The sequence below is a fragment of the Nocardia jiangxiensis NBRC 101359 genome, assembly GCF_000308615.1.
Classification (GTDB): domain Bacteria; phylum Actinomycetota; class Actinomycetes; order Mycobacteriales; family Mycobacteriaceae; genus Nocardia; species Nocardia jiangxiensis.
Genome location: NZ_BAGB01000165.1, coordinates 1 through 57671 on the forward strand (window position 1 = coordinate 1; position 57671 = coordinate 57671).

The window sequence follows — 57671 nt, forward strand, 5'->3', positions numbered from 1 at the left end:
CAACGGCAATAACTGGGCGCTAGGCTGACGCGGCCCGGCGCGCGAGCCGTGGTCGAGTGATAGAAGAACGGCGATCTGAACTGAGCCGTGTAGGCCAGGACCGATTGCCGGAGTATGACTCGGGCGCAACGGATTCCTCAGAGGAATTCGTCCGATCGCGCGCCTCAATCATGCCTGTGGTCCGCCCTGCAAGGCGCGGACTCGTCGAGAATTTGGAGAATATACATGTTATCCCCCGAGCATAAACCCTTATCGAGCGTGAGTTCTGAGGTGGCAGAACGTGCCACCATTGCAAGAAGAGCAAGTATATCGGCTGCGGTGGGCACCGCGATTGAATTCTACGACTTCACGATCTATGCGTTCCTGGCTACTATCATCGCACCATTGTTCTTTTCCAAGCACGATGAAGTAGCCGGCCTGCTGGCCACCCTTGGAGTCTATGCAGTCGGGTACGTGGCAAGGCCGCTCGGATCGATATACTTTGGTCGGCTCGGCGACCGGCAGGGGCGGCGGCGGGCGCTGCTGATCACCATCACCGTAATGGGTGTGGCGACCGCGCTTACTGGCCTTCTGCCGACCTACGCGGCCATCGGTGTGGCAGCTCCGACGCTGCTGACAGTGCTCCGAATCGTCCAAAGTCTAGCCGCGGGCGGAGAGCTCGGCGGTGCGGCAGTGCTGGTCGCAGAGTCCGCACCGCGGAAGCGCCGAGGGTTCCTCGGATCTTCGACCGCGATCGGGGCAGCAGGAGGCGCGACACTCGCGGCCGTTGTGGTTGGCACTGTCAGCGTCATGCCGGCACATGCGATGTCGAGCTGGGGATGGCGTGTGCCCTTCCTGCTCGCCGTGCCTCTATTGATCGTCTGTCTGGTCTACAGGCTGCGTGTCGAGGAGTCGCCTGTCTTCCAGCAGATGGCGTCCGAAACTGCTCCTCCTAAGGCTCCGGTGTCGGATGTTGTCGCAAATCACTGGAAGGCTCTCCTGAAAGTCACCCTGACCTCGTATGCGCTGAATACCGCCGCGAAACTCTCGTCCTTGTACTTGGTTGTGCAGTTTCATCTGCTCGGTTATCCCGTCGCGCAATCGGTGTGGTTCGCAGCTGGTTTCACGTTTGTTTCTGGAACCGTCATGACCTATGCAGGACAGTTGTCGGATCAGTTCGGCCGTCGAAGGGTCATGGCGGTGGGCTTCGTCGGATTCATAGTGTTGGCGATACCGTGCTATATGTTGATGGCCGCAAGCCTTCTCGCGGCTCTGTTCGCTGGCCTGATCTTGAACGTTGTCGACGGTTTGATCACGGGTGTCGTCTTCACTGCCTTCTCGGAACAGTTTCCGAAGCATGTTCGGTACACCGGTGTCTCTCTTGGCTACAACCTCGGCACTGCCTTCGGTGGTGGCCCCGCATCGCTTGTGGCCGCCGCTCTGGTTTCCTCGACCGGAGTACTGATAAGCCCAGCTTTCTACATCGTCATCGTCTCCGTGATCGGCCTCGGAACAGTTGCCGTATTTGACGATCGTGAGCAGTCCGACCTCTGAGGGCACGCCCGGGCGAGGCGCATCCGGCGCTTCGCCCGGCAGCAATAGGCTGGGCGAGTCGGCTATGGGAACCGCTCACCGAGCGCGGAAGCGGTTGGGGACGTGGTGCTTCCGTGAGCGCCGAAGCGAACACCGTCGTTCTCGACGAACAGCGCGTCCAACTGAGCCCGGCCCTCTGGATATCTGCGGGCAGCAGTAGTTGAGACGCCTGTGTTCGGCGCGCGGCTTCGACAGCATCCTCCGAGGCTTGCTGACGGGGACGCCTCCGCCGAGCACCAGGGCCGTGTCGGGGGGAACTTGCGTGTGCCTGCCGTCGACAGGAAACCAGACTGCCGCCGAGGTCGCCACCGCATAGCCCGACGATCACACATGGTCAATCGCATAGCCGGAACCGGTCACGTTCGCCTCGTTGAACTTCTCGGCTGGCCTCGCCAAAGAGCGAACGACTAACGTGGTACCGAAATTTCTGAAGTGTTCTGTTGAGCGGAACAAATTCGGTGCCCACTACCAATTTTGCTTAACTCTTCTCTCCCTTTGGCTATCAAGTCTTGACACAAGATTATTCAGAGGTAACACTGCAAACATGCTTGCGAACACCTGTTCCGTCAAACGAAACAGTTCTTGCGGCGGTAAGCGGTGGGGGTCGTGTTGTGGCTTTGGTAAGCAACGGAGGAGCTGTAATGACAGGTGAGCGAGAGCCGGTCGCGCGAGCGTTGGATGTGTTGTCGTGGTTCGCGGCGAATCCCGTGCCGCCGTGGGGTATTCGGCAGGTAGCGCGCAGTCTCGAGATGTCGCCGGCGACTGTGCACCGGATCTTCGGCATATTCGAGGGCCGCAGGCTGTTGGAACGCGACGAGGATGGTAACTACGTACCGGGTGTCGAGTTGTATCGCGTGTGCCATTCGGTGGCCGCGCGGATGTCGCCTGTTCGGCTTGTGCGTCGGCATCTCGAGGCGTTGAGCGCTGAGTGCAGTGAGACCGTGCTCTTCGGCGTCTATGATGCTGGACGCGGCCAGATGATGGTTATTGACGTCGTACCGAGTACGCATCCGGTACAGTACCTTTCGGAAGTCAACCATTGGATGCCGATCCATTCCGGCGCAAGCGGTCTCGCAATTTTGGCCTCATTGCCGGAGTCCGAGCGCGAGTCTGTCTATGAGGCAGGACTCCCGTCACTCACTGACCGCACGTTGGTGACTGCTGAAGATGTCGAGGCGGCGTTGGGGGATGTCCGCGCTCGCGGGTTCGCTGTAACGCATGGCCAGCGCACCGTCGGTGCCGTTGGTTTCGCGGCGCCGATATTTGACGCTGGCGGCAATGTGTTCGGCGACGTTTGTGTGACTATTCCGGAGCAGCGGTTTGCCGAGTCCATGACCGAGACGGTCGGCGCCTGTGTCCGGGAAACGAGCAAGATTGTCACTGAGGAGCTGCGCCGTGCCGGTTTCCGGCGAGGTATTACAGGCGCCAGCTCTGCATCGATGGCGAGGAGTCGTTGATGCGCACAGGGTACCGGACGGCTATCGCAGGTGTCGGTGTGACTGAGCAGGGGGAGATTCCAGGCGAAACGGGGAATCAGATCGCGGTGCGTGCGGCGGCGCTTGCCCTGGCTGACGCGGGCATCGATCTGAGCGATATCGACGGGCTCGTTACGTGCAAGCCACCTCTGTCGGCCGACAACGCTGGCATCGATGAGGACATGGGTTACCTGCTCGGCATCAACCCCGCGTTCAGCACAACGCTCGAGTACGGTGCGTGCGGGTTCTCCTTGCACCTCGCGGCGATGGCCATCCAAGCTGGGCTGGCCAACACAGTGCTGCTGACCTACGGAACAAATCAACGCAGTGCCAAGGCGAATTTCGCGACGCCGATCGGAGGCGCGGCCAATTGGTCGGAGTTGGCGGGGTTCATTCACGTCGCAGGCCCGGCGGCGATGGCATTTCGCCGGCATATGGCCAAATATGGCACGACTGAAGATCAGCTGGGTTGGGTGTCGGTCGCCCAACGCGAGTGGGCTGCAAAGAATCCGCGGGCGATCTTTCGAAAATCGATGACTATCGAGGACTATTTGGCCAGCCCTTACGTTGTTGCCCCCCTGCGGCGTGCCGACCTGACAATGATCTCTGACGGTGGGGCCGCTGTCGTCATGACCACAGCTGAAAGGGCTAGGGATCTGAGCACCAAACCTATCTATCTCGCGAGCATGGCTCAGCAATCAGCAATGCGCAACGATCAGAATCCAGACAAGCTGATGCGGCCATGGATCGCCGATATCGCGAGTCGTGTATACGCCGATGCCGGCCTGGCTCCCCATGACATCGACCTGGCCTACCTGCAGGATGCAACGTCGGTCTGGGTCCTGCAACAACTGGAGTGGTACGGCTTCTGCGGGGTTGGCGAAGCGGGTGCGTTTGTCGCTGAGGGACACACGAGGCCCGGCGGATCCCTACCGGTCAATACCAACGGCGGTCAGCTCTCCGAAGCTTATATGTGGAATTGGTTGCATTTATATGAGTGCGTGCAGCAATTGCGCGGAGAGTGTGGCGACCGACAAGTTGCGGACGCCGAATGCGCGCTGCATGCACAGACCCACGACTTTTTTAAGGGCGCCGCAACCATCTTGACCATCCGGAGCGAATCGTGAATGAGTACGCTGGCCCCGTTCCGGATTTGAACGATTCGCTGACCGCGCCATTCTGGGAGGCCACTCGCGAGAACAGGCTGGTCGTGCAGCGGTGCAGCTCCTGTGGCTACCTCCGCTGGCCACCAGGGCCGGCGTGCAACGAGTGCCTGGCTCCCGGTGGTGAGTGGACGGAGCTCTCCCCGGTCGGCAGCCTCTATAGCTATGCGGAGTATCACTTGGCGTTCAATCCGGCATTCAAAGATGAAATCCCTTACGTAGTGGGCCTTGTCGAGCTTGACCAGGGGCCCAGGATGTATGGGCTGATGCGCTCGCAACCGAGTACCGCCGATATCGGACGGAAAGTCGGGGCGGTGTTCGAGTCTGTGACCAATGAGGTGACGTTGGTCCGATGGGAGCTGATGTGATGACGAACCAGGCGGTAACGACGAATGCGGAGGCTGCTGATGCGGTCCCGCCGGGACGGCGCTTGGGAGTACTACATGGCGTGAAGGTCCTGGATTTGACGCGGTTCCTAGCGGGGCCGTTTGGTGGAATGGTATTGGCTGACCTCGGGGCAGATGTGCTCAAGGTCGAGCAGTTGGTGGGTGATTCGTCCCGAGCCAATCCGCCATATTTTCATCAGGGCGACAGTGCCTACTTCATGTCGATTAATCGAAATAAACGGTCAATCGCCCTGGACATCCGAACGGACAAGGGCAAGAATATATTGCGAAAGCTCGTGGCCGACGCTGACATTATCCTGGACAACCTGCGTGCGCCGCAGCGCAAGAAGCTGGGCTTGGACTACGAGGAACTGGCCCAAGTTAATCCGCGCATCGTGAGTGTATCGGTGACGGGATTCGGATCGAGCGGCCCGTTTGCGGATCGGCCCGCCTACGACATCATTGTGGAGGCGCTGGCCGGGGTGATGAGTGTGACCGGCCCGATTGGTGGACCCAGTGTGCGTGCGGGCGTGCCGATCGGTGACATCACAGCGGGGTTGTACGCGGCCATCGGCTCGTTGGCTGGACTGCAAACGGTCCATGCCACCGGGCGGGGTACCCATCTGGATGTCGGGATGTTGGATTGTCAACTCAGCCTGTTGTCCTACCTGGCGCAGTACTATTTCACGGGCGGACTGGTCGCAACTCACCAGGGCAGGGAGCACTTGTCGATCCCCACGTACAACACCTTCGTAACCAGGGACGGTAGCGAGATCGTAATCGCGGCCAATACCGAGGAGCAGTGGCAGGCGCTCTGCACGGTGCTGGACCGCAAGGAGTTGTGCGGGCTCGAAAGATTCGCCACCAACGCTGATCGGTTGGCTCATCGCGACGAGTTGATCACTGTGCTGCGAGCCGAAATGAGTAAGTGGGACCGAGACAGCCTGGAACGAGCATTGATGGATGCCGAGGTGCCGGTTGCGGCGATCAACACGATCGACGTCGCTCTGCGTAGCCCGCAAGTCGCGCATCGCGAAATGGTCGTACGAGCACCGCACCGCAACGGTGGCTACTTTCGAACTCTGGGCGCGACGATCAAGAGCGAAACGAGTCCTGGCGGCGAATTTACGTCGCCACCCGCTCTAGGCGGTGATACCCAGGCTGTATTGCATCAACTTGGTTATAGCGCCGACGACATCGCCGACCTGGCCGACCAAGGAGTAATCAAATCGACCTAGCGGCGCTGCCGCAGGGTTCCAGGCCAAGATGCATGGCAATTAAAATTGAACAGACAATTGAGCGGAATTATTGAATAGTTCGACTGGCCAAACGGCCTGGATGCCCATGCGGAGTGGCAGGGTTTACTATCGCTGCGCTTATATCGGGACATGCGCTATCGGGGAATAGCGGCCGGTCAATGTATTTCTGGCGAGGCGGATCGCCGAGCCAGTCGGATTGGGGAAGTAGGAAATTGGTGAAGGAGACAACGATGTCGAGCCTGGAGTCCGATGCGCTGCGTGCGCAGTATCAGGACATGGCCGACCGGATGGCTGCCGATTCGGACATGCGACTCCCCGCTTTGCGTGCGATGTTCGAGGAGTTGCACACTCTGGCGAGTGAGCCCGTAGGAGTGAGCTATGAGGAGGGCATGGCTGGGTCGTGCCGGGCCTTGTGGTGTATCCCAGTGGATGCTGCGAGCGATCGGGTCCTGCTGTATTTCCACGGGGGTGGGTTCGTGACCAACTCGGCGGACAGTCACCGCAAGATGGCGGCGCATTTGGCGAAAGCCGCAGGCGTACGCGCGCTGGTCCTCGACTACAGGCGTGCACCCGAACATCCTTGTCCCGCACAACTCGAGGACGCGGTGAGCACATACCGCTGGCTCCTGGAGCAGGGCTACGCGGCGCGTCATATTGCATCGGTGGGTGACTCTGCGGGAGGGAATCTGGCGACCGGCGCGGTTCTTGCGCTGCGCAACAACGGCATTGAGTTGCCGGCCGCGATCGTCGCGATTTCACCGGCCTACGATGTCGACGGCCGCAGCCGGAACGTCGACAGCGATGCGCGTAACGACGCGATTCTGACCAAGGTGAAATCGCTTGGCTTGGTGTCGCTGTATCTGGGGGAGCGCGGGTCGGCGACTGATCCGCTGGTGAATCCGCTATATGCCGATCTCACTGGTCTACCGCCGATCTACCTATCCTGTGGCACACACGAGACATTGCGGGATGACGCAGTGCGTTTCGCTGCGTTAGCCGAAAAGGCCGGGGTCAGTGCGACTCTCGATGTGAATCGCGGCATGCAGCACGTGCACACCTATATGGCGGGCCGCGCCCCTGAGGCGGACGCGACTATCGCCGCAATCGGAGGGTGGTTGCGTCCGCGTCTCGGACTCACCTGACGGCCGAATGGTACACACCTGCTCAACCACCTATCAGTTCGAAAGATGAAGGTACATGTCTAAAAACCTCAACGCGCAGACCGCCGACCCCGCCGACGCCGCCGCACTAGACTTCGACGCCATCGTTGTTGGTGCCGGATTCGCTGGCATCCGCACCTTGTACGAACTCCGTGAGCTGGGGCTACGGGTACGGGTCGTGGAGTCCGGATCCGATGTCGGCGGGACCTGGTTCTGGAATCGATACCCGGGAGCACGCACCGACAGCGAGAGCTGGGTGTACGCATTCCGCTTCTCTACGGAGGTCCTGAACGAGTGGAGCTGGAGCGAGCGCTACCCGACCCAGCCCGAAGTGCACCGATACTTGTCATACGTGACTGAGAAATTCGATCTGCGCAAGGATATGCAGTTCAACACGCAGCTCGTCGCCGCAACTTTTGACGAGGACAGCGAGACCTGGCTCGCGACGACGGATGCCGGCGAAACTTACCGTACCCGGTTTCTACTCACTGGTCTGGGCCACCAGTCCCACCCGTATCGGCCGCCGTTCCCCAATTTGGACAGCTTCCAGGGGAAATGGTATCAAAGCGCCCGATGGCCGCATGAGCCCGTCGACTTCACTGGGAAGCGGGTTGCCGTCATTGGTACCGGCGCCAGCGGTGTCCAGATTATTCCTCTGGTGGCTCAGCAGGCCGAACATGTGATCGTCTTCCAGAGGACTCCGAACTGGGTAATCCCCTCGGGCAACCATTCGCTCGGGGAGGAGGATTGGACTGAGATTCGCAGCAACTACGATGCGATCTGGGAGAAGGTATTCAATCAGCCTTACGCGCTGCCCTTCAACGCCGCCAACCGTAAGCCGAGCGACGTGACACCATAAGAACAGGAAAAGATCCTCGAGCACGCATACAAGCAAGGTGGCTTCCGGTATCTGTTCGAAGCGTTCGACGACGTCCAGGGCGATGAAGAGTCCAACCGCGCCACTTCTGGGTTCTTGCGCAAGAAGATCCACGAGATCGTCAGGGACCCAGCGACCGCGGAGCTGCTCTCGCCGCAGTACCCGTTGCTGGCAAAGCGGCCCCCACTTGGACACTCCTACTACGAAACCTTCAATCGCGACAACGTCACCCTCGTCGACGTATCCCGGAATCCGCTCGTCGACGCGACTCGCAACGGGCTGCGCACCGCGGACACTGAATACGAGGTCGACGTAATCATCTTTGCCACCGGATTCGATGCTGTCACCGGCAGCTACCGGAGCATCGACCTCATCGGGCGCGGTGGGGTCCATCTGCTGGACAAATGGCGAGAAGGGCCCAGGACGAACCTCGGCGCCATGGTAGACGACTTCCCCAATCTCTTCCTCGTCGGTGGTCCGCACGTGCCCTTCGCCAACATCCCTGTGGTCATCGACCGCGAAGTCCGATGGATCGGACGAACAATCGCCCGGATGCTTGAAGGAGCAACGGTTCATCGAACCCACCACCGAGGCGACCGACAAATGGACGAGCCTTATCCCTGAACTACTCGATGGAACGTTGCTGGTCAGGGGCGCAGCTGTTAATTCATGGTTCCTGGGCGCGAACATCCCTGGTAAGCCCGTCGGAGCACTCAGCTACCACGGCGGAGCCGGCAACTACTTCGCGGCCCTCGACCAAGAATTTGACGACGGCCTTCCCGGCTTTGTCCGCCGATAACCTCGACCGCTGATCAGACAGGAGGAAAAACCATGTCAAAGCAAACCTCCGGCGCAGGCCGCCCCGACTCAGGTGTGCCTTTCACTATCGTCTCGGCCGACTCGCATGTGGGTCTTCCCGCCGAAGAATATCGACCATACGTGGATTCAAAGTACCGCGACGAGTTCGACGCGTACATTGAAGACAATCTGGTCTTCCAGTCTCTGTTCCATAAACTGGGATACCCTTTCAGTCCGGAGGTTCTCCAGGTTATCGACAAGCGCGGGGCGATCACCTCGGGGGGTGTCGCGGGCTTCTTCGACGCGCACCGTCGGCTAGGAATCCAGGCCGATGAGGGTGTGGTGGCCGAAATTCTGCATCCAGGTGGTCCGATCGCAGTCATTCCGTGGGCAAACCCCGGAACGCGCCGGGTCTTCGATGAATTGCGGGCGGCGGGCACTACCGCGTACAATCGGTTCCTGGCAGATTTCTGCAGCGTTGATCGCAAGCGGTTCCTCGGCGTGGCTCAAACCTACCCGTGGCCCGACGTGCAAGCTGCGGCAAACACTGTGAAGTGGGCGGCGGAGCAGGGCATGGTCGCTATCTATCCGCCGCGATTCGCTGGTGCCGAGAACGACTTGCCGCCGGTCTACGATCGGTTTTGGGATCCACTGTGGGCTGCATGTTGCGAACACGGGCTTAAGGTTCATCTGCATGCTGGCAGCGGAAAACCGCAGGGCTTCATGTTGGAGCGGATCCGGGGTGCTTTGGCACGGGCTGGAGACGGGCCAGATGCCCTAGCGCAGATCTTCGAGAGCATTTTCGACGAGCGGCGCCCGCTCTGGCAGATGATGTGGGCCGGGGTGTTCGACCGGTTCCCCGAGTTGCAGGTTGTGTTCGCCGAGATCCGCAGCTACTGGATCCCGCCGACGCTGGACGCGTTGACCCGCAGGAACCAGGAAGAAGGCGGCGTACTGAAGCGCTCGCCTTGGGAATATTGGCAGCGCAACTGCGCGGTGACACCCACCTTCATGCGGGTGTCGGACCTCGATGTCCGCGAAAAGATCGGGTTGAGCAAGACGATGTTCGGCACCGATTACCCGCACGCGGAAAGCACCTGGCCCAACACACAGGATTTCCTGCGACTCGTGCTCAACGATGTACCGGAGGTCGACGCACGCGCCATTCTCGGTGACAACGCGATCAACTTCTACGGGCTCGACCGCGGGTATCTCAATAGCCTTGCCTCGCAATATGGGCCGAAGCCGGAGGAAATCATCGGCCAGGCGCAACTTGTTGACTCTGGCATCGTCCAGCACCTCGACCACCGGAACGGGCTCAATAAAAAGGTCACCTACGAAGACGAAAAGACTGCCACAGCCCTCGATGTGGATATCGAAACGGCGTCTGCTCAGCGATAAGCGGAGATCTTCCAGCCAGACCGTTACCCAGGCGGTATTCGGAAGTTAAGTTGCTTCGAAAGCCGTTCCTTAGTCTTTCTGGTTGATTGAGAATCATATGCAATCGCGGCTTCGGAGACCTGTTCGAGCTGCATCACTATCAAACATGAATGGAGAAAATAACATGAGTGAATCGCCTGTTGTGATTGTCGCGGCCTTGAATGGTGGCGCTCAGCAGAGTCGCGATGGAGCCTTTGTTCCCAGCAGCGTGCCGGACATCATCGAAGAGGCGATGCGCTGCGAGGAAGCCGGCGCCACGGTGTTGCACTTCCATGGGCGCGACGCGCAAGGAAAGACCACCGGCGATCCCGCCGTTTACAACGAGATCATTGGCCTGATTCGGGACAAGACAAATCTGCTGATTCAGACGACGAATGGGATCGGGATCAGGATGAACCCGGAGACTGGTGATTATGTGTTTCCGGGAGATAAAGAGCGTCTGGCATTGCTGAATTTGGATCCCGAGCCGGATTATTACGGTGCGATGGCTGTTTCGATCGATTTCTATGACCCCCATGGTGGCTGCGATGGGGAGGCGTCGTTCCCCACGTCCGGGCGGTTTCTGCAGGAGACGATTCGCACGGTCTACAGCCGAGGTTCCATGGTGGAGTTCGAGATTCCGCACGTGACGGCGCTGCATCGGGTCATGCGGTATCTCGCCGCTGAGGGCATCGATCCGTCGGCTCCCTACATAGGGTTTCTGTATCCGCTGATGCCGTCGTTCGTGCCGAATCATCGGACTTTGTTGCATCTGCAGGACGAGGGGCAGCGGATGTTCCCGAACGCGATCCGCAACCACTGCGGTGACGGGCCGATGGCCTTCGAAGCAGTGACCACTGCGTTGGCCTTGGGCTTCGAGTGCATCCGCGTTGGCTTCGAGCAGAGTATCTACCTGGCCGACGGATCGGTCGCTCACCGCAACCATCAGCAGGTCGAGCAGGCGGTCCAGATCGCCAAGATCTATGGTCGACGTCCGGCAACGCCCGCGGAAGCCGTCAAAATCCTTCAAGTTCACCGAGGACCGCAGCAGGTAGGCATGGCCTGATTCCCCGCGTAGTCCAGCGCCTCTACCGCAAAGCAAGTCATCGATAACAAGGGAGTCACTGTGTCCGATATCCGCGAACCGAGTACAGAACTGGTGATGGCCAACCGTATCCTTGCGGCGCAAGGGGTGGTCGATGGGTGGGGTCATGTAAGTGTGCGCCACCCGGACCGGGCAGACCGGTTCCTGCTCGCTCGCGGCTTGGCACCTGCGATTGTGACCCGGGACGACCTGCTGGAAATGGATGTCGTCACCGGTGAGCCGGTCGATGGTGGGCACACCTACCTGGAGCGGCACATCCACTCCGGTATCTACCGAGCCCGTCCGGACGTGAATGCTGTTGTTCATAGTCACGCCCCCGATATGATCCCGTTCAGTGTGACCGGCACCGATCTCCAACCGCTGTTGCACTCGGCTGCGTTTCTAGGCGACGGCGCACCCCGTTTCGCCATCGACGGTGTACTGACCGGCGTGCTGATCGACTCCTCGGCGATCGGGGACGCGCTGGCCGCATCACTGGGTGCGGCTCCGCTGGTGCTCATGCGATCGCACGGAGTCTCGGTGGTGGGAACCTCGTTGACTCAGGCGGTCTACCGCTCGGTCTACGCACGGATGAACGCATGCGTCCAGCTACAGTCGATTGCTCTCGGTGACGTGACCTATCTGTCGAGTCAGGAAAGTCGGGAGATCGCGACGACCGTCGACAAGGTCCTGGATCGGCTCTGGAACCTGTGGGTTCGCGAACTCGGCGATGCCGCGAACCTGATCTGACAACTGGACGAGGGTATTCGTCTGTTCGGGATCGAGCCCATCGTCATCGTAGTCGAGCGTCACCTCGATTTGGACGCGCTGGATGGATATCGGCCGAAAGATCGGCCCGGATAGTGCTGAAAGCGAATTCGCCCGCGCGGGTGACGTATACATGCAGCTGTGGTTGTATCCGCGAGGGTGCTCCAGTTCGTTGGATATCCAGCCCTGGAGGGCAGCTGCGGCGGGATATCTTCCGCTCATCATGACAACGATATTAATGTATTTCGGACGGCACGTCGCTTGACCAATAGAAGTGTGGTATTTCGACCGCCACAAAGTGGATTAGTAGCAAAGTATGATACATAGGCATCCGACTCGTCAGCTGACTGGATCGCCTTCGTCTCATCCTAGTATCGACAGAAGGGAATGGGTCATGAGCCATGACTCGGAGCTAGATCGGCATGCGGTGCATCAACTGCTGGTCAAGCAGCGTCTGCACGATCTCGAGATGGCGTACTGTCGCGGTATCGACCGCCGCGATCGTGAACTATTCAGGTCGGTGTATTTCGATGACGCCGTAGAGGATCATGGCGGGATGTTCCAGGGTCCAGTGGAAGAGTTCGTCGATTGGGTTTTCGGCGGATTTATGAGCCGGATCGACAGCACAGCTCACTATGTGCTCAACGAGGCATACCGCATCGACGGTGACAAGGCAGAGGGAGAGATCCACCGCATCTCCTACCATCGCATCCTGGAACCTGGTGTCGACCAGCGATTTTCGGCGGTACGCAGTTTCAGTCGCTACGAATGCCGGGGCGGGATCTGGAAGATTGCTCGCCGAACTTCCGTCCGCGACTGGATTGTCGATACGCCGCAGACTGTGGATTTGCTCGGTGGGCAGGTTGCGATGTCCCTGAGCGCGCACGGCAATGCCGACCGCTCGTACGTCGAACTCCCTCTCTTCTCTCCGGGGCCGATCGACTAGGCGACACCGTCGTGAGCTCGCACGGGTGCCCGAAATCGGCGGTCCTATTGGTATTCCGCGGATAGGGTCAGCGGGAGGTGCCCATGTAATTTGGATCGCCGTTCGGTCGTAGTGACAAGAGTTCAATATAGTAATAACGCATCTGCGCAGGCCGGTTTAGATGATCGTCCCGCGGAGTGTGGGAAGAGGCGGCTTCCAGCCGCATCTATGTAGGCCTGGGAACCCGAAAGTGGACCAGGAGGCGATCAAGAGAGCGAATCAATGGCGATTTTCGAGTCCGAACCGCCGGTGCAACCGCGTAGCTTCTCTGTGGAACGTGCATCCGTTGCAAGGCGGGCGGGCATTTCCGCAGCGGTAGGTACGGGTATCGAGTTTTTTGATTTCACAATCTATGCGTATCTAGCTACCACTATAGCCCCCCTGTTCTTCGCGGCTCACGATCAAATGGTGGGGCTATTGGCGACATTGGGTGTATATGCGATCGGGTATATCGCGAGGCCGCTTGGTGCTGTGATCTTCGGCCGGCTCGGTGATCAGCGGGGGCGGCGGCCCACGCTGCTGCTGACTGTGACGCTGATGGGAGTAGCGACCGCGCTGACCGGCCTGTTGCCGACATACGCCACGATAGGGGTGGCGGCGCCGATCTTGCTGACAGTGTTGAGGATCGGGCAGAGCATCGCGGCGGGGGGTGAAATTGGTGGCGCTGCGGTCCTGGTCGCGGAATCCGCTCCGAGGAAGCGGCGCGGCATCCTAGGGTCTTCGACATCTCTGGGTGCCACCATTGGTGCGACGCTCGCTGCCGTGGTCGTGGGGGTGGTCAGCCTTTTGCCTGGACACGCCCTCGCAACCTGGGGTTGGCGCGCGACCTTCCTGATCTCGGTACCCTTGTTGATCGTCTGCCTGATCTACCGGCTGCGGGTCGAGGAATCTCCGATTTTCCAGCAGATGGTCGCCGAGCATACGCCGGTCAAGGCGCCAGTTTCAGGTGTGTTAGCCCGCCGCAAGAAGGGCCTGCTGAAGGTTGCGCTGATAACGTTCGCTGTCACCACGACGGGTAAATTGTCGTCTCTGTACCTGGTCGTGCACTTCGCCGAGCTGGGCTACCCGGTGTCCGTGTCGGTTTGGTTCGCGGCCAGCTTTACCCTCGCGTCTGCCACGGTGATGGTGTACGCCGGGCACCTGTCCGATCAGTGGGGGCGCCGCCGGATCATGACCATCGGGTTTGGCGGGTTCATAGCGTTGGCTATCCCTGCGTACCTTTTGATGGACGTGAATCTGATCGCCGCGGCTGTTCTGGTACTGATATTGAACTTGTTCCACGGGTTGAATCTTGCCGTCTACTTCACCGCTTTCGCCGAGCAGTTCCCGAACGAGTTCCGTTACACCGGGGTGGCCCTGGGATACAACCTCGGAAGTGTCATAGGCGGTGGGGCGGCGTCCCTCGTCGCAACTGCCTTGGTCGCCTCGACCGGCATCGCTATCAGTCCATCGTTCTACATCGTGTTCGCAGCCGTGATCGGTTTGGCCACGCTCGGGACGTTACGGGACCGGTCGCAAGCTGAACTTTGAAGTACCGGTCGCTGGTCATCGTGGACCGGGTCAACGCAGGTGCGGGACGACCAGCAGATGGGCACCGTTGCATTCAAGGCTGCGCGGTGGGGCATCTTGACGGGCGTGGCCGGTTCCGTAATGCGCCGCGGTCGCGAAACGCCTCGCAGTGTTCTCAGCAGACCCCATATCGACCAAATATCATACAGACAGCCTAAACAGGTACACTGTCTGTTTATGATTGCACCGTTGCCTCATGACATCGCTGGAGACCTTACCCATGCGATGGTTCGTTTGCGGGCGCGTTTGCGGGCTGAGTCGGCGCCGACTGATATGAAGTGGTCGTGGTCGCAGATCACGACGCTCAACCGTATCGCTCAAGAGGGTTCCGCCACGGTCAGCGAGTTAGCCGTCGCCGAGCATGTTCGTCCCCAGTCGATGGCGTCTATTGTCTCGGCCCTGCTCGACGGAGGGCTCGTAGCACGGAGATCGGATCCCAACGATGGTCGCAAGACGCTGATTTCCATTACCGATGAAGGCGCCGAACTGCTCGCCAGAATTCCTACCATGCGTGAAACCTGGCTCGAGGCCGCCATTGAAAGGCATCTGTCTCCTGCAGAGCGCGAAACGCTGGCCAACGCCGCGCGAATCATGGAGTCTCTCGCCGACTGCTGATTTTCGATATCCCCGCTTGCCACCCCGGATCGCTCACGGGTAATGATCGTCGGCGGGTTTCGCGGTCTCGCCCTCCGCTTTAGGCCGAGAATGTCTCGATGCGAAGAATCGGCGCTCAAACCGTCGAGTGGACCCTTTGACTTCTCTGCTCGACGGTTTGAGCGTTTACCTGGTCAGTGTCCCGGCTGCGGGCCCGCCGGTGGCACAATCGGAGCGTTCATCGTCTGGAAATACTGGAACAACGCACCGACAGCGATCGGACCACCGACCAACAGAGTGCCGCCGATACCAGCGATAGGAGCGAACAGCACCGCACCACCCACACAACCCGCGATCGGCCCTACCCCGAGCAACCATGCCACCGGAGTCGTTGCCGCTGCACCCACTACAAGCCCTGCGATACATCCGATACCAGCGCCGACTACCGTACCGAGCATCCCGCTCAACATACTTCCGACGGTGAGCTGCTGCACCAGGGTCCCCAATGCATCCGAGGACCGCTTGTCCGCGCTCGGGTAGGTCGCTGCAACATGCTTCAAGGCTCCGTCAACCGGTACGACGCTGGCGGGCGAAACATCCGGAGCCGGAGTGGCAGCAGCCGGAGTCGTATTCGGGGTCAACACTACAGTCCGGCCTGTAACCGCTGCATTGATTGGGTGATCGAGGTTATTCATTCTGTAGGTCAGTGGGATCGCGGCAACCTCACCACCATGTACATCCAGGATATTCAGTTGATTATCTCGAACCGCCAAAGAGCCGGAATCGGTCGACAGAACCACAGATTTATCGGCTACCTTCGCGGTGTAGTGAATCTCCTGTGTGGGCACACTTCCCGACGCTGGAGCGGCGGACGCCGTTCCAGCGCACAGGCCGATAACTGTGGCAGCCGACACCGCAGCAGCAGCGAATTTCTTGCCATTCATTTAAATCCCCTCTCTCCAGGAGTAAATCGAATTCTTCTCAGTGGGTCGTCGGCGCCAGGCTTTTGGATCCGATGTTGGGTACGCCCCGGTTCGGCGTGGTTGATAATCCTCGGTTATTCGACAGCGGCTAGCTTGATCTACCTGCTCACGGCAGTCGGCGGAAAATGTCGCCATTGCTGGCGGGGAATCTGCTCTCAACGGTTTGAAATAGTTGTCGTAACCGTCAGCGCTTCGGGATATCGGGCGTCTCGAGTGCAATCGGAGATGGTGAATTAATCCCGTCGTGCATCGAACGCGAGGGCTTGTTCTGTGACCGTTGCTTGCAGCAGCTCGATCTCTGCTCTGGCGGCTTCGAGGGCGGTAGTTATGGTGTCCAGTTCGGCCCGCTGCGTAGGTTGCCGGGTTGGATCCAACGCGTCGAGCGCACCTTCCTTTGCTGTGCGGCAGATCGATACCACCGTCGACTGATCCACCCCCCATTTCTCAGCTGCCTCGTCGCGAGTGACCTTCCGAGTCAGAACCTGCACGAACATCTCATACTTGTCCGTCGGTGCCAGCTGATTGTGAGATGCATCCTGCGGCTCCGTAACAGTTGCCTTCGGAAAGGTTTGTCGCTTGGCGAGGCTGCGGTCGAGCACAGTCAGGGCCAGGACGACGATGCTGACGCCGGCCAGAATCGCGGCTGTCACATGCAGGCCGGAATCGGTCACATCGTGGCGGAAGACGGTTCCCGTGATGGTTGCCGAGGCAATCGAGCCGAGGTAGCCGAAGGTGCGGAACAGTCCGGCCGCGGTTCCTACCTGTTCGGCAGGTGCCTGAACGTAGAGGGCGGTCTGGTTGGATACGGTAGTAGTGCCCAGGGTGACGGCGAACAACAGAGTGACGCCGATGATGGCTACCAGTGGTGTGGTTGAAGTGAACAGTGCCACGGCACCGGAGGCGACCACCAAGCTTGCTGCGCCGAGTACCAGCGGGCCACGGACGAGGTTTCGTGCCGCAACCGGCCGCGCAACAATTGCGCCGAGAACCCCCATCGGTAGCAGCATCAGGCCGGCGGCTTGGGTAGACAATCCATGGCCAGCTTCAAGCCACTGAGTGAGACCGAACAGCACGGTGTAGAAGGCCAGCAGGGTGAGTGCGCCGCGCAGGTAGGTGCGGGTGAGCGCCATATTGGAAGCGAGCAGGCGCATGTCGATGAACGGTGACGATGCGCGCAACTCCCACCACACGAGCACGATGCCTAGGGCTAGAAAGATGCCCAGAGGCAACCATGCAGGAGAGGGCAGTGAGAGCAGGAAGACGAGTAGCGCACTCATCATCCCGCCGAACAGCACAATTCCGCTGGCATCTACGCGACGGGCAATTTCACCTAGCGGACGACGCTCGAACCGATCATCCTTCGGCACCCAAGCCAGTGTCATCAGCAGGACCAGGATCGTAACCGGAAGGTTGACGAAGAAGGCCGAGCGCCAGCCGAACATGGCCAGAAGAACGCCTCCGATCGGAGGGCCTACTGCAACGGTCGCGGTGCCGGCGATAGACAGGCCACCGAGCACGTTGCCTGGCGGTTCGTTCATCCCCTCCAGGCTCGCTCGGCGGCGAATGATCACCATGGCCGCCGGATATCCGGCCGATGTACCGATACCGATGAGCACGCGTGCAACGGTGAGCGTAGTCAGATCGCTTCCGAAGCCACCAATGATGCCGCCCACCAGCACCAAAGCCGTGCCGACGAGGTACACCCGTCGCGGGCCGAGTACCTCGGACAGCTTTCCAGCTGTGGGCTGCGCGATCGCACTGGCGAGGTAGAGCGCGGACACCAGGATGGCGGTCTGGCCGACTGACGTCCCGAGAGCGTGCGCGATCGGGACCAGGCCTGTCGCGATCAGGGCGCTGTTGATGGGATTGAGCGCCGAAGTCATGAACAGCGGCGTACAGAACTGCCACGAAAATGCCTTGCGAGACTTGCTGGAGCCGGAATTGAACGAGGTGCCAGTCCTTCGATGCGTGCCACCTCGGGTGGCAGATGGTGCCTCTGATGGTGTCATTGATTTCTCCGTCTACTTCGTGTTCGACCGAAGCTCAGTCGTGGCTGGCATTGGCGGGTGAACACCGCGACGAGGCTGTCGACACGGGTCGCGCGGTTATCGCTCATCAGGCCGGGGTTGAACCTCCCGCCATGACACAAGAGTATCAACTACACAGCCTGCCTGTACAGTTAAACTGTTCAGGCAGGCTGTGTATTTCCCCACACTCGCGGGCGCATCGTTGGGGCCGCGAAGCGGCGCTGGTCAGGCCGTGTGAGCCAGGGTGTCCAGGTCGGACGTTGTGATGACGTCAGCGTGCCGGGGGAAGACCTTCTCGATGAGGACTCGATGAACCTCGGCGTCGGGATCGTCGGTGGCGTCGGCCAGGACGAAGATTCGGTAATCCTGGTCGGATGCCTCCCGCACCGTGGACAGCATCACGCCAGCGGTGGAGATTCCGCCCATCACCAAGGTGTCGATCGATGAATCGCCCAGGAGGGTGTGGAGATTGGTCGTACTGAAGGCGCCGTAACGCGTCTTGCGGACCACGATGTCGTCATCGCGAACATCCAGGGCGGAAACGATCTCGAGTTTCGGGTCTCCGTCGGCGAATAGGCGGCCGCGGCGTGCCGGTCCGAACGTCTTGTGGTGATGGGGGATCGCGTCGTAGTCCTCGGGTGCGAAGGCTACTCGTACGAACACGACCTTGATCCCACGCTCGCGCGCCCATTCGAGGGCTGTTTGGGCGCGTTCCACCACTCCATCGCTGTCGGGGACGGTAGCCAGGGCTGCCGGTTGGTAGTCCATCAGCATCAGCGCTGTTTGCTGCGGAACGATGCTCGTATCGGTCACGTACGTGACCCTCCTTCGCATTGTGGAATATGTGGCGACTCGCGGCCTTGCGAGGCTGCCGAGGCTTGCAGGCGGGCTCATTGCACAGTTAGACTTAGCAGCCTGCCTGTCTAAACTAGACTAGTCTGGCTTGCTATGTCCATCAACCGAGATGGAGCACACACCTTGGCCGTTCCGCTTGCCTGCCACATTGCCCACCAGCTTTCGTGTGCGGTACTACGTCTGAGAGCGCGACTGCGGACCGAGTTCGCGACCGGTAGCTCGCGCTGGACGTGGTCGCAACTATCGACGCTGAATCGCATTGCCAGCGAGGGGCCGACCACGCTCAGTGCCTTGGCGGCGGCGGAATGTGTTCGTCCGCAGGCGCGGTCGTCGACTGTCGCGGCTCTCTGTGAAGAAGGGGTAGTCGCCCGCGAGTCGGACCCCACCGACGCCCGGAAGATGCTGGTCTCGATCACTCCCGCGGGCAGGGACCTTCTCGCGAGCATTCCCGCTCTACGTGAAGCCTGGCTTGAACGGGCGATTGAACAACGCCTATCGCCGACTGAGCGGCGGACGTTGGCCGACGCGGCGCAGCTCATGAACCGGCTGGCTGACTGCTGAGTCGGTCCTGATCGCCGCGGTTCGCCGATGGGTTCGCCCCTTCTGCTCCCGGTCGCTTCGTTCATCATCTACTGATGTCTCACACGTGATCAGGGTGATGCTCGGCACTTATTGAGGTTCTGTCCTCGGTCCGAAACGAAGTACGACCTTGGGGGCGGGATCGATCGTCGTCTTCGATCTGGAGTCACCCACTTGAATTATCAAGTGCCCCAGTCATTTTCATGTCGGGAATCCGCTGGGTTGATTGCGGTCATGCTGAGATGTTGCTGCGGCAGCGGTAGGTCGAGCTGCATGACTGATGCATTACAGCTATTAATCCTTGGGGTGAGTGAAATGACCGGGTTGCTCTAGATCCGGGATTGCCGCAGGAAAAAGGGGATTTCAGCTGGATGTAGGGGTGAGGGCCCGCTCGCAGGCCGAGCCTGGGCTGCATGCCTCTAGCTGGGCTTTACTGTATTATTCAATAAAACTGTACAGTGCCTAGATATGGCAATGACCGACTGGAGCTGAAGTGTCTGACCCTGACCCTGCGGCTGGCGTGAAGGTACGCCCCGCGCCCGATCCCATGGTCGGTGCACGTCTTCGTACTGGGCGACGGAACCAAGGCCTCACTTTACGTCAGCTGGCAAGCAAAGTGGGCGTTTCGCCCCAGCTGCTATCTCAAATCGAGAACGGTAAGACGCTGCCATCGGTGGCGACGCTGAAGGCCGTGGTCACGGAACTCGGGCTCACATTTGATGACGTGTTTGTGGCAATGAGTTCGGGTTCGACGGATTCGAGTTCGCCCTCGGCTACACGTCGTCCAGCCGTGTCACGTAAGACCGACGATTCCGCAGGCCCGGTCTTCCGTGCTGGTTCGTACCCCGTACTTCAAATGACCGGCGGTGTAACCCTGTCGCAACTGCCTACCGGGGTTATCGGTGCGGCGGTTGAGAGTTTTGTGACGACATTGCCGCCCGGGACTGCGTCGTCCACGGATGGCTCACTCGTGCGACACAATGGTGCTGAGTTGTGCTTCGTTTACGAGGGAACGTTGATGCTGAAGCTCGGATTCGAAACCTATGATCTGAATGTCGGTGATGTCGCCGCGTTCGACTCGACCGTTCCGCACGTGTACGTAAACAATGGGGAAGAGCCAGCGAAGGCCATGTGGATGCAGACGCAGGCTCTGGGATACGAGCAAATGGTCGTTGACGAACAGGGAGAAGCCGCCGAGTAGCGGAAGTCGGGTGGCGGTGTTATTCACCGCCACCTTCGCTCGAGGCCTGGCGGTCGAGTGCTGCAAAGTCTTGGCATCGGCAGTATTCACGCACCGGGACCGCAAAACCGATCTGCGAGTTTTGCGGGCACTCTTTGCTGTTCTCGCGCTACGACAGCTTGAAAAAGGGCAGCGTAACTCCCTCCGCGACATCTCTGAAGATTATGTCGACGGGGGCACCCAAGCGCAGCCGGTGGGTATCGCCGTCGACCAGCGTGGCCGTGAGGTTCAGGGTGGGCTGGACGTCGAACGACACCAGCGCATGTACCCACGGGACCTCATCAGCAAAGCCCTGCACCATCGCGTCATACATGACTGTCCAGTTCAGGATCTTGCCGCGGGGGCTTATCTGCGCAAATTCGAACGACGGATGGGACACATTGTGGCAGTGTCGACAGAACGCCACGGGAGGGTGGGCGTAAGTCCCGCAGTGGTTGCATCGCTGAAAGGCCAGTTCGTGCCTGCGTGCGGCCTCCCAGAACGGTGCGGTGTCCTCGTCCGGACAGGGAATTGGTTTGCCGTACTCGCCCAACTTGTCCTCCTGGTGCTGGATGAAGAAGGTCCTCGATGCTCAGGACGACTTGTCGGAGCTGTAGAGGATAGTGGTTGCGTGAACGAAGCCGGGCACGCTGTAGGTTGAGATACCGGTCGTTGCCCCGCTGATTTGGCGATGACCGGCACGACCCGACAACTGCAGGTAGTTCTCCAGGATGTGTGGAATGCCGTGGATACGACCCCAGCCGATGTTGCCGCCGCCTGACAACAGAGGGAATTCACCCTTCGGGTCTATGCGGCCGTCCTGAATGTACTGCCACGCCTCGCCGATACCACAGAATCCCAGGCACTCCATCCACCACAGCGCGACTGGTAGGAAGCCATCATAGAGCTGTGGAACGTCCACGTCGGACGGGTGCCACCCGCTTCGATTCCACAGCTTTTTCGCCATGTACCGGGTCGGCTCGAACATCGCGTCGAGCGAACCCAGGGTGCCCGGAATTGGCTTGTAGGTGTTCTGGACCAGGCCCCAGTCAGTGATGTACACCGGCTGGTGTGGCATGTCGGCTGCACGTTCCGCAGTGGTAACGATGAACGAGCCGCCGCCATCGACCGGAATGTCGTTGTCGAACAGGCACATTGGCTCGCTGATTGTGCGAGCTGTCATGTAGTCCTCGAACGTCAACTCCTTGCCGTACCAATACGCCTCCGGTATGGACTGGACGTTCTTCCGGATCTGTAGCGCAAGCGTTGCCATGTGCTCGCGCTTCATTCCGTACCGCTTCTGGTACTCCATGTACGGCATCGCTATGCCGGAGGTCCCCGCGACATAGCCGTACGGCGCTGTCCACTGCGTTTCACCTCCGGCGAGAGTTTCAGTGAACGAATTGTAGCGACCGGCAGGATTGTGCAAGGTCCTGTTCAGAAGCACATAGCTTGCCGCTCCCGAGGCCACCGCCTGTACTGCGCGAACCACAGCCGGCGGAAATGAGACGTCGTCGTAGGACCAGAGTGTATCCAACTCCATGTGTTCAATCAGGAAGTCGGCGTCGACGAATCCGTAGCCAGGACGGAGCACCCGATTGCTGCCGTAAGCGGGCAGACTCGTTGCGGTCGCAACACCATCGATCTGGGCTCGGGTGAGGCCAGCATCCTTGATCGCCTGGTCCGCAGTCTCGACCGCCAGGCTCGCGATCGGGACGTCCGCGTGCCGGCGCGACTTTGTGATGCCATATCCAACGATCGCAACCTTGTTCCGAAACTGGTGCTTGTCGACCATCGTTCCTCCTACAGCGAGACAAGAGCAGACGAGCGGAGCCTGGTGGGACTGGTCCTATGCTCTGGCAGTCGCTGACGCCTCGGCCGTCAACGTGGCTATGCGCACAAGGCTCCGCGGTGGGTGTCAGAGTGAGCCGGTTTCGCGCAGCTTCCGGATCGCGCTCTCATCGAGCTTCAAGATCTCGTTGAGGACGTAGTCGGTGTCTTGGCCGTAGCTCGGGCCCGAACGATTGAGCCGGCCGCCGATATAGGGCGGAGTGACCGACATCTTTGTCGGCAACTCCCGGACAGGCCATCGGCCGATGTACGCCTGATCGAGTTCGACCAGCCAGTCCAAGGCCTTCAGCTGGGGGTCGTTGTCATAGCGGTCCTGCGCATTCTGGCAAACGCCAGCGGGGAACTTGCGCTGCTGCAGTTCTGTCATCAGCTCGAAGCCGTCCCACTCGAGGGTCGCCTCTGTGATCAGCGCATCGAGCTCGTTGAGGTTTTCCAGTCGTCGCTCCAGCGTCGCGAAACGGGGATCATCCGCCAGAGCGTCGAGGCTGAGGACACTGATCAACGCCGACCAGTGTGCCTCGGTGAAGCTGGCCAATGCGATCCATCGGTCGGTGCCCGCGGTCCGGTAAGCACCATGAGGGGCAGCAGGCTTGTAAGGCGATCGGTTGCCATAACGCTGCCACCGGCGCCCGTTTGCCGTGAAATTGAGGATCGCCGATCCAGTCAGGTACAGCCCAGTCTCAGCCTGCGAGGCGTCGATATGACATCCCAGCCCAGTGGCGTTTCGCCGGTACAGGGCCGCGAGCATCGCGTTGGCCATGTTGTAGGCGCCGAACCAGTCAAGGTACGAGTAGCCGATTCCTGCCGGCGGGTACGACTCCGGCAGTCCGGACATCTCGCTGATACCCGCGATGGCCGCGGCGGTCGGTCCGTACGCACGAGTGCGGCCGTACGTGCCGTACTCGCCGAAACCGGACTGCTGGACATAGATGATGCTGGGATTGATCTGCTTCATTCGTTCGTAGGACAACCCCATACGAACCATCGTCCCGGGCGAGAAGCCTTCGACAATCATGTCCGCGTCGCGGATCAAATCCTCCAGCAGCTCGCGCGCCGAGGGGTCTTTGAGGTTGAGCGACATCGAGAGCTTGCCGGAGTTGATCTCCATGAACGCGCCACTCTCGTTTGGCGTGGACGCCGGAGGGATGGTGAGCGGGCTGGTTGCCTTCTCTCTTGCGGTGCGTCCTCCCTCGGGCGGGATTCCTCGACTCCAGCGCATTCCATCCCAGCGCGATTCGTGTTCTACCTTGATGACTTCGGCGCCCAGAGCACTCAGGAACCGGCCGGCACCCGCCGATGCCAGCATCCAGCTCAGATCGATAACGCGGACGTTGGACAGCGCAAATGGCTTCCCGTGCTCGCTGATCAACGGTTGCCGCTTGGATCGCTCGTTGACCTGAACCTGTTTGTGCTCGACGATCGTGGCTGTCCATTCGCGGCGAACCGCGTCGTTGTGCTCGCCGATCATCGGTGGTCGCGGTCCGTGCTGCCACGCCACGTCATGATCGAGCCATTTGGCGCCGATGTAGGTGAATGACCGGCCGAGCTCCGGGTGATGGATTCCCACGAAAGCGTTTCGGGCCTGCCAGTGGTCGTCGTCGATGTTCTCTTCGGGGCGCCGTACCGCGGCCCAGGGCAAGTTCTTCTCCTGAGCTTGTCGCCACAGGTCACGATCGAACAGCAGTCGGGAGACCAGCTTGTCGGTCTGAACCTGGATGTGTTCGATCGCCTCGGGAGTGTAGCGGTGGTCACCGTCGTACTTCGAGTCGTCCAGGTCGGCTTGGAATCCGTAGTCCTTCAACAGTTCGACGGTGCCGTCCCAGGGGCTGAGAGCGCTTCGCAGATACGTGCGGTACGGCAACAGGTAACGACCATCCTTGGTTGCCGAGAGCGCAGGTCCACTGGCCTGCGGCATCGAGTGACGGCAAGTGAGACGCAGATGGGTCTGACGCTCGAAAATCCAATTGGGAATGTCGTTCTCGGTGTTTTTGCTGACCGCCTCGTGCACAGCGGTGGACAGGAATTGTCCCTTACCGCCGTCGGCCAGTCGGTAGTTCAGCGCACCGAGGATCGCGATCACGGTCATCTCACCCGCGATGTGATACGCCTGCCACATCTGTGGCGCAATCGGCGGGGTTTCGTAGAACCCCGTCGGGTCCGGGTCGTACCCGCAATTCATCATCACTCCGCCCAGCGCGAGGTGTACGAGATCACTGGCCTCGTAGTCCGCCCACGGGCCCGAGTCGCCGAAAGGTGTAATCCTCGCCCATATCAGCCCGGGATTGACCTCGGCCATCTCCTCGTAGCCGATGCCGCGTTCAGTCATGTACCCGCGGGGACGAGAATCGATCACGATGTCGGCCGACTTGGCCAGTATTCGAAACTCGGCCTGGTCGGCAGGGGCTTCCAGATCCAGGGTCACCGAACGTTTGCCCACGTTGTAGTGCCAGAAGTGCAGGCTGCGATTCGGGTCCGGCACGTCCTCGTAGAACGGGCCGTAGGTGCGCGTCACCTCACCGGTCGGTGGCTCGATCCGGACGACGTCAGCACCGAGGCCAGCAAGCACCTTTCCGCAGTACTCACCTAGTTCGTCGCCGACTTCGAGAACGCGGATCCGCCCCAGATACCCCGTGAATGCCGATGCATCGATTCCGGTCATGACTTTCGTTGTCTCCTTGTCCCGGCTAAGGCACAGTTCCAGTGGCTGTGCGGAGTCGTGCGCACGATCGGGCGTGAACCGCTCCTGGGTGCCTAGGTGCTCGCCGTTGTGTGTCGGTGGAGCGAGGCTTTCGAGGTCTTCGCGTTGCGCCCCGAGTAGCCGACGGAGGCTCTGGCCAGCATCTCCCACCGGACATCGTGCAGACTGTCGGTAGATATGTCAAGTCCAGTAGGACATATCTACAGGTCAAGATCGCGACTTGCTGGGCCTGTTGCCGGGATGATTGCGGTGAGTGGCGGCCGGGTGCTTGCCCGGTAGGGCCTTGAGGCGTATACATAGCAAGTATGCCTAGTCATGGCTAGTTTTTTGGGTTATGGGAAGGCAAGTCTGGGTGTAGGGATGCGACAACGTATCCACCGGATACACACAGGTATTCAAGTGATAAGGAGTGCGCGAATGACCCAGTCAGTGGAAGCGCCGAATCCTGACCAGCCGCTGGACCGCGACCACCCGTTGCTGGCTTCGATAAAGGGAATTCCGGTCGTTGATACCGACACGCACCTCACCGAGCCTGGTGACTTGTGGACTTCCCGAGCGCCGGAGAAGTACCAGAATCTGGTTCCGCGGGTCCAGTACCTGGACGAAGCCGACTTCTACACCACGATGGGCTGGACCCGTGACACCGAGGAGCGGTCTCCGGTTTGGGTAGTCGAGGACGACATCATGCTCGGATTCGCGGGTGGTGGCAGCGTCATCAACAAGTCGAATCAGAAGATCAAGGGTTCCGAGTTCATCAAATGGCCTCTGACTGATGTCTCGCCCGGCGCGACCCATGTGGATCCCCGGCTCGAGATGATGGACGACGTGGGGATCTGGGCCCAAACGGTCTATCCGAACGCAGTCGGCTTCGGCGGCCAAGGCTTCGCGAAGATCCAGGACCCGCATCTCCGCCTGCTGTGCCTGACGATCTGGAACGACGTCATGGTTGAAATGCAGCAGCAGTCGAATGGCCGTTTGCTCGGCATGGGCATCATTCCCTGGTGGGATGTTGACCTTGCGATAAAAGAGGTCGAGCGCATCTACAACCTCGGTATCAAGGGCGTGAACATCAACGCGGACCCGCAGAATCAGGGTCTGCCCGAGCTGTCCGATCCCTATTACCAGCCCATGTGGGACGTCGTTTCCCAGCTCGACCTACCGGTGAACTTCCACATCGGTTCAAGCGTCTCACAGATGAGCTATGCCGGAAGCGGGCCGTGGCCGTCGATGAGCAACGATCAAAAGATCGCGGTCGGCTCGTCGCTCATGTATCTGACGAATGCCCGACTCATTACCAACTTCATCTACTCCGGTCTGTTGGACCGGAACCCGAAGTTGAAGATGGTCTCGGTCGAGAGCGGTGTCGGCTGGCTCCCATTCATCCTGAACGCCCTCGACTACCAGGCGACCGAGAACAACATCGACAACCTGTCGATGAAGCCGTCGGACTACTTCCGCCGGCAGGTCTACGCCTGCTTCTGGTTCGAAGAGGGGTCGGATCTGATGACCGACGTCGAGCGTGTAGGCATCGACAACTGCATGTTCGAGACAGACTTCCCTCACCCGACCTGTTTGTACCCGCAGCCGCTGAACGGCATCGCGAAGACGTTCGCTGACAATGATGTTCCGTTCGAGACACGCAAAAAGTTGCTCGGGGGTAACGCGGCAAAGGTTTACAACCTCGAGTTGCCCGCTCTTTGATCCACTGCGTAGTAGTCCCGGCCGACGGACAATAACAGGTGCCGGTCGGGACTGGCAGAAGCCATGATTTATCGAATAGGTCCGGCGTTTGGCCCGGGGAGGAAGAGTATTGAGTGCGATTGATACAACGGACGTCGCAACCGGGATCTTGCGAGCTGCGATCGGAGTGGTGTTCATGCTCCATGGGTGGAACCACGCTTTCGGTGGCGGGCGCATCGCCGGCACTGCCGGGTGGTTCGAGAGCTTGGGTATGCGTCCGGGGCGTCTGCATGCCTGGGCGGCCACTGTAGTCGAGCTCGTCGGTGGCTTCCTGCTGGTGCTCGGACTGTTGACTCCTTTCGCGGCGGCGGCGCTTCTCGGCACGATGGTGGTTGCGTTCGTGACGAATCACCGAAGAAATGGATTCTTCATCTTCCGTCCAGGCGAGGGGTACGAATATGTGCTCGTCCTTGGATTCGTCCTGGCTTGCTTGGGCGGTCTTGGCGGGGGTCGGCTGACTCTCGACCACGGGCTGGGTATCTTCGGCGCTACCTGGACATCTCTGATCCTGACTTTGGTTTTCGGGGTAGTCGGTGGTCTGGTCCAGATACTGCTCTTCTGGCGGCCGCACGCAGCCGAGCCGGCTGCTGGGACGGATATCGCCGGTGATGAGCTCGGAGATGGTACTGCTGAATGGGCGGAGACCTAATCGGCGAGATAGCGACTATGAAACCAGGGCATTCGCCTTGATTTCGCCACCAAGACTGAGATCGATTCAATATTTGCCCTACAGGGTAGGCGAGTGACGAATCGAAATTCGTTGAGGTCTGCGTCGCATCAGCAGTCTGAGTAACAGGCGACGTAAATTCGGTTCACCCTGGCGACCAATCGTCGTCGACGCACAGGAGACGGAGCCTTCAGGTGAAGCCAACAACTACCTATGGACGGAGGTTCCAGAAATGCTGACTCAATCCACACCGATGCCCGAGAGAGACCATATTGCAGGCCTAATCGATGGTTCGATCGTACTGCAGCAAGATTCAGCCGGGGGATTATCGCTACAAGTGACGCTTGGGCCAACAGGACCGGAGCACGGCCGGCACGGTCCCTTGCTCGAGATCGGACTGGCTGCAGACGCGGTCGAGCATCTCGCGAGCCTCTTACTCAGCGACGGTGAGAAGACCATGACGGTTCGGTGCCATGTCGGTGTACGTGCGCGGGAGATTTAGCGGCTGACGCGCTCTTCCCGAGCGTTACGTGGACCCGCGGAATGGCCATGTCGATGTTGGCATATACCCGCGAGTGCATTGGTCTCATCAAGTTTATCGAACACGGCGCGGCCGGAGACAGGGACCAGCAAGGCGGCGCGCCAGATTACAGAACTACGACACAGTGAGGAGCAGGTCTTGATGAATATGACTGTTCCAAACCGAGCGGCGATCATTTCCGATCGGCCTACCATCGATGTACATGCTGCCCAGGATGCGGTACACCAGCTGCTCGCCGCAATCGGGGCGGATCCTGGGAATGAGGATCTCCAGGAGACACCACGCCGTGTGGCGGAGGCGTTGAAGGAACTTCTCTCACCGCGCCCCTTTCGAGTCACGACATTTCCGAACGACCAGGGGTACGACGAACTCGTACTGGCCAAAGGGATTCCCTTCCGGTCACTGTGCGAGCACCACATGCTGCCGTTCTACGGTCGCGCCCACGTCGGCTACTTCCCGGGCAACCGGATCGTAGGAATCTCCAAGTTAGCGCGGGTCGTAGAGCATTATGCTTGTCGACTGCAGGTTCAGGAGCGAATGACCAAACAAATAGCGGACTGGCTCGTCGACACGCTCAACCCGAAGGGCGTCGGTGTTGTCATCGAGGCAGAACACACCTGTATGACGCTACGCGGCGTTCACGCCGTCGGTTCGCAGACCGTTACTTCAGCACTGCACGGTGTACCTCGCGAAAGCGCCAGCTCCCGAGCTGAGTTCTTCGCGTTGACGGGCGTGAGCATGCGATAACCATCGACTTCGCCGACTGCGGACATCGAGATTCGAGTCCAGCCGCCCGATCGTCGGGTCGGGGGAGCAAGCGATCTGTTCGATGGAAATGAGGCCGATGCGTTTCCTGATGGCTTATGCCTGCAAGCTATGACTCGACCTCCGGTCCATTGGCTGGCTACTTACGAAATTTGACTCCTCATGATATTCACCCCAACTCGTGGACGAGCCCCTGCTGCACCACGATTGCCTGTTCGCCCGCTGATCGTTACCGCGGTCTTCATCCTGCCCGCGCTGATTATGCGAGGCATCGGGGCAAGTCCCGGCGCAACTTCGACCCTGCTGGTCTTTGGCGGTGCGGTAGTTGCGGCCAGCTTCCTTCTCGCTTGGGCGACTGAAGCCGCCCAGGTCGACATCTCTGGTGGTCTGGCAATCGCCATCCTCGCATTGGTCGCCGTGCTGCCTGAATACGCGGTCGATGTGTATTACGCATGGACTTCTGGGCACCTCCCCGAGTACACGAAGTACGCCGCGGCCAATATGACTGGTTCTAACCGGCTGCTGATGGGACTGGGCTGGCCGATCGTGGTGCTGGTCGGCATCGCCGTCACCAACAAGCTGAACGGGCGGCGGTCGACCACCCTCAGGCTGGAGCAGGACAACCGCGTTGAGTTGGGGTTCTTATGCGTGGCTGGCGGCTTTGCATTCCTGGCGCCGGCAACTGGACGGATTCATCTTCTTCTCGGTCTGGCGTTGCTGGCCTGGTTCGGCTTCTACCTGTACAAACTCGCCCGAGGCCCGGCTGAAGAGCCGGATCTGATCGGAGCCGCTGCCACTCTCGGGGCTTTATCAGCCACCCGGCGTCGTATGATGGTTATCGCGCTGTTTGCGATCGCGGCGATAGTCATTCTGGTGTGTGCGGAACCGTTCGCGAATAGCCTTATAAACACGGGCACCGAACTCGGTATCGACCGATTTCTCCTCGTGCAATGGCTAGCACCGCTGGCTTCAGAGGCGCCGGAGTTCGTCATTGCTGTTCTGTTCGCTCTCCGAGGTAAGGGAACCGCTGCGGTCGCCACACTCATCTCGTCCAAAGTCAACCAATGGACGCTACTGGTCGGGTCTTTGCCGATCGCACATCTCGTCGGCGGTGGCGGAACGAGCCTAGTGCTGGACGCGCGCCAGACGGAGGAGCTGCTACTGACCGCCGCTCAGACCTTGATGGGTGTTGCGTTGATCCTCGGGCTCAGGTTCCACCGTTGGGCAGCATGGACTCTGCTGCTACTGTTCGCTGTCCAATTTCCAGTCACGGGGCCGGCGGGTCGGCTGGCCCTCGCGGTTGTTTATGCGACTGCGGCCTGCGTACTGCTGGCCGTTAATCGAAGGCATCTCATTTCGGTTCTGGCTGCGCCGTTTCAACTCGGTGGAGACTGCAACCGGCCGGGTGCTGGCGAGCTTTGACGTGGGCATCGATCACGGAACCAGCAGAGGACCAGACGTCGGTAGTCGTTGCCTGCTACGTCCGCCGTATGTATGGCCCTCGCGTGGACCGCCCTAGGGCACTCGCAGTGCGTGATTTGCGGGGTGTACCTGCGAAGACAGTCTCTTCCGACACGGGTCTCAGGGCCGCTGGTTGGTTGACCGCCCCAACTCGACTGTCGTAGTATGTACTTTGTCAGACAAAGTAAGGGGAGCGTGTGGAGACTGAAAAACTTGACTTGCTGATCGACCGACCGTCCGAGTCGATCCCTGAGCGGGTTGTTCGGCGTGTGCGCCAGGCGATTGCGGAGGGATTGCTTCCTCCTGGGCGGCGTCTCACTGAGCGTGAGCTCATGGAACTGACCGGCGTCAGCCGTACTTCTATACGTGAAGCAGTGCGGCTTCTGCAGACCCTCGGCTTGGTGGAGACCTCGCCAAGCCGAGGAGTGCAGGTGGCCGTTCTCGGCAGCGCTGAAGTTCGGGAGATCTACGAGATGAGGGAGGCGCTGGAACCGGCTGCGGCAGCGCTGTTTACTCGTAGGGCGACGGATGCTGAGGTAGCGGCGCTGGTCGAGTTGGCCCAGCCGAGGGTGTCCGGCGAGGAGCGGCTGAAGGCGATCGACAAGTTCGACGAGTTGCTACTCGAAGGAGCTCGCAACTCCTTGCTGAAAGATACGCTGGGTGCACTTCACGCCCGAATAAATGCACTGCGAACTCTGTCTCTATCCGTTCCTGGGCGGTTGGAACTAGCTGTCCAGGAGTATTTGGATTTGGCTGCGGCGATTGAGGATCGATCACCCGAAAGGGCTGCGGAGGCCGCGCGAGTTCATGTGCATTCTGCTGCGGAGGCTGCGCTGGAAGCGGTAAAGGTGCTCGAACAGAAATAGTATTTCTGTATTCTCTTTCCGCAAAACTTTCATATATTCTACTACGTAATGCGCGCTGCTGCTGAGTGGCGAGCTGGGGTGGGTTGCGCTCGATCAACTGACATTGTTGAGAGGCGAAATGTCGAGATTCATAAATGATGTTGCTGTCGTTGGCGTTGGTCAATCCAACTTCCGAGAGCTGTATTCAAACAAGGATACTTCCCGGGATCTATACGGCCTGGCAGCCGGTGCTTTTCGAGAGGCATTGGACGATGCCGGGATCGAAAAGAGCGAGGTAGATGGTCTCCTTTGTACGAATGTCAAGTACGGCCGAATGGCTGATGTGCTCGGTATGCACAATGTTCGTTTCGTGCACGACCTCGAAGGCTCCGGTCGAATGAGCGGCGTTGTCTTGCAGGAGGCATGTGCCTTGGTGCGGGCTGGTCTTGCCGACGTCGTGGCCTGCGTGTACGCAACCAATGGTCGGTCCGCTCGATTGACCTACGGTGGCGAGGAAGCCGGGCCGACGGCCAGCTACGACACAATGTACGGAATGACTTCGCCGGGTGCTTATGTCGCGATGATGTACCAACGATATAGGCAACTCTACGGCGCTTCTGAGGACGCGCTGGCTGCTTTGGCGATCAACAATCGTCGCAACGCAGCACTCAACCCCGCGGCGGTGTTCCAGCAGGAGATCGACCGGGACGACTACATGGCATCCCGTTTCGTCTCCGAGCCCTTGCGCAAGCTCGACTACTGCCTGATCAATGACGGTGGAGTCGCATTTATTGTCACCTCGCTCGAGCGGGCTCGCTCGATGCGGAAGCCTCCTGTCCGCGTTATCGGGACGGCAGGAATGAGCAACTTGACCAACTTCTACACCAGTGAAGACTTCTTCTATTCGGCTTGCAGCGAGGTCGCTAGTCGGCTGTACAAGGAAACTGGCCTCAAACCCGATCACGTCGACTGTCTGCAGGTGTATGACAACTTCACTCCCACCATTCTCTTTACACTCGAGGGCTTTGGGCATGCGCCTAAGGGCGGTTCTTGGGAATGGGTGCAGGACGGGCGAATCCACCGGGACGGGCCGCGGCCGTTGAATACTTCGGGCGGCCATACCAGCGAGAGCTACATGCAGGGCTTCGCGCTGCATGTCGAAGCCGTCCGGCAGGCACGTGGCGAGGCCGGCGAGCGTCAGGTGGCCAACTGCGAAACGGTCCAGTACATGTGCGCGTCGCCCATTGTCACATCGCATGTGCTGACCGTGGAGAAGTGAGGTTCAGAAATGCTTTCCGAAGCGTACTCGGCATTGTTGCCGGAGATCACAGCCACGAATGGACCCTTCTGGCAAGGCTGTGCACAGGGTGAGTTGCGGCTGCAAGTCTGTGACGCATGCGGTACTTTCCGCTTCCCGGATGCGCCAGTTTGCCCCAGATGCCTGCACGATTCCTTTACGTGGAAGAAGACCAGCGGGACGGGCCGGCTCTGGTCGTGGATCAGAATTCACCAGCGCTATTTGGCGGCCTACGCGGATGAGATCCCATATGTTGTGGCGTTCGTTCAGCTGTCGGAGGGGCCATTCCTGATCACGCACCTCGTCGATGGTCCTCCGGATTCTTGGTTGGACCAACCGGTGCGAGCGGTCTTTGAGCCCGACGCGGCTGGGCGATCGGTGCTCAAGTTCGCCGTCGATGAACTTCAGGAGCAGCGATGAGCGCGCCGAACCAAGAGTTGGTGCAATGCAGCGATCTGGGGGACGGCGTCATGTGGGTGACGCTGAACCGGCCTGAGAAGCGGAATGCGATGAACCGCGCGGCGCGCGCCGCGTTGTTGAATGTGCTGGACGACTGTGCGATGAAGATGGCGAAGGTCGTCGTTCTCACGGGCGCAGGTCCGGCATTCTGCGCGGGCGCCGATCTCAAAGAAGCTGCCCAGGACGGGCCGGACGCGGACTCCCAGGTGCCGGGCAGCCGTACGAGCTGGCTGACAGTACAAGAGCGAATCCGCGATCATCCGGCGATCGTGATCGCTGCGGTCAACGGTTTTGCACTCGGCGGCGGTGTCACCTTGATCAATTCGAGCGACCTGGCCATCGCCACCGAGGATGCGCCGATCGGCATGCCCGAGGTGGGGTTCGGCCTGTATCCGAGCCTGGCCGGCCCGTCGACGCAGTTGCGGCTGGGTCCCAAACGTGCCGCTTGGATGGTCCTGACGGCCGACCGGATCAGCGGTCGTACGGCCGCGGAGTGGGGGCTTGTGAACCAGGCGGTGCCAGCCGAAAAACTGAGCCAGGCCGCGCTCGATCTGGCTCACAAGATCGCAGGATACGACAATGTGACGCTTACTTGGTCGAAGCGAGCGCTGCAGCAGATTCCGATGCATATTTCCGAGTGGTCGGCCGCGCTTCGTTACGGTGAGAGCGTCAGGGCACAGATCGCCGTTCGATCCGATGTCCTCGACGATGGGCACGTGGTGCACAACCGTGCGGTGCGTGGTGGGCCGGGCGAGGTGCCGCAGTGAGCACCGGCGGAGGGGATCGGGATCCTTCGGTGCCGGCTCGGCCACTGCGGGTAGTCGAGCTCGCGGCAGGGGTTGCTGGCCAAGCTTGTGGACGATTGTTCGCCGGTCTCGGTCATGATGTGCTCAAATTCGAGCCGCCGACCGGTGACCCGATGAGGAATCAAGCGCCGTTGAATCGAGCTGGCATCGGATTCACGTTCGCCACCTTGAATTCGGCCAAGCGTAGCCGAGTTGTCGAGCTGGAGACTTCCGCCGGTCGTTCAGATCTGGCTGGGCAGCTGTCCGGTGCCGACGTTCTGATTATCGACCTTGGGCCGAGGGCGGCAGAGGCGGCTGGTTTGTCGGCCACGCAGCTGCGCGCAACCTGGCCTCACCTGACGGTAGTTTGGTTCACCCTTTACGGGCTCGACGACAGCCGTTCGAACCAGTTCGGGGACAGCCTCCTCGCGGAAAGCTACGGTGGCCTCGCCTGGATGATCGGCGAACCGAGCCAGGCTCCCCTGAGCTTGGGTGGAGAACAGGCGGCACACGCGTCCGCGTTCGTCGGATTCTTCGGTGCCATGCTTGCGATCCGGCGATCAGGTGGTGATGTTGTCGATGTCGCACTATGCGATGTTGCGGCGTATCTCGATTGGAAGAGCGAGGTCAGCTACGCCGTCGGTGGTCAACTGCCTAAACGGAGCGGCGCGAGCATAGGACCGTGGCGTATCGTGCCGGCGGCCGACGGTTGGATCGGGGTGGTCTTCCAGCCTGAGCAGTGGGACTCGGTCGTCGCGCTGATTGGTGACCCGGCGTTGTCGGACCCGGAGCTCGAGGACAAGGACACCCGGGCGTCGAACCCGCAACGGTGGTGGCCGGTTATTACTGGTTGGGCTGCTGAACTTCCCAAACGGGAGATCTATCGGCGAGCTCAGCGCCTCGGCTTGCCATTCGGATACAGCGCGGACATGGCCGATTTATCCATGGACCCCCAATTCCGCGCTCGCGGATTCATCACTGACCGTGAGGACAACGGTGAACCGATGGTCGGGCCGCTGGTGGTGGCAGCGGGGCAGAGTTGGTGTGGTGGCGAACCGCCGGAACTGGGCGGTGACAACAGTTCGCCGCCGGTCCCTCGTCGCGCGTACAGCGAGCTGCCGGATCTCGATATCGCACCTCTTGCGGGCGTGGTCGTGCTGGACCTTGGCACGATCACCGCCGGTGCCGCCACAAGCCGATTCCTGGCTGACTACGGCGCGACCGTCATCAAGGTGGAGGCGCCGGATCGCCCCGATATGTTCCGGGTGTGGTCGGCGAGCGGGCCAACGACGCCTGGCGCGCAGGGGCCCCAGGTATCACCGCTTTTCGAATCGAATAACGCGGGCAAGCTGGCGGTATCGCTCGACCTGAAGTCCGAGCAAGGCCGTGTGGAGATGGCGAGCCTGGCAGCACAGGCGGACGTGCTGGTCGAGAACTTTACAGTTGGCGTCACAGAGCGGCTTGGGATCGACCACGCGAGCCTACTGAAGATCAATCCCGAATTGATCTCTGTCTCGCTCTCGAGTCAGGGCCAATCGGGGCCCGAGGCTCGCTCGAGGTCGTACGGATCGACTTTGGATCTGTTATCCGGGTTGGCCTCGGTTACCGGCTACTCCGGTGGCGCACCGATCTGGTCGTCGGCGGATGTGAACTATCCCGATCAGCTGGTGTCGTTGCTCGCTGCCGGCCTGGCAGTTCATTCTCTGAATTTCGGCCTGAAGGGGGAGCAGCTCGATCTGTCCCAGCGTGAGGTCGTCAGCTGGACTATGGCTGACCGGATCGCCGAATACGCGGAGACGGGCAGGGTGCCTGAACCCGGGGCGAACCGCCGCGCCGGAAGCACCCCGCACGATGTTTACCGGTGCGCAGGTTCGGAGGACTGGGTTGCCATTGCATGCCACCGCGACGCCGACCGAACGGCGCTCGCCGCCGTTCTCGGTGCGCGTGGTTGGGCAGAAATGTCAGAGACCTGGTGGCAGACCCACTACGAGGACATTGACCGCGTGATTGCGGAGTGGTCTATCGAGCGTTCCCGCGAGGAATGTGTTCGGCAACTGGTCGAAGCAGGCGTGCCGTGCGCGCCGGTTAACACCGCCGCGGACCGTGAGCGCGATCCGCGATACCGGGAGCGTCGGGTGTTCCTGAACGACGGGCTGCCGCGCAAGGGCTTTCCGATGCGGTTGCTCGGGTACCAGCCACCAGACCCCACGCCCGCACCGGACATCGGGCGCGACAACGCGACCGTCCTGGTCCGGCGATCGATGACCTGAAGAAGGAGGCTGATGATGCCCAGCCCAGAATCCGATGTGCTGCGGGCTAAATACTCGGAAATGGCAGACCGGATGGCAGACAACCCCGACATGTCGCTCGCGCAACGACGCGCGATGTTCGAGGAATTGCATGTCATGGCCGTGGAACCCACTCGGGTGACCTATGAGGAAGTGAAAGCCGGCCCGTGCCGTGCTCTATGGTGCAACCCACTGGACTCGGATAGTGAGCGCGTCCTGTTGTATTCGCATGGTGGTGGATTCGTGACGAATTCCGCGGATAGCCACCGCAAGGTGGCTGCTCACTTGGCGAAGGCGGCAGGTGCCCGCGCTCTTGTGCTGGACTACCGGCGCGCCCCCGAATTTCCTTTTCCGGCACAGATCGAGGATGCGGTCGGAGCCTACCGCTGGCTTCTGGACCAGGGCTTCGCGGCCAATCACATTGCCTCGGTTGGTGATTCCGCCGGCGGAAACCTGTCGACCGCCGCGGTCCTCGCGATGCGGAACAAGGGCCTACGTCTCCCTGCGGCGATTGTCGCGATCTCACCGGCGTACGACCTGGAACTCACCGGTTCGACCATTGAGTCGAATCGGGAGAAGGACGCGATCCTTTCGAGGATGCCGTTGGACAAGACGGCAATGTACTTGGGGGAGAAGGGGTCTGTGAAGGATCCCCTGGCGAACCCGCTGTACGCGAACCTCACGGGATTGCCTCCGATCTACCTGTCCTGTGGCACCGACGAGATGCTCCAGGACGACGCTGTTCGCTTCGCTGCATTGGCCGAAAAGGCCGGGGTAAGCACGACTCTCGATATCAACGAAGGAATGCAGCACGTGCACGTATATATGGCGGGCCGGGCTCCCGAGGCCGACGCGACGATCGCTGCGATCGGAGCCTGGTTGCGACCCCTGCTCCAGCTCAACTGACGCCGGTTTGACACCGGTACGTCCAAGTATTGAAAGGTAAGAAGAGATGTCTGATCACAGCGATGTGAGGACTGCCGCCACCAGCGATACCGCAGTCGATTTTGATGCCATTATCGTGGGGGCCGGTTTCGCCGGCATCCGCACCCTCTACGAACTTCGTGAACGCGGCCTGACCGCTCTAGTGATCGAAGCGGCTTCCGACATCGGCGGTACCTGGTTCTGGAATCGGTACCCCGGCGCCCGGACCGACAGCGAGGCGTGGGTCTACGCATACTGCTTCTCCAAAGACCTGATGAACGAGTGGAACTGGAGCGAGCGCTATCCGAGCCAGCCTGAAGTGGAACGGTACTTGCGTCTTGTGGTCGACAAATTCGACATGCGCAAAGATATGATGCTCAACACTCATATCGAGTCTGCGGTATTCGATGAGGGCTCCGAAACCTGGGTTGTCAGCATCGAAGGCGGCGCGCAAATTCGGTCGAGGTTTATCGTTACCGGTCTGGGGCACCTTTCGAAGCCGTATCGGCCGCCGTTCCCGTCGCTCGAGAGTTTCCGGGGTGAGTGGTACCAGACCTCACGGTACCCGAGCGAAGGCGTCGACTTCACCGGTAAGCGTGTCGCCGTGATCGGCACCGGTGCGACCGGTGTGCAGCTCACTCCGCTCGTTGCCGAGACGGCCGCGCACGTGACGGTCTTCCAGCGCACACCGAACTGGGTCCTCCCCGCGCGCAACCACCCACTGGACGATGCCGCATGGCGCGAAATTCGCGCCGACTACGACGGCATCTGGCAGAAGGTCTTCAGTCAGAACTTCGCGCTGCCCTATGGTTCGGCTCATCGCGTCGCGGCCGATGTCTCTGCGCAGGAGCAGCAGGCGATTCTTGAACATGGGTACGAGATCGGTCACTTCCAGTTCTTGTTCGAGACGTTCGACGACATCCTGACCGATGAGACGACCAACGAGCTGGTGTGCGACTTCCTTCGGAGCAAGATCCGGGAGACGGTCAAGGATCCCGCCACCGCCGAGATCCTGTGCCCTAAGTATCCGCTGCTTGCCAAGCGTCCCCCGCTGGGGCACTTCTACTACGAGGCGTTCAACCGGGACAATGTCAGCCTTGTCGACGTGTCGGACAACCCGCTGGTTGATGTCACCGAGGGAGGGCTGCGTACCGCCGACGCCGAGTACGAGGCCGATATCATCGTCTTTGCGACGGGCTTCGATGCGGTGACCGGCGCCTATCTGACTCTGGACATCGTCGGACGTGACGGCGTGCATCTGCACGACAAATGGAAAGACGGGCCGCGGACCAACCTCGGTGAGATGGTCGATGGGTTCCCGAACCTGTTCCTCGCGAGCGGCCCGCATCAGCCGTTCGCAAATATCCCGGCGGTCATCGACCGGTCTGTCCGCTGGATCGGCCGGGCGATCACCCAATTGCTGGAAGACAAGCAGACGATCATCGAAGCCGACGTGGATGCTGTCGACAAGTGGACCGATCTCATGCCGGAGTTGCTGGCGAGGACGATTTTCGCGAAGGGGATGGGCGTCCATGCATGGCACCTCGGTAGCAACATCCCGGGCAAACCGGTGGTGGTGATGGCCTACCACGGCGGAGCCAACAATTACTTCGCAGCTTTGGACGACGAGGCGGAAGCTGGCTTCCCGGGCTTCATCCGGCGGTGATGTGCCCATGAATTTCCTCAATGTGATCGAGCGCGTCGCGCGGCGCCGAGGCGACGCCCTCGCACTGCGCTGCGGCGACACCGAGCTGGACTATCGCGCCCTGGTCGACATCGCTGCGGCATTTGCCGGGCATTTGGTTCGTAACGGATTGCGGCCCGGCGACCGTGTGGGCTTCTTCATGCACAACGAACCGGAGTATCTGCCGGCATTGTTGGGCGTGTGGAAGGCCGGCGGTGTTGCGGTCCCGCTGAACTACATGTACACGGCGTCAGCTCTGGCCCACGCGGTGCAGGATTCGGGATCGTCGTGGTTGGTGACGCTCGGCTCCGATGCGGAGCGCCTGCTCGAGGGCATGGACTCGGTCGCAGCTGACCACGTAGTCACCGTCGGTCCCGACGGCGGTGCGGTGGGCGTGCCCTTCGGCGATGTCATCGTGGGTGACTGGCTGGGCGAGACCATCCCCCGTCTAGATGCCGATGATGCGATGTTGATGTATACGAGCGGATCGACCGGCGTACCCAAAGGCGTTCGATTGACGCATCGCAACGTTGCGGCAGAATGTGAGGCGGTTCTCGACCTGTGGAACCTCGGACCGGGCGATCATGGTCTTGTCGCGACGCCGCTGTTTCATGTCGGAGGATTGTGTTGGGCCACTCTGCCGTTGTTTGTCGCGGGAGGTAGCGTCACACTCCGGCGTTGGAACGTGGCTCGATGGCTCGACGATGCTGAGGAATTGCGACCGACGGTAGCCACTCTCGTACCTACGATGATGATCGACATCGTGAACCACTTGGGAGTCAACCACCGTGGCTTGGACTCGCTCCGAATCTGTGGCATCGGCGGGTCTGCCTTGCCAGAGGCTCGATTGCATGAATTCACAGAGGCGGTCGGAATTACACCGGTCAATGCCTACGGTCAGACAGAACAGAGTGGTCTGGCCATTACCCAGCGGCTTGACCGGCCACGTCAGGACGGTTCGATGGGGAGGCCGCTGGAGCAGATTGTCGAGTGGCGGATCATTGACGCGATGACCCTCGCGCCGGTTGCCCCCGGCGATGTGGGCGAGCTCCAAGTGCGTGGTGACGCGGTGGCGGCGGGCTATTGGCGGCTTCCGGAGGTCGAGAAGGACCGGTTCATCGACGGCTGGTTCCGGACCGGCGACTTGGTCCGCCAAGGGGTCGGTGGCGACCTGTATTACGTCGAGCGCATGGACGACATGATCATCAGCGGTGGCGAGAACGTCTATCCGCAGATGGTCGAAGGACACCTGCAGGAGTGCCCATTGATCGCTGAGGTCGCGGTGATCGGAACGCCGCACGAACGATTCACACAGCAGGTTACCGCGATCGTGGTGCCCAGCCGACCGGATGTGACGGTTGCGGACATCGGCGACTTCTGCAGCGGCCATGCCGATCTGCAGGGGCTCCACCGGCCTCGTCGGATCGAGATCGTCTCGGAAATTCCACGGACGGGCAGCAACAAGGTGGACCGACCAGCTCTGAAGGCTCGATTCGGAGCGCCGATCCCAGCCTCCTGACAAGTTGGGACCACTTCACCGCCGAGACGAGCTTGCTCGGATCGGCATCGCCATGGCGGCGGATTCGGTGGCCCGCCGCCATGGTGTCCCAAGAGCATCGGGGAGTAGGACACACAAATCTCGGTCCTGAGAAGCCCTGGGCTGCACGATATTTCAGTCGCGGTGAGCTCACCGCTATCGGCACCGCTGTGGCGATGCGCTATTGGAGAATGACAAGGAGCGACGAATGGGTGTCCGAACCGCAGAGCAGTACCGAAAGGGCCTGATCGACGACCGTACGATCGTCTACCGCGGCCGCCGGGTGATCGATGTTGAACAGGAGCCGGATATCCGGTCAGCCACCGACCGGTGCGCACTGTGTTTCTCGATCGCCGCCGACCGTCCCGCTCTCGCTATCCGGGACGGCTATTCGGCTTTCTACCATCTTCCTCGGTCGCGCGAGGATCTCATTGCCAGAAGCGAGTTGCTTCAAGAGATCTCACGTCGGGGTGCGGGCGCGATTGTGCTCAAGGAGGTTGGCAGCGACGCTTTGTTCGCACTCCTGCGGACGTGCGAGGGGGAGGGACTCGATCGGATTCGTGCCTTCTACCAGCGCTGCTTGGACGATGACCTCGCTCTCGCGGTGGCTCAAACCGATGTGAAGGGGAACCGCTCGCTGACTCCATCGCAGCAGGCCGACCCCGACCTGTATCTGCGAATCGTTGCGTCAGACGCCGACTCGATCACTGTACGCGGCGCCAAGGCACAAACGACGTACTCGCCGAACGCAGATGAGATCGTAGTGCTCCCAACTCGGGCGATGGGGCGTGACGACGCGGACTACGCTGTCTCCTTTGCGATCCCGCCTGCCACCCCGGGACTGACCCTCTATGTTTCGCCGTACTCGGCCGGTCAGCGAAATGAGTTTGAATTTCCGCTCTCCAGCAGACACCGGATGCTCGAGTCGTTGACGGTCTTCGATGATGTTCGGATCCCACGCGAACGTGTCTTCATGGAGCGACAGTGGGAGATGGCCGGCCCACTGACCTTGGCATTTGTCGACTTTCATCGCCATACGGCCATCAACTACAAGTTGCCCTTTCTCGACCTGATGCTCGGAGCAGCGAACCTGGTGGCGGATGCGAATGGCATCAGCCATGCTGGCCATGTTCGTGACAAGTTGGCCCGGATGGTCGCATGGACCGAGACCGTCCGCGGACTTGCGGAACTGTCGAACATCCGTGCTTTGCCCGACGACCGCGGCGTCTGGAGGCCGGACCCGCTCGTGGTGAACTTGGCGAAGTACACGTTCGCTCATGGTTACCCAGAGGCTGCCGCCACATTGGTGGATCTCGCGGGTGGGCTGTTGGTTACGGGTCCAGGGGCAGAGGACTGGGCTGACCCCAGTATTCGGCCGGTGCTCGAAAAGTACTACGCCGGCGCCGTTCCCGGCGAGCGACGGTTGCGTATCGCCAATCTGGTCGCAGATCTCACGGTGCGTGACTACGGCGGCTACCAAACATCTCTCAACAGCCATGCGGAGGGCTCGTTGGAGGCGGAGAAAATGCAGATGATCAGGTCTTTCGATCCTGGTTCCGCAATGCGGTACGCCGAAGAACTTGCTGGCCTCGTGGCAGTTGACCGCACCGTGGCCGACGGAGTCGGCCACGGTCGCAGCGGTGAGGAGGACTGGCCGAGCGTGGACCGGCTTGGCTGTCTACCGCTCGATTGGAGCGAAGACAGATAGACCGGCAGACCTGCTGGCTAGCTCGAGCGCGTCGACGGAAGGAGCTTTGACGCTCCCAATATTCGTACGTTATAGTATGTCAGACAAAGTACAATAGTCGGCGGCCCGTCTGGGCTGTCCGGTCCGCAGGGCGTCGGTCTGCGCTCCATGCTTCGGCTTGCTTTCAGGGGCGAGTTGTTCAGAATCGAATCTCAGGGAGAGAGCACATGGCAGAGAAGCCTTTGGTGATTGTCGCGGCGGTGAACGGCGGTGCCCAGCAGAGCCGCGATGGGGCGATTGTTCCGGTGACCACGGAAGAGATCGTGGAGGAGGCTGTTCGGTGCGAGGAGGCCGGTGCCACCGTCCTGCATTTCCACGGCCGTAATTCCGAGGGGAGAAACACGGGCGATCCGGCCGTTTATGCAGAGATCATCCGCCAGGTGCGGCAGAAGACGAAACTGCTCATCCAGTGCACGAACGGAATCGGATACCGAATCGATCCGACCACCGGCGAGCATGTGTTCCCGCCCGATGCGGAGCGGCTCGCTCTTCTCAATCTCGATCCGACTCCTGATTACTACGGTGCGATGACGGTGTCGATCGACTTCTACGATCCTGACGGTGGTTTTCCGCAGGAGGCGTCGTTCCGCAACTCCGGTCGGTTCCTCAGTGAAACGATCCGAACGGTCTACAGTCGCGGTTCGGTCATCGAGTTCGAAATCCCGCACATCTCCTCGCTGCACCGACTGCACCGGTATCTGGCTGCCGAGGGAATCGACCCGGCATCGCCCTACATTGCACTGCTGATGCCGATCATTCCCTCGTTCGTGCCCGACCACCGGACGTGGCTTCATCTTCAGGACGAGGCCAAGCGGATGTTCCCGAATGCGATTCGCAACCACGTCGGGAGTGGTTCAACGGCGTTCGAAGCGGTGGCGTTGGCCCTGGCCGTGGACTTCGAGTGTGTGCGCGTGGGGTTCGAATCGAGCCTGAATCTCGCCGATGGATCGTTCGCTCGCCACAACTACCAGCAGGTCGCGCAGGCGGTGGAGATCGCGCGGATCTTCGGTCGTCGCCCAGCGACTCCGGATGAAGCTGTCAAGATCCTGCAACTGGATCGCGGGCCGCAACAGCTCGGCGCCGTCTGACTTCGCTTCTTCGAGAAATCGCCTGGTCCGGTGACCGTTCGACAGACGGTACTTGTTGAATCCTGCCCGTCGGTGATCGACCCGAGTATCGGGATTTGCCTGAAGTTGATATCTATAAGGAGTCCCTGTGACCGACATCGACCAGCTCCGTAACGAACTTGTGATGGCCAACCACGTGCTGGCGGCTCTGGGAATCGCCGATGGCTGGGGGCACGTGAGTGTTCGCGTGCCGGACAGGCCGGATCGGTTTTTGATTGCTCGTGGTCTGGCGCCGGCCATTGTGACGCCGGCGGATCTGTTGGAGGCAGAGGTCGCTACCGGCGAAACCGTCAATGGTGAGCGGACCTATCTCGAAAGGCATATCCACTCCGGCATCTACCGTGCCCGGCCGGAGGTCAATGCAGTTGTACACAGCCATTCCACGGACCTGATTCCGTTCACTGTGACGGATACCGAACTGCTGCCTGTATTGCACGCGAGTGCCTTCCTGGGCGATGGCGCACCTCGTTTCGAGATCGATGGTCAACCGACCGGCGTCTTGGTCGAAACATCGGCTGTTGGTGATGCACTCGCGGCATCGCTGGGGACGGCGCCATTGGTGCTCATGCGAGCCCACGGTGTCTCGGTTGTCGGGGCATCGCTGCGGCAGGCGGTTTATCGCTCGTTCTACGCACGCGAGAATGCGAACGTCCTGCTCAAAGCACTTGCGCTGGGGGCCGTCAGCTATACACCCAAGGATCAGGCACGTGAGATCGCGGCCACGGTCGATACCGTTATCGATCGCGTCTGGGACCTGTGGGTCCGCACCGTGAACGGTGCGGCAGTGTGATTGCCACGAGCTGTCGCAGCGGCATCAGCGTTCAGGATGCCCCGTCGTTTTCGTGCGGACTTCGCGAAGAGAGGACGCTGCCATGATTTCCCGAAGGCTGGTTCCGCCGGTCCCGGACGATGCCGGCCCGTTGCACGCCTTACGTTCAGAGGTCCGCACCTTTCTGTTCGAACAGCGTATGGCGGGGCGAATCACACCTAGAGTCGACTCGTGGGTAACCGGCTGGGATGAGCAGTTCACCAGGGCGCTGGCTGCGCGGGGCTGGCTCGGAATGACCGTGCCAATCGAGTATGGCGGACATGGTCGTAGCCACCTCGAGCGCTTCGTGGTGACGGAGGAATTACTTGCCGCCGGTGCACCGGTTGCAGCCCATTGGATTGCAGACCGGCAGATCGTCCCGTCTCTGCTCAAGTACGGCAGCGAGACGCAGAAACGTAGCTATCTCCCGGCAATTGCCCGGGGTGAATGCTTCTTCGCAATCGGAATGAGCGAGCCCGACTCCGGATCTGATCTGGCCAGCGTACGGACGAAGGCAACTCAGGTCGACGGTGGTTGGCAGATCACCGGCACGAAAGTGTGGACGTCCGGCGCGCACCGGGCGGATGCCTTTATCTGCCTTTCGCGCACCAGCCCCGTGGACCCCTGCCGACGGCACGAAGGCCTTAGTCAGTTCATCGTCGAGCTCAAATCTCCGGGCGTCGATATTCGGCCGATCGTGTCGATGAGTGGGCGACACCATTTCAACGAGGTGATCCTCGACGACGTATTCGTCGCCGACGCGATGGTGTTTGGGAGTATCGGTGACGGCTGGCGACAGGTCACGTCGGAGCTTGGGTATGAACGTAGTGGACCGGAACGGTTTCTGTCGACGTTCCCGCTACTGGCGAAGACCGCTGAACAGATGTTCCACGGAGCGGTACCCCGCCATCCTGATCTGGGGCGTTACGTGGCGCGGCTCGCCGGACTTCATCAGATGTCGCTCGCCGTTGCCGGAGCCTTGGAGCGCGGCGAGTCGGCCGACACGGCGGCGGCTGTCGTGAAGGTGCTGGGTACGGCAACGGAGGGCGATATTGCCGAGTTCGTCGATCTGCTTACAGAGTTGCCCGAGGACGCGGCGTATCGCGCTCTTGTCGAGGAATCGGTACTCCAACGCCCAGGGTTCACCCTCCGCGGCGGCACGAACGAGGTTCTGCGCGGAGTGATCGCTCGAGGATTGGGGATGCGCTGATGATATCTGTGGACAGTGCGCTGACGGACATGATGTCCGCGGTGTTCGCTGACTACCGTGAGGGCCATGACAGTCCTACAGTTTGTGATGCAGCGTTCTGGAACCGCCTGAACGAACTTGGGCTGATCCGACTTACTGGGGATGAGGCGCGAGGGGGCAGCGGCGCGAGTTGGTTGGAGGCTGCCGAACTTCTGCGGACGGCTACCTACCACGGTGTCCGTGTGCCGCTGGCCGAGCATGACTTGCTGGCATGCTGGTTGCTCGACCAGGTTGGGCTGGAAGTGGACGACGCTCGCCGTACTGCGTGTGTGCTGGACGGGACCGGAACGGCGACTGATGTTCCGTGGGCGTCATGGTCGGACCGCGTGGTCGTGGCCTGGCGACAAGGCAGTAGCACGAGAGTTGCCGATGTTGATGGCCGTGACCTCCACATCGTTCCTGGAACGAATATTGCCGGAGAGCCACGCGATCGTGTTTCCGTCGACGTTGCTCGGCTTTCCGGCGATGTGGCTCCGGATACGCTGATCGATACGCTCTTTCTGCGGGGTGCGCTCGCAAGGAGCGTGCAGATATGCGCGTCCTTCGACCGCATACTGGAGTTGGCTGTCGAGCATACGAGAGATCGAGTCCAGTTCGGACGCCCGCTCATGCGGTTTCAGGCGATTCAACATCTCGTCGCGGACATCGCCGCAGAGACCGCATTGGCACGAGCCACCACCGAATCCGCTGTGGCCGAAGTGGTGCGTTCAGGCTGGGACGATCCGCGGATCGCTTTCCGAATCGCTGTTGCACGCTCTTGCACAGGCCATGCGGCGTCGGTGGTGGTGCGGAATGCTCACCAGGTACACGGTGCCATCGGCACGACTCGGGAACATCGCCTGCACGAGTTCACGACGGGTGCCTTGGCGTGGCGCTCCGACTTCGGGTCGGTCTACCACTGGGACAACCTGCTTAGCGGAACCGCTATGGCAGCTGGGCCACACCGACTGTGGGCATATATGTCGTCGTGATGCCCACCGTGACGTGTCGTAAAGGACTCTCGCAGAAGGATTTTCGCAATGGCAGACCTCGAGTACATCGTCGACGACGGGATCGCGACAATCCTGCTGAATCGGCCGCATCGGAAGAACGCCTTCACGCTCGAAATGCTCGATACGTGGGCTGAGTGTCTGCGCTCTGCGCGGTCGAACCCCGCCGTGCGTGTCGTCTTGGTTACCGGTGCCGGCGGAACATTCTGCGCGGGTGTCGATCTGGAAGACTTTTCTAAAATCACCTCAACGCTCGGCCGGCAGGAAGTCCTGTCGCATCGGGTTCACCGTGTTGCGGCTGCCGCCCTGGAACTCGACAAGCCACTGATCGCGGCGGTGGACGGTGCTGCCGTCGGTGCGGGAATGGATATGGCGCTTGCCTGCGACATCAGGCTTGCGTCGGATCGAGCGCGCTTCTCGGAAGCGTACGTCCGGGTCGGCCTGATCCCTGGCGATGGCGGTGCCCACCTGCTGCCCCGGATCGTCGGCCAGGCTCGAGCTCTCGAATTGTTGTGGACTGGCCGGTTTGTAGACGCCACCGAGGCGCTCGACCTCGGCATCGTCCTGTCCGTTCACGCACCTGATCAGCTTGCTGAAGAGGCGAATCGGCTGTGCCGTCGTCTTGCCGACAGTCCCCCGGTTGCCGTCCGAGCCATCAAACGTCTTGTCCGGCAGGGGGAACGAGTCGACTTCATGACTTCGCTCGCTATGGTTGCGGCTGAGCAAGCAGTTGTTCAGTCGACACGGGACTCAGATGAAGCCCGCACCGCCTTCCGCGAGAGGCGCGCTCCCATCTTCACAGGCGAATGATATTGGCTGAGCCTACGAGGATGTCGATCTGATTTGTCACTGCTGACGAAATCGCTGGCAGCCAGACGGCTTTGGCCCAGTATGTAGGTTCGGCGTCAAGTCCAAGTCGCATCAGGCGCCGCAGCAAGGGGCGGCCCAGGCCATCAGCGCTCTCGATCGAACCGGGCTGCTGCAGCCACCTGGGCCAGGGGGCAAGGCGTTGATCGTCGCGATCTGCAAAGGAGATCCCACTCCGCCATGTTGGTGGATCCTGCCGCAATCCGCCACTTCAGACATGAGGGGGCAACCTTACGTCGAGTTGGAGAAAAACGAGTCGCAGTTCCTTTGAGCTGCAAGCTACTAGACATGTCAACGCAGGTTAGAGCTTCTGATGTGTACGCGTTCGGGATCGGAGCTGCAGATCGTACAGCTGAACGCTCGGTCACCCGTCCATGTGCCCTTGCTCACGCTTCGATGGTGGTGTATACATATCAAGTCTGACAAGTCATGACAACCTCATCTTAGGCTCAAAGGGCTTCGGTCCCGGTCGAAGGATGCGGAGGTATGACAAAGACCAGGAGAGTTGGTATGACCCGATCTGCAAAGGCGCGGCAGTTTGTCTATTCCCGAACAGCTGCCGTTCGCTCCGGGGCAGGCAAAGCGATCCGGTCATCGATGTCGGCCAATCACTAATCTGTGGCTCCGCCCAGCCGTCGTTGCCTCGCGGAGCTTGAGTAGGAGTTCCTGTGCCCCTTCGCGTTCTAGAGCCCACCCTCGCGCTCATACTCGTTGACCTGCAAGCCGGATTGGCTGGGCTGCCAACCGTGCATCCGCTTGACGACATCGTTGCCCGAGCGGCCTCCCTTGCCGATGCTTTCCGCGCCAAGCATTTGCCTGTGATCTTGGTCAACGCTGCCGGGCAGTCTCCCGGGCGTACAGAGCAGGGCGGCGGCCACGAGATGCCGGACGGTTGGACCGATTTGTTGCCTGAACTCAACCAGCATCCCGACGACAAGACGGTAACCAAATACACGTGGGGCGCCTTCCACAACACAGACCTCGGAGAGCATCTGGTCGAGCTCGGTATCACGCAGGTCGTCATCGCCGGCGTCGCGACGAGCATCGGAGTTGATTCGACTGCCCGTCAGGCCCACGAGCATGGCTACAACGTCGTTCTGGTCGCTGACGCCATGACGGATCTCAGTCATGTCGCCCACGAGAACAGCATCAACAATATCTTTCCCCGGCTCGGGGAAATGACCACTGTCGCCGACCTTCTCGCTTTGCTCGACCGCACCGGCGGCTAACGCCGCGATCATTGAAATCTTCTGTGCGGCAGCATGATCCATTGTGTAGACGTGCAGACTTCCTCCACGACAGGAGAACTCTATGCTCTATCCCCTCAGCTTCGAAGTTCGTGACGGCGTCGCCGATACTGAACTGAGCCAGGCCGCATGGGTATTTGTACCTCCGCCTGGCATCGAGCCGACCGGCACGATGGTTTGTCTGTCCGGTGGGGGATTCGATAAGCACTACTGGCACCTCGAAGTGCCCGGACACCCTGGATACAGCTTCGCTGAGCATCTCTCCGAGCTGGGCTGGGTGGTAATAGCGCTCGATCACCTCGGCGTCGGCGAGAGCAGCGACCCACCCGGCGGTGCGGTTACGGCAGAGCGGCTTCGCAACGGCAATAGCGTTGCCGCGGCGCAGATTATCGAGCGGGTTCGGGCGGGCACCCTTGTCGATGGGCTCGGCCCGGTGAAGGGGCCATTCATCGGGGCTGGACATTCGCTCGGTGCGTTCGTCACGATCCTGGTGCAGGCTGGGTTTCGCACATATGATGCGGTCTGCCTGCTCGGCGCCGGGCTCGACTACTCGAACCCGTTTGGTGAGATTCAAGGCAACACCCTTGCCGAACGCATGGATGCCAGTGAAGCGATCGGTCGCAAGCGGTTTGGGGTAGCACCCGAAATCCAGTTCCATCGTCGACCGAGAAAGAACATCCAGCACCTCCTGTACGGATCCGATGTACCAGTGGCCGTGCTGGAGGCGGACGAGGCGGTCAGTTCGCGAGTTCCCGTTCGGGCTGCGGCCGAGGTCATCGCTCCGGGATTCGGCAGAGACGAAGCTGCAGTCCTCGAGGTGCCGGTGTTCCTCGGCTTCGGTGAAGGATTCTTCGAACTCACCAGGGACCCGCGCGCTGAGCCGAGTTTTTATCGCGCCTCGCCTGATGTCACCCTGTTTGTGCTGCAGGGCGCTGCGCACTGCCACAACACCGCTTCGACGCGTGTCCAACTTTGGGATCGTATCTCGAGCTGGGGCAATGCTGTTGCGCATAGTCTCGGTTGACCGCGCCTCGGGCGAGCAGAAGCACCAGAGGTCGCGGTCGAGCCGGAGGTGGGTGCACGATATCTCTTGTACCCCAACATTTTTGAGTCGGCTGATCAACTAACAAGATTCTTGTCGAAGGTATGAGTAAACCTCTGGTTACGGTGTCTGAATCTGCATGGGAGGTCGCACGTGAGCTGCGTATAACACTGGTCCGGCTGCGGCGCCGGATCCTCGCGACGTCGGATAATCAGGAATTGACACCGTCGCAGATGTCAGTTATGAGCCGGTTGACGTGCGGCGACTTTACCGCCAGCGAGATTGCCGCCGCGGAGCGCGTGCGGCCCCAGGCAATTGGGGTCACGCTGTCGGCACTGGCCGAACGCGGCTTCGTCGATCGCCACCACGATCCGCACGATGGGCGGCGGCAACCGATCTCGCTCAGTAGTGCTGGGCGTGAATACATGACCAGCCGGGTCAAAGCTGGACAGGAATGGCTCGCGACGGCGATGGAGGAGGAGTATTCGGAAGCCGAGCGGCAGACCATGTTGCGCGCCCTGGCTCTACTCGAACGGTTTGGGTAAGGATGACTTTTCTATTGCGGGTCAATAAGCATGAGGCACCACCAGACCGTTTCGATCGTCGGTTGTTACCTGCCATGATGCTGAGTTCAGCCTTGAACCCAGTCAATTCATCCATTATTTCGGTTTCGCTGGTACCAATCGGCGTAGCGTTCGGCGCCTCAGCATCCGAGACCGCTTGGTTGGTGTCGGCGCTGTACCTGGCAACGGCTGTTGGGCAACCAGTCGTCGGGCGGCTTGTGGATCTGTACGGTCCTCGCTGGATCTACCTGGGTGGAACGATGCTGGCCGGCCTCGCTGGCCTATTGGGGGTGCTCGCACCCCAGTTTTGGGTTCTCGTCCTAGCGCGGGTGGTCCTGGGATTCGGTACGTGTGCAGGCTATCCCGCATCGATGTACTTGATTCGCAGCGAAGCTGATCGCACAGGGAAGGGCAGCCCTGCGGGCGTTCTCACCGCGTTGGCTGTTGCCAATCAGACGGTGACGGTTATCGGGCCGACACTGGGTGGCTTGCTCATCCATGTCGGAGGCTGGCGAACGACCTTCGCCGTCAATATTCCACTCGCGCTTGCATGCTTGGTGCTGGGCGCGCGTAGAATACCGAAAGTCGTTGTTGCCCAACGAAGCACGTTGTCGAGCCTGGACTTTCCAGGCATCGGCCTCTTCACGGGAATGTTGGTCGCTCTCTTGATCTTCCTGATGAAGCCTCAAGTCGCGCATTGGTATCTACCGGTGATTGCATTGTTGGCAGGTATCGGCTTGATCATCCGCGAGATGCGCATCGCGCAGCCATTTCTTGATGTTCGGGTTCTCGGTGGAAATCTTCCCCTGGTGGCGACATTTCTGCGAAACCTACTCGCTTGTATGGTGCTCTACTGTTATCTCTACGGTTTCACACAGTGGCTGGAGCAGGGGCGTGGTCTGAGTGCCGCAGGGGCAGGACTTGTTTTGCTCCCTATGTCATTGACGGCGATCGGCGTCTCGACCCTCACTGGTCGGCGGCCAGAGATCCGGGCGAAGCTCCTGGTCGGCAGTCTAGGCCAGGTCCTAGTGGCTGTCGTCTTGCTGACATTGCACTCTGGTTCGGCGATCTGGCTTCTGGTTGTGGGCTCGATGATCATGGGCATACCTCAAGGGCTGAATACCCTTGCCAACCAAAACGCCCTTTACTTACAGGCAGATCCGACGCGGATCGGTTCGTCTGCGGGGCTGCTTCGGACTTCCACCTACTTCGGCGCGATCGGCGCGGCAGCTGCGGGCGGCGCGTTCCTATCATCGGGTTCCAGCGGGGCTGGTTTGCCGAGTCTTGCAGGATTCATGCTGGTTTCATCGGTAGCACTGGTTCTGTTGACAACACTCGATCGGTCGCTTGCGCGCCTCGGCCGGTCTCAGTGATGGGCCCACAGACCTTCCGCCTAGGGTTCTCGTTCCGCATCAACTCCGAATAGCCTGAGCGACGCCAAGCTTCGGATTTTCGGCCAAATATCCTCGGATCGTCGCATCGCGACCCTCTCAGCTCAAATGCTCTTCGGTGATCGACGCGCGTATAGACAATCCCCGAGAGGGTGCGCTCTAGTTCCGTTACGAGAGTGGTGAACTGGGGTCTGGTGCGGCGGCGTCGCCCGTACCTTGGTCCTGGGCTGCAGTCACGACCCAGTAGTTGGTGGGTGCGTGCTCCAGAGCCGCTGCGCCCGCTCGAAAGCCGGCGTTATCGAGCAACCTCCCGATCAGAATCCAGAACGGCTGCCGTTCGTTCTGATCGGGAGGGGCGCGCCCCGTATCTTGTGGGCCTTGACACAGTCGAACGATCCTTCGTACTATATAAGATGTCAGACAAACTACCAACTCGTGCGGGTCCCCCTGCTCGCGATGCGGCTGTTCGAATTTGATCCCTGACAGGTCGGTGCGAGGCGAGAAGCCTGCTCGGACCGGTTCTGTGGTGAACGGTGCGCCCGGCGAATCCTCGAAACTGTGGGCTGTCCGGGACCCCGTCACCGTCAAGCTGCTACTCGGCAGCGTTAGAAAATGTAGGTCGATGTGGACTCTTCGAATGCGGGTATCAGCCAACCTGCGCGGATGTGGTTGGTACCCCAATTGATCTGCTGGTTAGCACTGATTGCCGATGGATATGAGGTTTTCGTCTACGGTGCGACACTGCCGTTGATTATCCACGAAAAGACGTGGGGGATAACGGCGGCGTCGGCCGGAACTGTCGGGAGTGTATCCCTGGTGGGATTGCTGATCGGGGCCTTTGGAGCCGGAACATTGACCGATGTTTTCGGTCGCCGACGACTATTCCTTTTCTCGCTGACATTCTACTCGTTATCGGCACTTTTCTGCGCAGCGGCGGCGAACTTGGCGACGTTCGGCGCCGCACGTTTCATGACGGGTCTCGGAATCGGCGGAATGATGCCCATCGTTGTCTCCATTGCTTCGGAGTTTGCGCCGCCTCGCTATCGCCATCGCGTTGTCTGTGCCGTCTTGACCGGTCCGTTCTTCGGTGCAGTTGTGGCATCGTTTGCAGCCCTGGTGCTGCTGCCGCACGGCAGCTTCCGCGCGGTGTACGCCCTTGGGGCGATTCCGCTGGTAACGGTGTTGCCGATGGCATTCGCTTGGCTTCCCGAGTCCATGTCGTACCTATGGTTGCACCGGCAGGAGCTCGAAGCCGGCATCGTTGCCAGCAAGTACGGACTCGATGAATCGACGGAGAAGGTCGCCGATGTTCGGCCAGCGCGATCTCCAATCGTTGCGCTGTTCCAGCCGCAATATCGGTGGGCCACAATCGGGTTCTGGCTGACCATGGTTATCATACTCCTGATCATTTATGCCACGAGCACCTGGTTGCCACATTTCATGGTGCAGGCCGGCTTCCCGTTGGGTTCTTCGCTCGAGTTTCTGATGCTCTACAGTGTGAGCTCGATTATCGGCTCGGTGATAGTTTCCTGGATTGCTGAGCGAACCGGTGCGAGAACGATGATCGTAATAGGATTCTTTCTTTGCGCAGCCGGGTTCGTTCTGATTGCAGGAGCCTCGCGTATCGCGGCTATATGCGCGGTTGTGGTCGCAGGTTTCGGGACGGCTGCAGTACTGAACCTGATGTTGGACCATATCGCTGGCTTCTACCCCGCGGCCGCTCGTGCAACCGGCGTGGGCTGGGCAAATGGCGTCGGTCGATTCGGAGCAATTGCCGGGCCCTCGTACGGCGGAATGGTTCTCACGATTTCACATGGGAGCCCGATGATCGCAGCTCTGGGTTTCGCGTTGCCTGCCATTCTCGGCGGCCTTGTGGTGGGGATTCCCCTCCAACGCAGTCCGCAAAGTGGCAGTGCATCAGCTGCGCCGCAGCGTTGAATTCATTGTCGCCGACACGTAGTCAAAGTACCCTGGGATAGGAGAAGTGTGGTATGACACATTCCGCTAAACGTTCGGCCCGTACTCTCGGGCGACCAGACATTGCAGGTGACACACAGAAGCTGTGGGACGTGGTTTCCAATGACGGACTAGCGATCTTTCCGACCGATATGGGCTATTCGATTTGGGGTGGAAGTCTCGATGCAGTTCGACGGATCAACCAGGTGAAGCGCCGCGGTCCGCATAAACGGATCGGAATGGTGATCGGTCGAGATGCCCAGCGCGAGATTCTCGAGCTGGACGATCATCAATGGGATATGATCGACTGCGTCAGTATCGACTATGGTCTGCCGTGGTGCAGTATCGCGCGATATCGTTCGGACCACCCGTTGATGAGGCAGATTGAACCGGGCCTGCTGGACCTCTGCACGGCGAACAGCACCGTCGCGGCCGCTAGGAATCTGGGCGGCCCGTTTCTGTCTCGTGTCGAACAACTCAGTCTCGAGCACTTGCACCCGATATTCGGTACATCGGCGAACCTTACGGGCACTGGTGTCAAACACCGGGTCGAGGACATACAGTCCTCAATTCTCGACGCGGCTGACCTTGTGCTCGACTATGGACCGAGCCGTTCGATCGCCGGCGTTTCGGTCGGGGGTACACAATTCAATTTCGAGACTATGAAACTTATTCGATGGGGTGCAATGTTCGATTCGATCGCCTACGTGCTCAAACGCCATTTCGATCTGGATCTTCCACCCGACCCAGGCCGTGAATCCAGCCCTCACGGGCACGTGGATGAATTCGGCCTCGCCAAGGCCGAATAGGCAGATTTAGCAGCCCCCTCCGGTCCTACGTGCATAATCCGGAGATTTGATCTGTGGAAATCTCCAATCGGCGTACGCCCATAGCGTCTTCGCAGCCATCGTGCCGCTCGGATGCGGGCGTTGCGAGTGCCGAATCGGATTCATCGGTGCCCTTCATGTCCAAAACAACTTGTGGGGCCAGGGCATCGCTACCGGTGCCCTGGCCTACCTTCGTGACCAAGTGCCCGGCTACATCTAGCAGACCAGCCGCCACAAGCCCACCGCGAAATCGTTCTGGCTGCTGGTCGCCGAGCGCTCCGGCGAGGACTATGCCGACACCCAGCCCGAGCACATGTGCGAGCACCTCGCACGGTTCTGGCGCAGCGGCCCGACCTGGCACGGGCAAGAATCCGGCAGCTGAGCCACCAAGGCTTCGCCGGAATCGGCGAGTTCTGGTGTCGTGCACGAATTCTCGATCACGGGATCGTGTCGCACCGCCGAGTCATACTGAACCGCATGGGGTATGAGGCGGTGCGGATGTCCCGTCCCCGAGGCCCCATTGATGGTTGCCCTTGGCGAAATCGACGATCCCGGCCCGTGCGCCGGGCTCGAACGGGGCCCACTCATCGCAGGAGCGCCGCGCCAACCGAGTGAGGTGGGATTCGTTGCGGTACACGAATTTCATCCACCGATACACGTGCACCGGCGAAGCGAATCCCGCGCGGGAGACGTGCACATGGATCCCGGCATCGCTATCGATGTACGCGCCGCGCTCCTCGAGTTCGGGCAGCAGATCCCATGGGAACTCCTGCATCGCGTACGGGTAGGACATCGGGTGGGTGACCACCTCGAACCCGTGTCCGTACCCGATCACCGTCGTCCTCGAGATAGCCGAGGCGGCTCAGCTTCCTGGAGGCCAGGCGGGCGCAGTCGTAGCAGTCCCCGTCGGAGGTTTGAGTTCGAGCTCGAGGCCCAGGAACACGGGTCCGTCCCCCGTGGAGCAGCGGGGTGGGTTTGTAGCTGTAGTCGTGGATGTCGTTGCTGCGCGAGCAATCCGAGCAGTAGTCGGCATATCCGGTGATCAGTGCGTCGCAGCGCTGACAGGAGCAATAGTCGATCGCGCATTGCGCGCAGACTTCGGTGCCGTTGTCTACCTCTCGCAGATTGTGGTCCAGTAGCCCGCAGTCGTCGCAGCGGCAATAGCCCCCGGCGCAGTCGCCGCACAGCACCCCGTCATCGACGGTCAGATGCTGCTCGGCCGCGGGCATGGAACACTCATCGCACCAAGGGGTCTGGGTGCAGGCATCACACAGTGGATGGCCGGTGCTCGGGTCGTCGGACCGCAGGGCAGTCGAACATGCCGAGCAACGCGCCTGAGTCACAGCAGAAGGCATGAGCAATCGCCTTTCGGGACAAGGGGATGCAGACGACAGCGCCCCGTCCCGTCCGCCGAGGCGGACAGAACGGGGCGCTGTGATGGGGATAGAGCCGAAGGAACCGACCCGACGTGGAGCGGGGGTCAGCGGTGGAGCCCGCCCGAACAAGGTGAGGCCGGTGGCATGTCGGCTACCCGCGGGGAGAACTCGATGTGGCCGATGATCGGGATCGCCGGGGTGGCCGAGGTCCGCACTCACCCATGAAGGCAGGAGCAGCAGAGGTGATCTCAGCCGAGGATGGTGTCCCGGATCTGGTCGATGGTGGTGACCAGTCGGGCTTGGCTGGTGCGGATCATGTCGTGGCAGCCCGCGGACGTGGCTGAGGTGATCGTGCCTGGCACCGCGGCGACCGGGCGGCCCACTGCACGGTGTTGGCGGCGCCGCTGCGCAGGCCCGCTTCGCACACCAGCACTCCGAGCGAGAGCGCCGCGATGATCCGATTCCTTGCCAGGAACCGGGATTTCACCGGTCCGATGCCGGGCGGGTACTCCGAAATCACCAGGCCGGTCTCCACGATCCGGGCCAGGAGCCGCTCGTGCGCGGCAGGATACGGGCGGTCCAGCCCACACGGCAGCACCGCGATGGTCGACCCCTGCTCGGCCAGGGCCGCGGTGTGGGCGGCCGCGTCGACACCGAACGCGGCACCGCTGACCACAGTCCAACCCTGACGAGCCAATGCCCCGGCGAAATCGTGCGTGACACGTTGGCCGTAGCCCGACGCGACGCGAGACCCGACCACCCCGATCGTGTTGGATGCGAACAGTTCCGGCTCCTGCGGGCCGCGTACCCACAGCGCGACCGGGGCGTGCACGTCCGCGCCGAGTTCGTCGAGACGTGCGGGCCAGTGCGGGGCGTCGCGGGTGGGCAACCTGCCACCCATCAAAGCGGTTCGGAACAGGTCGTCCTCGGCGCGCTGCCAATCCCGTGGACCGTAGCGGGCATCGATCACCCCGCTCACGACCCGGTCGGCCGCGTCGACCGCGCCGTGCGCGTGCACGAGTTCGGCAACCATCCCCGGCGCGGACAGCGCCACCCGGGACAGCAACGCCCACGCACGATGCCGCTGCGGGTCGGGTGTAAGCGTGGTGTCGGTCATCGACTGCACAGTGGCGCTCCTCTCGATGAAACGGATTGGCACGAGCGATGCGCGCGCCGGTGCCCCGGCGCCACAGTGAACCTGACGGGCCCTGGGTGTTAGCCGACATTGAAAATGCCGACGTAGCGGGCGCTTTCAGGCGTTGGGTTTGCCGATGAAGCTGGAACTTGTGACGGGCTCCTCGGCGGCGGAACCTGGCCGACGTCGGCCGCCGCGAACGAGGGAACCCTCTGTCGCTTGTTAGGTAAGCGTTGCCTGTCATAGGCTGGCTCGTCCGCTCACGCTCTAGCCGAGGTCCTCTCATGTCCAGTGCAAACATCGCCCTGCTTGGCGCCATAGCAGGATTCACCATCTACCTCGGTCTGCCGATCGGCCGGCTGCGTAAGCCCACCCCGCGTCTGAAGGCCGGGCTCAACGCGGTCGCCATCGGGATCCTGGTGTTCCTGGTCTGGGACGTGCTGACGCACGCCTGGGAACCCATCGACGGCGCCCTGGGCAAGCACGAGTGGGGCACAGTGGCATCCGGCGGGCTCACCCTGGTGGCGGGCCTGGCGGTGGGGCTGCTGGGCCTGGTGCACTACGACAGCTGGATGGCCCGTCGCCGCCAGGCTGCCAGCCGCCCGCAGGGCCCGGGTGCGGTGGCCGCCACCGAACTCGCGTCGAAGAGCCGCAGCCAGGCCGCGTCCCTCGCGCTGATGATCGCTACCGGCATCGGTCTGCACAACTTCGCCGAGGGCCTGGCTATCGGCAACTCCGCCGCCAAGGGCGAGCTCTCCCTCGCCATCCTGCTCATCATCGGCTTCGGTCTGCACAACGCCACCGAAGGGTTCGGCATCGTCGCACCGCTCGCCGCGCAGGGCGAACGCCCCTCCTGGCTCACCCTGCTCTGGCTCGGCCTGATCGGCGGCGGCCCCACCTTCCTCGGCACGGTCGTCGGTCAACGCCTGGTCAACGACACGGTGTCGATCGCCTTCCTCGGCCTGGCTGCGGGGTCCATCCTCTACGTGGTGATCGAGCTGCTCGCCGTCGCGCGCAAGACCGGCTTCAAGAC

48 protein-coding genes and 1 pseudogene (1 of these 49 running past the window's edge) are annotated in these 57671 nt (G+C 60.8%); 41 read left to right on the plus strand and 8 right to left on the minus strand.

Annotation, left to right across the window (positions count from 1 at the left end; genetic code table 11):
- Positions 1 to 318 precede the first annotated feature (318 nt).
- The 14 genes from ON40_RS39785 to ON40_RS39845 all read left to right on the plus strand — a co-directional run bounded on the left by ON40_RS39785 (position 319) and on the right by ON40_RS39845 (position 15130).
- Positions 319 to 1533, plus strand: a complete 1215-nt coding sequence (locus ON40_RS39785; protein ID WP_218008955.1) for an MFS transporter — start codon at positions 319 to 321, stop codon at positions 1531 to 1533.
- Between the two features lie 680 nt (positions 1534 to 2213).
- Positions 2214 to 3029, plus strand: coding sequence for an IclR family transcriptional regulator (locus tag ON40_RS39790; RefSeq protein WP_083896290.1), 816 nt, complete (start codon positions 2214 to 2216; stop codon positions 3027 to 3029).
- A gap of 38 nt (positions 3030 to 3067) precedes the next feature.
- Positions 3068 to 4174 carry a thiolase C-terminal domain-containing protein gene (locus tag ON40_RS39795; protein WP_245568197.1) on the plus strand — a complete coding sequence of 369 codons (1107 nt, stop codon included), beginning with the start codon at positions 3068 to 3070 and terminating at the stop codon, positions 4172 to 4174.
- Positions 4171 to 4578, plus strand: a complete 408-nt coding sequence (locus ON40_RS39800; RefSeq protein WP_040830715.1) for a Zn-ribbon domain-containing OB-fold protein — start codon at positions 4171 to 4173, stop codon at positions 4576 to 4578. Before ON40_RS39795 ends, ON40_RS39800 begins: the two co-directional genes overlap by 4 nt.
- On the plus strand, positions 4563 to 5834 hold the full coding sequence (locus tag ON40_RS39805) for a CaiB/BaiF CoA transferase family protein (protein ID WP_083896291.1): 1272 nt from the start codon (positions 4563 to 4565) through the stop codon (positions 5832 to 5834). The genes ON40_RS39800 and ON40_RS39805 overlap by 16 nt, the downstream gene beginning before the upstream one ends.
- 251 nt (positions 5835 to 6085) lie before the next feature.
- A complete protein-coding gene (locus ON40_RS39810; RefSeq protein WP_040830717.1) occupies positions 6086 to 6997 on the plus strand; it encodes an alpha/beta hydrolase in 912 nt (303 codons plus the stop codon).
- A gap of 55 nt (positions 6998 to 7052) precedes the next feature.
- Positions 7053 to 7874: a flavin-containing monooxygenase gene (locus tag ON40_RS54115; RefSeq protein WP_218008956.1), complete on the plus strand. Its 822-nt coding sequence runs from the start codon at positions 7053 to 7055 to the stop codon at positions 7872 to 7874.
- Between the two features lie 114 nt (positions 7875 to 7988).
- Positions 7989 to 8516 carry an NAD(P)/FAD-dependent oxidoreductase gene (locus tag ON40_RS54120; RefSeq protein ID WP_218008957.1) on the plus strand — a complete coding sequence of 176 codons (528 nt, stop codon included), beginning with the start codon at positions 7989 to 7991 and terminating at the stop codon, positions 8514 to 8516.
- Between the two features lie 207 nt (positions 8517 to 8723).
- The gene (locus ON40_RS39820; protein ID WP_083896292.1) at positions 8724 to 10091 is read left to right on the plus strand and encodes an amidohydrolase family protein; all 1368 of its coding nucleotides are present in this window, start codon (positions 8724 to 8726) and stop codon (positions 10089 to 10091) included.
- A 163-nt stretch (positions 10092 to 10254) separates the two neighbouring features.
- A complete protein-coding gene (locus tag ON40_RS39825) occupies positions 10255 to 11175 on the plus strand; it encodes a beta-keto acid cleavage family enzyme (RefSeq protein WP_157186741.1) in 921 nt (306 codons plus the stop codon).
- 96 nt (positions 11176 to 11271) lie between these two features.
- The gene (locus tag ON40_RS39830) at positions 11272 to 11943 is read left to right on the plus strand and encodes a class II aldolase/adducin family protein (RefSeq protein WP_063713197.1); all 672 of its coding nucleotides are present in this window, start codon (positions 11272 to 11274) and stop codon (positions 11941 to 11943) included.
- Between the two features lie 412 nt (positions 11944 to 12355).
- Positions 12356 to 12907 carry a nuclear transport factor 2 family protein gene (locus tag ON40_RS39835; protein ID WP_040830722.1) on the plus strand — a complete coding sequence of 184 codons (552 nt, stop codon included), beginning with the start codon at positions 12356 to 12358 and terminating at the stop codon, positions 12905 to 12907.
- A 261-nt stretch (positions 12908 to 13168) separates the two neighbouring features.
- A complete protein-coding gene (locus ON40_RS39840; RefSeq protein WP_063713192.1) occupies positions 13169 to 14476 on the plus strand; it encodes an MFS transporter in 1308 nt (435 codons plus the stop codon).
- A gap of 216 nt (positions 14477 to 14692) precedes the next feature.
- Positions 14693 to 15130, plus strand: coding sequence for a MarR family winged helix-turn-helix transcriptional regulator (locus ON40_RS39845; RefSeq protein WP_040830797.1), 438 nt, complete (start codon positions 14693 to 14695; stop codon positions 15128 to 15130).
- A 173-nt stretch (positions 15131 to 15303) separates the two neighbouring features.
- On the opposite strand, the gene ON40_RS52815 is transcribed toward ON40_RS39845, so the two are convergent.
- The 3 genes from ON40_RS52815 to ON40_RS39860 all read right to left on the minus strand — a co-directional run bounded on the left by ON40_RS52815 (position 15304) and on the right by ON40_RS39860 (position 18932).
- The gene (locus tag ON40_RS52815) at positions 15304 to 16053 is read right to left on the minus strand and encodes a DUF8020 domain-containing protein (protein WP_157186742.1); all 750 of its coding nucleotides are present in this window, start codon (positions 16051 to 16053) and stop codon (positions 15304 to 15306) included.
- Positions 16054 to 16325: 272 nt separating this feature from the next.
- Complete coding sequence (locus ON40_RS39855) at positions 16326 to 17975, minus strand: MFS transporter (protein WP_063713193.1); 1650 nt, start codon at positions 17973 to 17975, stop codon at positions 16326 to 16328.
- Between the two features lie 369 nt (positions 17976 to 18344).
- The gene (locus tag ON40_RS39860) at positions 18345 to 18932 is read right to left on the minus strand and encodes a cysteine hydrolase family protein (protein ID WP_157186743.1); all 588 of its coding nucleotides are present in this window, start codon (positions 18930 to 18932) and stop codon (positions 18345 to 18347) included.
- A gap of 135 nt (positions 18933 to 19067) precedes the next feature.
- Between ON40_RS39860 and ON40_RS56390 the strand changes: the two genes are divergently transcribed.
- On the plus strand, positions 19068 to 19535 hold the full coding sequence (locus ON40_RS56390) for a MarR family winged helix-turn-helix transcriptional regulator (RefSeq protein ID WP_083896298.1): 468 nt from the start codon (positions 19068 to 19070) through the stop codon (positions 19533 to 19535).
- 565 nt (positions 19536 to 20100) lie between these two features.
- Positions 20101 to 20754, plus strand: coding sequence for a helix-turn-helix domain-containing protein (locus ON40_RS50805; protein ID WP_083896299.1), 654 nt, complete (start codon positions 20101 to 20103; stop codon positions 20752 to 20754).
- A 148-nt stretch (positions 20755 to 20902) separates the two neighbouring features.
- Here ON40_RS50805 and ON40_RS49395 read toward each other — a convergent pair whose 3' ends face one another.
- The 3 genes from ON40_RS49395 to ON40_RS39885 form a co-directional block, all read right to left on the minus strand.
- Positions 20903 to 21325, minus strand: a complete 423-nt coding sequence (locus ON40_RS49395; RefSeq protein ID WP_040830724.1) for a Zn-ribbon domain-containing OB-fold protein — start codon at positions 21323 to 21325, stop codon at positions 20903 to 20905.
- A gap of 39 nt (positions 21326 to 21364) precedes the next feature.
- Positions 21365 to 22567, minus strand: a complete 1203-nt coding sequence (locus ON40_RS39880; RefSeq protein WP_040830725.1) for a thiolase family protein — start codon at positions 22565 to 22567, stop codon at positions 21365 to 21367.
- Positions 22568 to 22690: 123 nt separating this feature from the next.
- Positions 22691 to 25282, minus strand: a complete 2592-nt coding sequence (locus ON40_RS39885) for a CaiB/BaiF CoA transferase family protein (RefSeq protein WP_083896300.1) — start codon at positions 25280 to 25282, stop codon at positions 22691 to 22693.
- Positions 25283 to 25738: 456 nt separating this feature from the next.
- On the opposite strand from ON40_RS39885, the gene ON40_RS39890 reads away from it, so the two are divergent.
- The 24 genes from ON40_RS39890 to ON40_RS40005 all read left to right on the plus strand — a co-directional run bounded on the left by ON40_RS39890 (position 25739) and on the right by ON40_RS40005 (position 54109).
- Positions 25739 to 27022: an amidohydrolase family protein gene (locus ON40_RS39890; protein ID WP_157186745.1), complete on the plus strand. Its 1284-nt coding sequence runs from the start codon at positions 25739 to 25741 to the stop codon at positions 27020 to 27022.
- 109 nt (positions 27023 to 27131) lie between these two features.
- Positions 27132 to 27710 (plus strand): DoxX family protein, encoded by a 579-nt coding sequence (locus ON40_RS39895; RefSeq protein ID WP_245568199.1) that lies wholly within the window; start codon positions 27132 to 27134, stop codon positions 27708 to 27710.
- Between the two features lie 706 nt (positions 27711 to 28416).
- Positions 28417 to 29016, plus strand: coding sequence for a GTP cyclohydrolase I FolE (gene folE, locus ON40_RS39900; RefSeq protein ID WP_040830808.1), 600 nt, complete (start codon positions 28417 to 28419; stop codon positions 29014 to 29016).
- A gap of 180 nt (positions 29017 to 29196) precedes the next feature.
- Entirely contained in the window at positions 29197 to 30456 is a 1260-nt protein-coding gene (locus ON40_RS39905; RefSeq protein WP_051194322.1) for a sodium/calcium exchanger protein, read from the plus strand.
- 236 nt (positions 30457 to 30692) lie between these two features.
- Entirely contained in the window at positions 30693 to 31361 is a 669-nt protein-coding gene (locus ON40_RS39910; RefSeq protein ID WP_083896302.1) for a GntR family transcriptional regulator, read from the plus strand.
- A gap of 118 nt (positions 31362 to 31479) precedes the next feature.
- Positions 31480 to 32619: a thiolase family protein gene (locus tag ON40_RS39915; protein ID WP_040830726.1), complete on the plus strand. Its 1140-nt coding sequence runs from the start codon at positions 31480 to 31482 to the stop codon at positions 32617 to 32619.
- A 9-nt stretch (positions 32620 to 32628) separates the two neighbouring features.
- Positions 32629 to 33057, plus strand: coding sequence for a Zn-ribbon domain-containing OB-fold protein (locus tag ON40_RS39920; RefSeq protein ID WP_040830728.1), 429 nt, complete (start codon positions 32629 to 32631; stop codon positions 33055 to 33057).
- Positions 33054 to 33863 (plus strand): enoyl-CoA hydratase/isomerase family protein, encoded by an 810-nt coding sequence (locus tag ON40_RS39925; RefSeq protein WP_051194325.1) that lies wholly within the window; start codon positions 33054 to 33056, stop codon positions 33861 to 33863. Before ON40_RS39920 ends, ON40_RS39925 begins: the two co-directional genes overlap by 4 nt.
- Positions 33860 to 36151, plus strand: coding sequence for a CaiB/BaiF CoA-transferase family protein (locus tag ON40_RS39930; RefSeq protein ID WP_083896303.1), 2292 nt, complete (start codon positions 33860 to 33862; stop codon positions 36149 to 36151). The genes ON40_RS39925 and ON40_RS39930 overlap by 4 nt, the downstream gene beginning before the upstream one ends.
- A gap of 12 nt (positions 36152 to 36163) precedes the next feature.
- Positions 36164 to 37075, plus strand: coding sequence for an alpha/beta hydrolase (locus ON40_RS39935; RefSeq protein WP_040830731.1), 912 nt, complete (start codon positions 36164 to 36166; stop codon positions 37073 to 37075).
- Between the two features lie 46 nt (positions 37076 to 37121).
- Positions 37122 to 38759 (plus strand): flavin-containing monooxygenase, encoded by a 1638-nt coding sequence (locus tag ON40_RS39940; protein WP_063713195.1) that lies wholly within the window; start codon positions 37122 to 37124, stop codon positions 38757 to 38759.
- 7 nt (positions 38760 to 38766) lie between these two features.
- Complete coding sequence (locus ON40_RS39945; protein WP_040830733.1) at positions 38767 to 40296, plus strand: class I adenylate-forming enzyme family protein; 1530 nt, start codon at positions 38767 to 38769, stop codon at positions 40294 to 40296.
- A gap of 226 nt (positions 40297 to 40522) precedes the next feature.
- Positions 40523 to 42022 carry a 4-hydroxyphenylacetate 3-hydroxylase N-terminal domain-containing protein gene (locus ON40_RS39950; protein ID WP_063713196.1) on the plus strand — a complete coding sequence of 500 codons (1500 nt, stop codon included), beginning with the start codon at positions 40523 to 40525 and terminating at the stop codon, positions 42020 to 42022.
- Positions 42023 to 42228: 206 nt separating this feature from the next.
- Positions 42229 to 43149 (plus strand): beta-keto acid cleavage family enzyme, encoded by a 921-nt coding sequence (locus tag ON40_RS39955; RefSeq protein ID WP_083896304.1) that lies wholly within the window; start codon positions 42229 to 42231, stop codon positions 43147 to 43149.
- A gap of 127 nt (positions 43150 to 43276) precedes the next feature.
- Positions 43277 to 43978: a class II aldolase/adducin family protein gene (locus tag ON40_RS39960; protein WP_040830737.1), complete on the plus strand. Its 702-nt coding sequence runs from the start codon at positions 43277 to 43279 to the stop codon at positions 43976 to 43978.
- Positions 43979 to 44060: 82 nt separating this feature from the next.
- The gene (locus tag ON40_RS39965) at positions 44061 to 45206 is read left to right on the plus strand and encodes an acyl-CoA dehydrogenase family protein (protein ID WP_040830738.1); all 1146 of its coding nucleotides are present in this window, start codon (positions 44061 to 44063) and stop codon (positions 45204 to 45206) included.
- On the plus strand, positions 45206 to 46216 hold the full coding sequence (locus tag ON40_RS39970) for an acyl-CoA dehydrogenase family protein (RefSeq protein ID WP_040830739.1): 1011 nt from the start codon (positions 45206 to 45208) through the stop codon (positions 46214 to 46216). The genes ON40_RS39965 and ON40_RS39970 overlap by 1 nt, the downstream gene beginning before the upstream one ends.
- A 48-nt stretch (positions 46217 to 46264) precedes the next feature.
- A complete protein-coding gene (locus ON40_RS39975) occupies positions 46265 to 47044 on the plus strand; it encodes an enoyl-CoA hydratase/isomerase family protein (protein WP_040830741.1) in 780 nt (259 codons plus the stop codon).
- 803 nt (positions 47045 to 47847) lie between these two features.
- Positions 47848 to 48330 carry an isochorismatase family protein gene (locus ON40_RS39980; protein ID WP_245568205.1) on the plus strand — a complete coding sequence of 161 codons (483 nt, stop codon included), beginning with the start codon at positions 47848 to 47850 and terminating at the stop codon, positions 48328 to 48330.
- 82 nt (positions 48331 to 48412) lie between these two features.
- Positions 48413 to 49372, plus strand: a complete 960-nt coding sequence (locus tag ON40_RS39985; RefSeq protein WP_040830743.1) for an alpha/beta fold hydrolase — start codon at positions 48413 to 48415, stop codon at positions 49370 to 49372.
- A gap of 122 nt (positions 49373 to 49494) precedes the next feature.
- Positions 49495 to 49935 (plus strand): MarR family winged helix-turn-helix transcriptional regulator, encoded by a 441-nt coding sequence (locus tag ON40_RS39990; RefSeq protein WP_040830745.1) that lies wholly within the window; start codon positions 49495 to 49497, stop codon positions 49933 to 49935.
- 2 nt (positions 49936 to 49937) lie between these two features.
- Positions 49938 to 51326: an MFS transporter gene (locus tag ON40_RS39995; RefSeq protein ID WP_040830747.1), complete on the plus strand. Its 1389-nt coding sequence runs from the start codon at positions 49938 to 49940 to the stop codon at positions 51324 to 51326.
- Positions 51327 to 52007: 681 nt separating this feature from the next.
- A complete protein-coding gene (locus tag ON40_RS40000; protein WP_040830749.1) occupies positions 52008 to 53282 on the plus strand; it encodes an MFS transporter in 1275 nt (424 codons plus the stop codon).
- Positions 53283 to 53413: 131 nt separating this feature from the next.
- Positions 53414 to 54109 carry a Sua5/YciO/YrdC/YwlC family protein gene (locus ON40_RS40005; protein ID WP_157186746.1) on the plus strand — a complete coding sequence of 232 codons (696 nt, stop codon included), beginning with the start codon at positions 53414 to 53416 and terminating at the stop codon, positions 54107 to 54109.
- 481 nt (positions 54110 to 54590) lie between these two features.
- Here ON40_RS40005 and ON40_RS40010 read toward each other — a convergent pair whose 3' ends face one another.
- Positions 54591 to 54962: a hypothetical protein gene (locus ON40_RS40010; protein WP_040830751.1), complete on the minus strand. Its 372-nt coding sequence runs from the start codon at positions 54960 to 54962 to the stop codon at positions 54591 to 54593.
- Between the two features lie 789 nt (positions 54963 to 55751).
- Positions 55752 to 56620, minus strand: a pseudogene (gene dprA, locus ON40_RS40015) (DNA-processing protein DprA).
- Positions 56621 to 56922: 302 nt separating this feature from the next.
- On the opposite strand from dprA, the gene ON40_RS40020 reads away from it, so the two are divergent.
- Positions 56923 to 57671, plus strand: the 5' portion of a protein-coding gene (locus tag ON40_RS40020; protein WP_040830752.1) for a ZIP family metal transporter. It continues 79 nt past the right edge of the window; 749 of the gene's 828 nt are visible here — the first part of the coding sequence; its start codon is at positions 56923 to 56925; its stop codon lies off the right edge, out of view.

What these genes read in the sequence shown, in the direction of transcription:
- ON40_RS39845 (WP_040830797.1), top strand. Translation starts at nt 14,693, where the DNA reads ATGATTGCACCGTTGCCTCATGACATCGCTGGAGACCTTACCCATGCG.
- ON40_RS39880 (WP_040830725.1), bottom strand. Translation starts at nt 22,567, where the DNA reads ATGGTCGACAAGCACCAGTTTCGGAACAAGGTTGCGATCGTTGGATAT.
- ON40_RS39920 (WP_040830728.1), top strand. Translation starts at nt 32,629, where the DNA reads ATGCTTTCCGAAGCGTACTCGGCATTGTTGCCGGAGATCACAGCCACG.
- folE (WP_040830808.1), top strand. Translation starts at nt 28,417, where the DNA reads ATGACTGTTCCAAACCGAGCGGCGATCATTTCCGATCGGCCTACCATC.
- ON40_RS39945 (WP_040830733.1), top strand. Translation starts at nt 38,767, where the DNA reads ATGAATTTCCTCAATGTGATCGAGCGCGTCGCGCGGCGCCGAGGCGAC.
- ON40_RS39810 (WP_040830717.1), top strand. Translation starts at nt 6,086, where the DNA reads ATGTCGAGCCTGGAGTCCGATGCGCTGCGTGCGCAGTATCAGGACATG.
- ON40_RS39935 (WP_040830731.1), top strand. Translation starts at nt 36,164, where the DNA reads ATGATGCCCAGCCCAGAATCCGATGTGCTGCGGGCTAAATACTCGGAA.
- ON40_RS39835 (WP_040830722.1), top strand. Translation starts at nt 12,356, where the DNA reads ATGAGCCATGACTCGGAGCTAGATCGGCATGCGGTGCATCAACTGCTG.
- ON40_RS39840 (WP_063713192.1), top strand. Translation starts at nt 13,169, where the DNA reads ATGGCGATTTTCGAGTCCGAACCGCCGGTGCAACCGCGTAGCTTCTCT.
- ON40_RS39965 (WP_040830738.1), top strand. Translation starts at nt 44,061, where the DNA reads ATGATTTCCCGAAGGCTGGTTCCGCCGGTCCCGGACGATGCCGGCCCG.
- ON40_RS39890 (WP_157186745.1), top strand. Translation starts at nt 25,739, where the DNA reads ATGACCCAGTCAGTGGAAGCGCCGAATCCTGACCAGCCGCTGGACCGC.
- ON40_RS39925 (WP_051194325.1), top strand. Translation starts at nt 33,054, where the DNA reads ATGAGCGCGCCGAACCAAGAGTTGGTGCAATGCAGCGATCTGGGGGAC.
- ON40_RS54115 (WP_218008956.1), top strand. Translation starts at nt 7,053, where the DNA reads ATGTCTAAAAACCTCAACGCGCAGACCGCCGACCCCGCCGACGCCGCC.
- ON40_RS40000 (WP_040830749.1), top strand. Translation starts at nt 52,008, where the DNA reads ATGTGGTTGGTACCCCAATTGATCTGCTGGTTAGCACTGATTGCCGAT.
- ON40_RS56390 (WP_083896298.1), top strand. Translation starts at nt 19,068, where the DNA reads ATGTCCATCAACCGAGATGGAGCACACACCTTGGCCGTTCCGCTTGCC.
- ON40_RS39905 (WP_051194322.1), top strand. Translation starts at nt 29,197, where the DNA reads ATGATATTCACCCCAACTCGTGGACGAGCCCCTGCTGCACCACGATTG.
- ON40_RS39995 (WP_040830747.1), top strand. Translation starts at nt 49,938, where the DNA reads ATGACTTTTCTATTGCGGGTCAATAAGCATGAGGCACCACCAGACCGT.
- ON40_RS39970 (WP_040830739.1), top strand. Translation starts at nt 45,206, where the DNA reads ATGATATCTGTGGACAGTGCGCTGACGGACATGATGTCCGCGGTGTTC.
- ON40_RS39885 (WP_083896300.1), bottom strand. Translation starts at nt 25,282, where the DNA reads ATGACCGGAATCGATGCATCGGCATTCACGGGGTATCTGGGGCGGATC.
- ON40_RS39950 (WP_063713196.1), top strand. Translation starts at nt 40,523, where the DNA reads ATGGGTGTCCGAACCGCAGAGCAGTACCGAAAGGGCCTGATCGACGAC.
- ON40_RS39790 (WP_083896290.1), top strand. Translation starts at nt 2,214, where the DNA reads ATGACAGGTGAGCGAGAGCCGGTCGCGCGAGCGTTGGATGTGTTGTCG.
- ON40_RS50805 (WP_083896299.1), top strand. Translation starts at nt 20,101, where the DNA reads ATGGTCGGTGCACGTCTTCGTACTGGGCGACGGAACCAAGGCCTCACT.
- ON40_RS39955 (WP_083896304.1), top strand. Translation starts at nt 42,229, where the DNA reads ATGGCAGAGAAGCCTTTGGTGATTGTCGCGGCGGTGAACGGCGGTGCC.
- ON40_RS39855 (WP_063713193.1), bottom strand. Translation starts at nt 17,975, where the DNA reads ATGACTTCGGCGCTCAATCCCATCAACAGCGCCCTGATCGCGACAGGC.
- ON40_RS39820 (WP_083896292.1), top strand. Translation starts at nt 8,724, where the DNA reads ATGTCAAAGCAAACCTCCGGCGCAGGCCGCCCCGACTCAGGTGTGCCT.
- ON40_RS39805 (WP_083896291.1), top strand. Translation starts at nt 4,563, where the DNA reads ATGGGAGCTGATGTGATGACGAACCAGGCGGTAACGACGAATGCGGAG.
- ON40_RS39940 (WP_063713195.1), top strand. Translation starts at nt 37,122, where the DNA reads ATGTCTGATCACAGCGATGTGAGGACTGCCGCCACCAGCGATACCGCA.
- ON40_RS39990 (WP_040830745.1), top strand. Translation starts at nt 49,495, where the DNA reads ATGAGTAAACCTCTGGTTACGGTGTCTGAATCTGCATGGGAGGTCGCA.
- ON40_RS39985 (WP_040830743.1), top strand. Translation starts at nt 48,413, where the DNA reads ATGCTCTATCCCCTCAGCTTCGAAGTTCGTGACGGCGTCGCCGATACT.
- ON40_RS39830 (WP_063713197.1), top strand. Translation starts at nt 11,272, where the DNA reads ATGGCCAACCGTATCCTTGCGGCGCAAGGGGTGGTCGATGGGTGGGGT.
- ON40_RS39915 (WP_040830726.1), top strand. Translation starts at nt 31,480, where the DNA reads ATGTCGAGATTCATAAATGATGTTGCTGTCGTTGGCGTTGGTCAATCC.
- ON40_RS39975 (WP_040830741.1), top strand. Translation starts at nt 46,265, where the DNA reads ATGGCAGACCTCGAGTACATCGTCGACGACGGGATCGCGACAATCCTG.
- ON40_RS52815 (WP_157186742.1), bottom strand. Translation starts at nt 16,053, where the DNA reads ATGAATGGCAAGAAATTCGCTGCTGCTGCGGTGTCGGCTGCCACAGTT.
- ON40_RS39825 (WP_157186741.1), top strand. Translation starts at nt 10,255, where the DNA reads ATGAGTGAATCGCCTGTTGTGATTGTCGCGGCCTTGAATGGTGGCGCT.